The sequence below is a fragment of the Caulobacter sp. RHG1 genome, assembly GCF_013181195.1.
In the GTDB taxonomy this organism is placed as follows: Bacteria; Pseudomonadota; Alphaproteobacteria; order Caulobacterales; family Caulobacteraceae; genus Caulobacter.
This window is the reverse complement of sequence record NZ_SMZP01000006.1, coordinates 341,338-395,475: the sequence shown is the minus strand read 5'-3', so window position 1 is coordinate 395,475 and position 54,138 is coordinate 341,338. Positions and strand designations below refer to the sequence as shown.

Annotated in this window: 56 protein-coding genes and 2 pseudogenes (2 of these 58 cut by a window edge); 28 read left to right on the top strand and 30 right to left on the bottom strand. The window is 67.7% G+C overall.

Going from position 1 to position 54,138, the window contains the following annotated elements; translation table 11 throughout:
- Positions 1–837 carry the 5' portion of a cell wall hydrolase gene (locus tag E1H18_RS18370; protein WP_172271161.1) on the bottom strand. The gene continues 318 nt to the left of window position 1, outside the view, so only the first 837 of its 1,155 coding nucleotides appear in the window; it begins with the start codon at positions 835–837; the stop codon falls past the left edge of the window.
- A gap of 387 nt (positions 838–1,224) precedes the next feature.
- Here E1H18_RS18370 and E1H18_RS18365 point away from each other — a divergent pair, with 387 nt between their 5' ends.
- The gene (locus tag E1H18_RS18365) at positions 1,225–1,428 is read left to right on the top strand and encodes a hypothetical protein (protein ID WP_172270437.1); all 204 of its coding nucleotides are present in this window, start codon (positions 1,225–1,227) and stop codon (positions 1,426–1,428) included.
- Positions 1,429–1,479: 51 nt separating this feature from the next.
- On the opposite strand, the gene E1H18_RS18360 is transcribed toward E1H18_RS18365, so the two are convergent.
- Together E1H18_RS18360 and E1H18_RS18355 are read right to left on the bottom strand one after the other, a co-directional pair.
- Positions 1,480–2,445, bottom strand: coding sequence for a hypothetical protein (locus E1H18_RS18360; protein ID WP_172271159.1), 966 nt, complete (start codon positions 2,443–2,445; stop codon positions 1,480–1,482).
- 32 nt (positions 2,446–2,477) lie between these two features.
- On the bottom strand, positions 2,478–2,807 hold the full coding sequence (locus E1H18_RS18355) for a PadR family transcriptional regulator (protein ID WP_172271158.1): 330 nt from the start codon (positions 2,805–2,807) through the stop codon (positions 2,478–2,480).
- Positions 2,808–2,972: 165 nt separating this feature from the next.
- On the opposite strand from E1H18_RS18355, the gene E1H18_RS18350 reads away from it, so the two are divergent.
- The gene (locus E1H18_RS18350) at positions 2,973–3,350 is read left to right on the top strand and encodes a VOC family protein (RefSeq protein WP_172271156.1); all 378 of its coding nucleotides are present in this window, start codon (positions 2,973–2,975) and stop codon (positions 3,348–3,350) included.
- Between the two features lie 7 nt (positions 3,351–3,357).
- A complete protein-coding gene (locus E1H18_RS18345) occupies positions 3,358–3,768 on the top strand; it encodes a DUF1810 domain-containing protein (RefSeq protein WP_172271154.1) in 411 nt (136 codons plus the stop codon).
- Here the strand turns inward: E1H18_RS18345 and E1H18_RS18340 are convergent.
- Positions 3,765–4,205, bottom strand: coding sequence for a Fur family transcriptional regulator (locus E1H18_RS18340; RefSeq protein ID WP_172271153.1), 441 nt, complete (start codon positions 4,203–4,205; stop codon positions 3,765–3,767). The genes E1H18_RS18345 and E1H18_RS18340 overlap by 4 nt on opposite strands.
- A gap of 257 nt (positions 4,206–4,462) precedes the next feature.
- Between E1H18_RS18340 and E1H18_RS18335 the strand changes: the two genes are divergently transcribed.
- Complete coding sequence (locus E1H18_RS18335; protein WP_172271151.1) at positions 4,463–6,499, top strand: TonB-dependent receptor domain-containing protein; 2,037 nt, start codon at positions 4,463–4,465, stop codon at positions 6,497–6,499.
- A 24-nt stretch (positions 6,500–6,523) separates the two neighbouring features.
- On the opposite strand, the gene E1H18_RS18330 is transcribed toward E1H18_RS18335, so the two are convergent.
- The 3 genes from E1H18_RS18330 to E1H18_RS18320 all read right to left on the bottom strand — a co-directional run bounded on the left by E1H18_RS18330 (position 6,524) and on the right by E1H18_RS18320 (position 9,649).
- Positions 6,524–6,874, bottom strand: coding sequence for a response regulator (locus E1H18_RS18330; RefSeq protein ID WP_172271149.1), 351 nt, complete (start codon positions 6,872–6,874; stop codon positions 6,524–6,526).
- Between the two features lie 2 nt (positions 6,875–6,876).
- Positions 6,877–8,328 carry a sensor histidine kinase gene (locus E1H18_RS18325; protein WP_172271147.1) on the bottom strand — a complete coding sequence of 484 codons (1,452 nt, stop codon included), beginning with the start codon at positions 8,326–8,328 and terminating at the stop codon, positions 6,877–6,879.
- A gap of 76 nt (positions 8,329–8,404) precedes the next feature.
- Positions 8,405–9,649, bottom strand: coding sequence for a hypothetical protein (locus E1H18_RS18320; RefSeq protein ID WP_206679091.1), 1,245 nt, complete (start codon positions 9,647–9,649; stop codon positions 8,405–8,407).
- Between the two features lie 149 nt (positions 9,650–9,798).
- Here E1H18_RS18320 and uvrB point away from each other — a divergent pair, with 149 nt between their 5' ends.
- Together uvrB and E1H18_RS18310 are read left to right on the top strand one after the other, a co-directional pair.
- Positions 9,799–12,069 (top strand): excinuclease ABC subunit UvrB, encoded by a 2,271-nt coding sequence (uvrB, locus tag E1H18_RS18315; RefSeq protein WP_172271143.1) that lies wholly within the window; start codon positions 9,799–9,801, stop codon positions 12,067–12,069.
- A gap of 99 nt (positions 12,070–12,168) precedes the next feature.
- Positions 12,169–12,921, top strand: a complete 753-nt coding sequence (locus E1H18_RS18310) for a hypothetical protein (protein WP_172271141.1) — start codon at positions 12,169–12,171, stop codon at positions 12,919–12,921.
- On the opposite strand, the gene E1H18_RS18305 is transcribed toward E1H18_RS18310, so the two are convergent.
- From E1H18_RS18305 to E1H18_RS18295, 3 genes are all read right to left on the bottom strand, one after another.
- Positions 12,918–13,997: a ChaN family lipoprotein gene (locus tag E1H18_RS18305; RefSeq protein WP_172271139.1), complete on the bottom strand. Its 1,080-nt coding sequence runs from the start codon at positions 13,995–13,997 to the stop codon at positions 12,918–12,920. The two genes, E1H18_RS18310 and E1H18_RS18305, sit on opposite strands and share 4 nt — an antisense overlap.
- 182 nt (positions 13,998–14,179) lie before the next feature.
- Positions 14,180–15,157: a nitronate monooxygenase family protein gene (locus E1H18_RS18300; protein WP_172271137.1), complete on the bottom strand. Its 978-nt coding sequence runs from the start codon at positions 15,155–15,157 to the stop codon at positions 14,180–14,182.
- Between the two features lie 234 nt (positions 15,158–15,391).
- The gene (locus E1H18_RS18295; protein WP_172271135.1) at positions 15,392–16,354 is read right to left on the bottom strand and encodes an acetyl-CoA carboxylase carboxyltransferase subunit alpha; all 963 of its coding nucleotides are present in this window, start codon (positions 16,352–16,354) and stop codon (positions 15,392–15,394) included.
- Positions 16,355–16,641: 287 nt separating this feature from the next.
- On the opposite strand from E1H18_RS18295, the gene E1H18_RS18290 reads away from it, so the two are divergent.
- From E1H18_RS18290 to E1H18_RS18280, 3 genes are all read left to right on the top strand, one after another.
- A complete protein-coding gene (locus E1H18_RS18290) occupies positions 16,642–16,842 on the top strand; it encodes a hypothetical protein (RefSeq protein ID WP_172271133.1) in 201 nt (66 codons plus the stop codon).
- A gap of 106 nt (positions 16,843–16,948) precedes the next feature.
- Complete coding sequence (locus E1H18_RS18285) at positions 16,949–18,343, top strand: cytochrome P450 (protein WP_172271131.1); 1,395 nt, start codon at positions 16,949–16,951, stop codon at positions 18,341–18,343.
- A gap of 38 nt (positions 18,344–18,381) precedes the next feature.
- Positions 18,382–18,807 (top strand): OsmC family protein, encoded by a 426-nt coding sequence (locus E1H18_RS18280; protein WP_172271122.1) that lies wholly within the window; start codon positions 18,382–18,384, stop codon positions 18,805–18,807.
- A gap of 119 nt (positions 18,808–18,926) precedes the next feature.
- On the opposite strand, the gene E1H18_RS18275 is transcribed toward E1H18_RS18280, so the two are convergent.
- The 4 genes and pseudogenes from E1H18_RS18275 to E1H18_RS18265 form a co-directional block, all read right to left on the bottom strand.
- A complete protein-coding gene (locus E1H18_RS18275; RefSeq protein ID WP_172271120.1) occupies positions 18,927–19,976 on the bottom strand; it encodes a CoA ester lyase in 1,050 nt (349 codons plus the stop codon).
- A gap of 68 nt (positions 19,977–20,044) precedes the next feature.
- The gene (locus E1H18_RS18270; protein WP_172271118.1) at positions 20,045–21,076 is read right to left on the bottom strand and encodes a mechanosensitive ion channel family protein; all 1,032 of its coding nucleotides are present in this window, start codon (positions 21,074–21,076) and stop codon (positions 20,045–20,047) included.
- A gap of 32 nt (positions 21,077–21,108) precedes the next feature.
- Positions 21,109–21,269 (bottom strand): annotated as a pseudogene (locus tag E1H18_RS26895) (hypothetical protein); the annotation flags it as partial.
- Entirely contained in the window at positions 21,260–22,258 is a 999-nt protein-coding gene (locus E1H18_RS18265) for an aldo/keto reductase (RefSeq protein ID WP_172271116.1), read from the bottom strand. The gene E1H18_RS18265 and the pseudogene E1H18_RS26895, both read right to left, overlap by 10 nt.
- Positions 22,259–22,344: 86 nt before the next feature.
- Here E1H18_RS18265 and E1H18_RS18260 point away from each other — a divergent pair, with 86 nt between their 5' ends.
- Positions 22,345–22,827 carry a VOC family protein gene (locus E1H18_RS18260; RefSeq protein WP_172271114.1) on the top strand — a complete coding sequence of 161 codons (483 nt, stop codon included), beginning with the start codon at positions 22,345–22,347 and terminating at the stop codon, positions 22,825–22,827.
- A gap of 46 nt (positions 22,828–22,873) precedes the next feature.
- On the opposite strand, the gene E1H18_RS18255 is transcribed toward E1H18_RS18260, so the two are convergent.
- The 4 genes from E1H18_RS18255 to E1H18_RS18240 all read right to left on the bottom strand — a co-directional run bounded on the left by E1H18_RS18255 (position 22,874) and on the right by E1H18_RS18240 (position 26,241).
- Positions 22,874–23,557, bottom strand: coding sequence for a hypothetical protein (locus E1H18_RS18255; protein WP_172271112.1), 684 nt, complete (start codon positions 23,555–23,557; stop codon positions 22,874–22,876).
- Between the two features lie 78 nt (positions 23,558–23,635).
- Positions 23,636–23,857 (bottom strand): alkylphosphonate utilization protein, encoded by a 222-nt coding sequence (locus E1H18_RS18250; protein ID WP_172271110.1) that lies wholly within the window; start codon positions 23,855–23,857, stop codon positions 23,636–23,638.
- 6 nt (positions 23,858–23,863) lie between these two features.
- Positions 23,864–24,781 (bottom strand): site-specific tyrosine recombinase XerD, encoded by a 918-nt coding sequence (locus E1H18_RS18245; RefSeq protein ID WP_172271109.1) that lies wholly within the window; start codon positions 24,779–24,781, stop codon positions 23,864–23,866.
- Positions 24,778–26,241, bottom strand: a complete 1,464-nt coding sequence (locus E1H18_RS18240; protein WP_241736078.1) for a hypothetical protein — start codon at positions 26,239–26,241, stop codon at positions 24,778–24,780. Before E1H18_RS18240 ends, E1H18_RS18245 begins: the two co-directional genes overlap by 4 nt.
- A 78-nt stretch (positions 26,242–26,319) precedes the next feature.
- Here E1H18_RS18240 and E1H18_RS18235 point away from each other — a divergent pair, with 78 nt between their 5' ends.
- Both E1H18_RS18235 and aroB read left to right on the top strand, forming a co-directional pair.
- Positions 26,320–26,913: a shikimate kinase gene (locus tag E1H18_RS18235; protein ID WP_172271104.1), complete on the top strand. Its 594-nt coding sequence runs from the start codon at positions 26,320–26,322 to the stop codon at positions 26,911–26,913.
- 12 nt (positions 26,914–26,925) lie between these two features.
- Positions 26,926–28,038, top strand: a complete 1,113-nt coding sequence (aroB, locus tag E1H18_RS18230; RefSeq protein ID WP_172271102.1) for a 3-dehydroquinate synthase — start codon at positions 26,926–26,928, stop codon at positions 28,036–28,038.
- Positions 28,039–28,075: 37 nt separating this feature from the next.
- Here aroB and E1H18_RS18225 read toward each other — a convergent pair whose 3' ends face one another.
- Entirely contained in the window at positions 28,076–28,636 is a 561-nt protein-coding gene (locus E1H18_RS18225) for a DUF308 domain-containing protein (RefSeq protein WP_172271100.1), read from the bottom strand.
- Between the two features lie 157 nt (positions 28,637–28,793).
- Between E1H18_RS18225 and E1H18_RS18220 the strand changes: the two genes are divergently transcribed.
- The 3 genes from E1H18_RS18220 (at position 28,794) to E1H18_RS18210 (ending at position 31,371) form a co-directional block, all read left to right on the top strand.
- Complete coding sequence (locus E1H18_RS18220) at positions 28,794–29,249, top strand: MarR family winged helix-turn-helix transcriptional regulator (protein ID WP_370526544.1); 456 nt, start codon at positions 28,794–28,796, stop codon at positions 29,247–29,249.
- A gap of 140 nt (positions 29,250–29,389) precedes the next feature.
- Positions 29,390–31,006 carry a sensor histidine kinase gene (locus E1H18_RS18215; protein WP_241736077.1) on the top strand — a complete coding sequence of 539 codons (1,617 nt, stop codon included), beginning with the start codon at positions 29,390–29,392 and terminating at the stop codon, positions 31,004–31,006.
- The gene (locus tag E1H18_RS18210; RefSeq protein WP_172271096.1) at positions 31,003–31,371 is read left to right on the top strand and encodes a response regulator; all 369 of its coding nucleotides are present in this window, start codon (positions 31,003–31,005) and stop codon (positions 31,369–31,371) included. The genes E1H18_RS18215 and E1H18_RS18210 overlap by 4 nt, the downstream gene beginning before the upstream one ends.
- Positions 31,372–31,492: 121 nt before the next feature.
- Here E1H18_RS18210 and E1H18_RS18205 read toward each other — a convergent pair whose 3' ends face one another.
- From E1H18_RS18205 to E1H18_RS18195, 3 genes are all read right to left on the bottom strand, one after another.
- On the bottom strand, positions 31,493–34,486 hold the full coding sequence (locus E1H18_RS18205) for a TonB-dependent receptor domain-containing protein (protein WP_172271094.1): 2,994 nt from the start codon (positions 34,484–34,486) through the stop codon (positions 31,493–31,495).
- 371 nt (positions 34,487–34,857) lie between these two features.
- Positions 34,858–35,274: a cytidine deaminase gene (gene cdd / locus E1H18_RS18200; RefSeq protein ID WP_172271092.1), complete on the bottom strand. Its 417-nt coding sequence runs from the start codon at positions 35,272–35,274 to the stop codon at positions 34,858–34,860.
- Between the two features lie 100 nt (positions 35,275–35,374).
- Positions 35,375–35,650: a BolA/IbaG family iron-sulfur metabolism protein gene (locus E1H18_RS18195; protein ID WP_172271239.1), complete on the bottom strand. Its 276-nt coding sequence runs from the start codon at positions 35,648–35,650 to the stop codon at positions 35,375–35,377.
- Positions 35,651–35,706: 56 nt separating this feature from the next.
- On the opposite strand from E1H18_RS18195, the gene E1H18_RS18190 reads away from it, so the two are divergent.
- On the top strand, positions 35,707–36,363 hold the full coding sequence (locus tag E1H18_RS18190) for a J domain-containing protein (protein WP_172271090.1): 657 nt from the start codon (positions 35,707–35,709) through the stop codon (positions 36,361–36,363).
- A 146-nt stretch (positions 36,364–36,509) separates the two neighbouring features.
- A complete protein-coding gene (locus tag E1H18_RS18185) occupies positions 36,510–36,947 on the top strand; it encodes a hypothetical protein (RefSeq protein ID WP_172271088.1) in 438 nt (145 codons plus the stop codon).
- On the opposite strand, the gene E1H18_RS18180 is transcribed toward E1H18_RS18185, so the two are convergent.
- Positions 36,944–37,651 (bottom strand): phosphatase PAP2 family protein, encoded by a 708-nt coding sequence (locus E1H18_RS18180; protein ID WP_172271086.1) that lies wholly within the window; start codon positions 37,649–37,651, stop codon positions 36,944–36,946. The genes E1H18_RS18185 and E1H18_RS18180 overlap by 4 nt on opposite strands.
- A gap of 136 nt (positions 37,652–37,787) precedes the next feature.
- Here E1H18_RS18180 and E1H18_RS18175 point away from each other — a divergent pair, with 136 nt between their 5' ends.
- The 5 genes from E1H18_RS18175 to E1H18_RS18155 all read left to right on the top strand — a co-directional run bounded on the left by E1H18_RS18175 (position 37,788) and on the right by E1H18_RS18155 (position 40,641).
- Positions 37,788–38,156, top strand: coding sequence for an RcnB family protein (locus E1H18_RS18175; RefSeq protein ID WP_172271084.1), 369 nt, complete (start codon positions 37,788–37,790; stop codon positions 38,154–38,156).
- 77 nt (positions 38,157–38,233) lie between these two features.
- Complete coding sequence (gene cobS / locus E1H18_RS18170) at positions 38,234–39,244, top strand: cobaltochelatase subunit CobS (RefSeq protein WP_172271082.1); 1,011 nt, start codon at positions 38,234–38,236, stop codon at positions 39,242–39,244.
- Positions 39,245–39,326: 82 nt separating this feature from the next.
- Positions 39,327–39,572 (top strand): DUF2188 domain-containing protein, encoded by a 246-nt coding sequence (locus tag E1H18_RS18165; RefSeq protein ID WP_172271080.1) that lies wholly within the window; start codon positions 39,327–39,329, stop codon positions 39,570–39,572.
- 84 nt (positions 39,573–39,656) lie between these two features.
- Complete coding sequence (locus E1H18_RS18160; RefSeq protein WP_172271078.1) at positions 39,657–40,187, top strand: polymer-forming cytoskeletal protein; 531 nt, start codon at positions 39,657–39,659, stop codon at positions 40,185–40,187.
- Positions 40,188–40,335: 148 nt separating this feature from the next.
- Entirely contained in the window at positions 40,336–40,641 is a 306-nt protein-coding gene (locus tag E1H18_RS18155) for a hypothetical protein (protein WP_172271076.1), read from the top strand.
- Between the two features lie 21 nt (positions 40,642–40,662).
- Here E1H18_RS18155 and E1H18_RS18150 read toward each other — a convergent pair whose 3' ends face one another.
- The gene (locus E1H18_RS18150) at positions 40,663–40,890 is read right to left on the bottom strand and encodes a hypothetical protein (RefSeq protein ID WP_172271074.1); all 228 of its coding nucleotides are present in this window, start codon (positions 40,888–40,890) and stop codon (positions 40,663–40,665) included.
- A 134-nt stretch (positions 40,891–41,024) separates the two neighbouring features.
- On the bottom strand, positions 41,025–41,405 hold the full coding sequence (locus tag E1H18_RS18145) for a hypothetical protein (protein WP_172271072.1): 381 nt from the start codon (positions 41,403–41,405) through the stop codon (positions 41,025–41,027).
- A gap of 200 nt (positions 41,406–41,605) precedes the next feature.
- On the opposite strand from E1H18_RS18145, the gene E1H18_RS18140 reads away from it, so the two are divergent.
- The 3 genes from E1H18_RS18140 (at position 41,606) to E1H18_RS18130 (ending at position 43,901) form a co-directional block, all read left to right on the top strand.
- Positions 41,606–42,079 carry a chemotaxis protein CheW gene (locus tag E1H18_RS18140; protein WP_172271070.1) on the top strand — a complete coding sequence of 158 codons (474 nt, stop codon included), beginning with the start codon at positions 41,606–41,608 and terminating at the stop codon, positions 42,077–42,079.
- A gap of 95 nt (positions 42,080–42,174) precedes the next feature.
- A complete protein-coding gene (locus E1H18_RS18135) occupies positions 42,175–42,696 on the top strand; it encodes a hypothetical protein (RefSeq protein WP_172271068.1) in 522 nt (173 codons plus the stop codon).
- 86 nt (positions 42,697–42,782) lie between these two features.
- The gene (locus tag E1H18_RS18130; protein WP_172271066.1) at positions 42,783–43,901 is read left to right on the top strand and encodes a Zn-dependent alcohol dehydrogenase; all 1,119 of its coding nucleotides are present in this window, start codon (positions 42,783–42,785) and stop codon (positions 43,899–43,901) included.
- Positions 43,902–43,910: 9 nt separating this feature from the next.
- Here the strand turns inward: E1H18_RS18130 and E1H18_RS26890 are convergent.
- Positions 43,911–44,029: pseudogene (locus tag E1H18_RS26890) on the bottom strand (hypothetical protein); the annotation flags it as partial.
- Between the two features lie 44 nt (positions 44,030–44,073).
- Here E1H18_RS26890 and E1H18_RS18125 point away from each other — a divergent pair.
- On the top strand, positions 44,074–46,137 hold the full coding sequence (locus E1H18_RS18125; protein ID WP_172271064.1) for a phosphocholine-specific phospholipase C: 2,064 nt from the start codon (positions 44,074–44,076) through the stop codon (positions 46,135–46,137).
- Between the two features lie 176 nt (positions 46,138–46,313).
- On the top strand, positions 46,314–47,612 hold the full coding sequence (locus E1H18_RS18120) for a M20/M25/M40 family metallo-hydrolase (RefSeq protein ID WP_172271062.1): 1,299 nt from the start codon (positions 46,314–46,316) through the stop codon (positions 47,610–47,612).
- Positions 47,613–47,735: 123 nt separating this feature from the next.
- Here E1H18_RS18120 and E1H18_RS18115 read toward each other — a convergent pair whose 3' ends face one another.
- Positions 47,736–48,608: a DMT family transporter gene (locus tag E1H18_RS18115; RefSeq protein WP_172271237.1), complete on the bottom strand. Its 873-nt coding sequence runs from the start codon at positions 48,606–48,608 to the stop codon at positions 47,736–47,738.
- 347 nt (positions 48,609–48,955) lie between these two features.
- On the opposite strand from E1H18_RS18115, the gene E1H18_RS18110 reads away from it, so the two are divergent.
- Positions 48,956–50,494 carry an ATP-binding protein gene (locus tag E1H18_RS18110; protein WP_172271060.1) on the top strand — a complete coding sequence of 513 codons (1,539 nt, stop codon included), beginning with the start codon at positions 48,956–48,958 and terminating at the stop codon, positions 50,492–50,494.
- Positions 50,495–51,681: 1,187 nt separating this feature from the next.
- On the opposite strand, the gene E1H18_RS18105 is transcribed toward E1H18_RS18110, so the two are convergent.
- The 3 genes from E1H18_RS18105 to ctrA all read right to left on the bottom strand — a co-directional run.
- Entirely contained in the window at positions 51,682–52,047 is a 366-nt protein-coding gene (locus E1H18_RS18105; protein WP_172271058.1) for a hypothetical protein, read from the bottom strand.
- Positions 52,048–52,089: 42 nt separating this feature from the next.
- Positions 52,090–53,466, bottom strand: coding sequence for a peptidoglycan DD-metalloendopeptidase family protein (locus tag E1H18_RS18100; RefSeq protein ID WP_172271056.1), 1,377 nt, complete (start codon positions 53,464–53,466; stop codon positions 52,090–52,092).
- A gap of 260 nt (positions 53,467–53,726) precedes the next feature.
- Positions 53,727–54,138 carry the 3' portion of a response regulator transcription factor CtrA gene (gene ctrA, locus E1H18_RS18095; protein ID WP_172271054.1) on the bottom strand. 284 nt of this gene lie beyond the right edge of the window, so the window shows 412 of its 696 coding nt (coding positions 285–696); the start codon falls outside the window, past its right edge; it ends in the stop codon at positions 53,727–53,729.

Genomic DNA, 54,138 nt, shown 5'->3' with positions numbered 1-54,138 from the left:
GCCGAAGCGATAGAACACGTGCATGCCGACCTGGGTGACGCGCAGCAGACGCGGGCCCCAGCCGGGCGAGACGCCGGTCGTGTGGAAATGGGTGGCCGAGCCGACCTGGTTGTCCAGGGTCCCGGCCAGGGCGCGGGTGGCGACCTTGCGGGCCCGGCTCCAGGCGCCGATGTCGCGGGCGCGGCGCATCGAACCGTCGCAGGCGAAGCTGAACTGGCAGCCCGTGCGGTTGTAGGCGCCCTGGAAGACCACGCCGCAGATCGACTTCGGGAAGGCCGGATGGCGAGCGCGGTTCATGACCACCTGGGCCACGGCCGCCTGACCGCTCGGGGTCTCGCCGCGGGCCTCGTAATAGACCGCCTGAGCCAGGCACTCGAGCTCACGCGAGCTCTCCAGCGCGGTGCCCAGTTGGAACGGAGCGGCGCTGACCGAGTTGAATCCGGGGTTGAAGGCCGAGCCGAAGCTGGCGCGGAGCATCAACGGACCGCTGCGGCCGCTCTGGCCCGGCATCAGATTGCCGGTGTTCTCGAGACGGGCGGCCAGCATCTGGACCTGGCGATCACGCGAGTCCAGGGCGGCGAAGAGAGAGGGATCATGACGCTTGGCCACGGCGAGAGCGCCGCGGTCCATACGCGTAGACGCGCTGAGCATGGCCGTTTCGGAGAAATCCCCCGAAGCGCCTTCTGCCAGCCGAGCGACACGGGCGTGGGTGGAGGCCGATTGGGCCAGGCCACCGAGAAGGTAAACGCCGCCCAGAGCCAGACCCGTTATGGATCCGACCAATACGGCGCCGACCAGCCCGCGTGCATCAGCACGCGTCTGCGACTTGATAGACAAAACTCGTGTCCTGCGCGGCGAGGGCGCTCCGGCCCCCCGACAAAATCCGCCTCGAAATCCCCGGTAAATCCACTGGCGGGGAGCCCTTCGAAGCGGGGAACTGGCCGTATCACGACGTGGCCAAGATCCTGCTTGACGCGGCTTATGACGTATCAGTGACCGACTCGCAAGCTTTAGCGGCTGGTCACCACCGGCCGTGCGCCCATGGGCCGCATGGTTAATTTGTTAACACCTTGAATCATTGCAAAAAGCGGCAGGCAGCGGATCAGCGTTTTTTTGTGGACGAAAAAGGCCAGTGCGCGCCTCTGCTCAACCTTTCGTAACGGAACCTGAGCTTGGCCACATCGTTACTCGACGAGGACATGAACCTTAACGACAAGGCCGAAGATGAACGCTCACAACGCCTCCAAAACGACTCTGCAAACGATCGCGCTGACGGCGGCCTGCGCCTTCGTTTTGACCGCCTGCGGACATAACGCCGAGCAGCGCGCGGCCAGCGGCGCGATCGCCGGCGCCGTCGTCGGCGGCCCGGTCGGCGCGGCCGTGGGCGGCGCTGCGGGCGTGGCCGTCGACAAGGTCGCACGGCCTTAAGAGCTCTCCCCAATCGTCATCCCGCGCCTAATGCGCGGGATGACGATAGTGCTACCCCTTCACCACCCGCCAGACGTCCACCGCCAGCTTGCTGAAATAGACGCCAGCGGCGATGACCAGCCCGACCTGGATCGACAGGTCCAGGCTCCGCTGCAGATTGGCCAGGCCGGCGACATTGGCGTCCGGCGCGACCACCGTCACCAGCGGCTGCATCGGCCACAACACGGCGACCAGCGCCAGGCCGCCCAGCGAACAGACGATCTCGACCGCCGAACGCCCGCGCACCCAACCTGGCCGGACCACCGCGATCAGCGACGCGGGGATCTGGATGATCGCCAGGGCCAGGACCGGCCACCACAGCGTCTGGAAGATCGGGCTCATCACCAGGCTCAGCGCATGGTTGTCGTCGGTGATCAGCGCCGCCGGGAACGGCACGAGCTTGGTCCACCAGCCGATGAACAGCAGCGTCACGGCCAGCTCGAACACCCCCTCGAAGCGGCTCTTGACGAACAGCGTCTTGCCGCCCGACAGCTGCGGCAGGTCGGCGACCTTCCAGTTCGTCAGGCCATCGGTCTTGATCCAGCCGCGCTCGAACGCCGCCGCCACCAGGGTCGCGAAGCCGATCAGGGTCATGGCGGTCGGCACGAAGTCGCCGACCGTGCGGCTGACCAGGCGGGCGTCACCCTCGCCGGTCAGCAGCATGATCACGGCCGGAACCACCGCGGCAATGGCGGCGATGGCCAGCAGCACCTTCACGCCGAACTCCCAGTAGGGATAGAGCTCCGGACCCACCAGGGCGCGACGCGGGCCGTAGCGGCCGGCCACGGCGATCGGATGGCCGATCTCGCGCAGCAGGGTCTCGGTCTCGTTCTTGTCGAGCGGACGGCCCAGACGCTCTTCGGCCTCCTCGACCTTGTTCATGATCAGGTCGCGCAGCTCGGCGATGATGTCCTGGCGCTGCCCCTTGGGCAGCAGGGCGGCGACGGCCGCCAGATAGCGATCGATCAGATCGTTCATGGTCTTGTTCCCCTGAATGGAAGGAGCCGCAGTCACAGCAGCGGCTCGAGGGCGGCGTTGATCGCGCGCCATTCGTCGGCGAGGCGGGCCAGCACAGCCCGGCCGTCGTCCGACAGCTGGTAGAAACGCTTCTTGCGCTTGTCTTCCTCGCGCCATTCGCTGGCCAGAAGGCCCTGGGCCTCCAGCCGGCGGAGCATGGGGTAGAGCGCGCCTTCGTCGATCTCCACGCCCACGCTCGAGAGGGCCTGGCGCAGGCTGTAGCCGTAGCGCTCCTCCCGTAGCTGGGCGAGCACGGCCAGGATCAACGACCCCCGCCGCAGCTCCTGGCGGAGCGATTCAAAGATGTCTGTTTCGGTCGGCATGACTTGTGCGCCACATAGTGTGCATCACATGGTGTGTGACGCACACTGTGTAGCGCACAGTATGTTTTGACGTCAACATGCGGAACGCGGTTTTTTGCGCGGACCGAGCGCGGAACGCCCTCACCGGTCGCGCCTTACCTCCTCGAACCCGTGAGGAGACGGCCCATGCTCGGCAACAAGGACGCCCAGGCCACGATCGGGGTGCGCGACCTGAACGTGGCGCGCCCGTTCTATGAGGAGGTTCTGGGTCTGACGCCCCTCCCCAGCGACGAGCCCAGCGTGGCGGGCTTCCAGGCCGGACAGGCGCAGATCCTAGTCTATGAGACCGAGCACGCCGGGACCAACCGATCGACCGTGCTGACCTGGTCGCTGGGCGACAGCTTCGACGAGGCGGTGCGGGTGCTGCAGGCCAAGAACGTGGCTTTCGAGCATTACGACCTGCCGGGCATGACCCGCGAGGGCGACATTCACGTCGCCGGCGACATGAGGGTCGTGTGGTTCAAGGATCCCGACGGTAACATCCTCAGCCTCGGCAACTATTGAGTCCGTCATGACCCTGAGCCGCTTCGTCGACGCCCAGGCCAACACCTATGCGACGGCCCTGGCCGAACTGCGGCGCGGCGAGAAGACCAGCCACTGGATGTGGTTCGTGTTTCCCCAGATCGCCGGGCTGGGCCGTAGCCCGACGGCGCAGCGCTACGCCATCGCCGGCCTGGCCGAGGCCCGCGCCTATCTGGCCCACCCTGTGCTTGGGCCCCGGCTGGTGGAGGCCGTCGAGGCCATCAACGCCCTGCCCGGTCGCGACGCCCACGCGGTGTTCGGCACGCCCGATGACCTTAAGCTGCGGTCCAGCCTGACCCTGTTCCAGGCCGCCGCGCCGCACGAGCGCGCGTTCGCCCAGGCGCTGGACAAGTATTTCGCCGGCGAGGGCGATCCGCTGACCCTGGCGCGGCTGGACTAGAGCGGCGCGACCCGCATCTCGACTCCGCCGATCAGCCGATAGCCATGGCGGCGCGCCGCATCCATCACCGCCGCCAGCAGCGACTCATCGATGACCTCCTGAATGGCGCCGGTGTCGGCGCGCACCATGTGCACCGACGGCAGCTGGCGCTTGATCTGATAGACCTTGCGCCGGCGACGTACGGCCGCGACCTCGATGATCTCCATCTGAGTCAGCACGGCGACGCTGCGATAGGTGGTGGCGCGATGGAAGCGCGATCCCGCCAGGCGGGCCGCCTGCCAGATCTCCTCGGAATCCAGGGGCTGGGATGAGCCCAGCAACGCCCTGACCACCGCCTCGCGCTCCTCATTGAAGCGACCGCCGGCCGCGCGAACCCGATGAGCGATGTCGCCAAGGACGTCGCGGCGAGGCTGGGAACTTGTGATCGGCGCGGTCAAGGGCGGTTCGTCCAGTCGAAAGGGCGGCCACGATGGGCTGCACGCGGCGGTGGAGCAATGCCGCCTTCGACATGCCGACTATGCCGCCAGCGGCTGGACCTTCGCCGTTATGTGTCAGACGCATGACAATCATTGCAAACGCGTCATGTTCACAAATGCGAATGATTATTAAGAGCGCGACATCCGCTCAAAGCGGGTTTGTCAGCGGCCGGCTCCGGATGGGGGGCGCAAAGGGGCCGCGCCTCTGGATGTGAAAAATGTCTGCTTATCTGTCTCGACGTCTCGGGCTGTGCCTGCTGGCCTCCACCGCGCTCGTCACGCCTACGCTCGCGTTTGCCGAAAACGACGCCGCCTCGGCTGACTCCACCCAGGTCAGCGAAGCCATCGTCACCGCCACCGGCTCGGGCGTGAACCTACGTGATGCGCCCGCCTCGGTCAGCGTCATCTCGCGCGAGGAGATCGCCCGCCAGCCGGTGCAGAACATCGGTCAACTGCTGGCCCGCCTGCCCGGCGTCAGCGGGGGCCTCAGCGGCACCGGCGAAATGTCGAAGATCAAGCTGCGCGGCCTGCCCGACAACTACGCCCTGATCCTGGTGGACGGCCGCCGGCAGGGCTCGTCGCGTGACCTGGCCTATCGCCCCGACCTCGGCCGTCAGGACCTCAGCTGGATCGCGCCAGACATGATCGAACGGATCGAGGTGGTCCGCGGCCCGATGTCGTCGCTCTATGGCTCCGACGCGATGGGCGGGGTCATCAACATCATCACCCGGCCGATCGCCCCGACCTGGCGCGGCTCGGCCAGCGCCAACTACACCCTGCCGCAGGACGGCGACCGCGGCGACGTCTACCAGGTCTCGGTCAACGCCACGGGCCCACTCGCCGAGTCGCTGGGCCTGCGCGTCGGGGCCGCCTATTCGCGCCAGAACCCGGACAAGGTGGCCCTGGGCGGCCGCTATGAGGACACCGGCGCGTCGGGCGTCACCGACAAGAGCGTCAACGGCGCCCTGAGCTGGGCGTTGACGCCCGACGACACGTTCGAGCTCGACGGAACCTATGGCGTGCAGGAGACGGTCAACCAGCCGCCGCTGACGGCCACGGGAACCGCCCGCACGGCCTGGGGCGCCTCGGAGCTGGAGCGGACCGCCGTGCGCTTCAGCCACAAGGGCGACTGGGGCTTTGGCCGCTCGCGGATCGACGTCTACCGCAACGACTTCGCCTGGAAGATGACCCAAGGCCGCTCGGAGAACACCGAGACCATCGTCGACGCCATCCTCAACATGGAGAAGACGCTGATCTGGACGCACAAGCTGTCGGTCGGCGGCCAGTACCGCCAGGAGAAGATCATCAACACCGACACCATCGGTACGGTGCCGGTCGACTTCAACGGCGGCGTGGTCGACGTGTCGGGCAAGCTGAAGGACGACACGGCCGCCCTGTTCCTCGAGGATCAGGTGACCCTGCGTGAAAACCTGCTGCTGACCCTGGGCGGCCGCGTGGACCGCACCGACAACTACGGCTCGCATGTCACGCCGCGCGTCTATCTGGTCTGGCACCCGGGCGAGGACTGGACCCTGCGCGGCGGAATCTCCAAGGGCTTCCGGGCTCCGACCCTGAAGGAAAGCTCGCCCGGCGCAGCCACCAATTCCGGCGGCAACGGCTGCAGCGGCCTGATCCCGATGGGCTATAGCAGCGGCGGCTGCTGGATGACCGGCAATCCCGACCTGAAGCCCGAGGAGAGCACCAACTACGAGGTGGGCCTGGGCTATGACCGCAGCGACTGGAAGTTCGGGGTCACCTACTTCCACACCGACTTCAGCAACAAGATCGAGTATGCGCCGCTGGGCTTCTTCCAGGGCCGCTGGTGGACGCGTCGCCAAAACGTCCAGAGCGCCCGCACCAAGGGGCTGGAAGCGACCTTCCAGGCGCCGCTGCACGACAAGCTGACTTGGAACACCAACCTGACCTGGATGATCGAGGCCAAGAACCTGGTCACCGGCGCCCAGCTGATCACCACACCGGAATGGTCGGCCTTCTCGTCGCTGGACTGGGAGATCACCGACCGCGCGGGCCTGTTCCTGTCGGCCCAGTACACCGGCAAGCAGCTGGGCGGCGGTACGGCGATCACCCAGGGCTACACGATGTTCGACCTGTCCGGCCGCTTCGCCGTCAGCGAGACGGTCACCTTCCGCGGCGGGATCACCAACGTGTTCGAGAAGGAGATCAATTCCTCGACGGGCTTCAACTACTACCAGCCCGGCCGCCGGTTCTTCGTCGGCATGACCTCGCGCTTCTAGCGAAGGGTTCAGGAACGGCGGGGCCTAGCGCCCCGCCGTTTCCGCGATCGCTGCGCCCAGTTCCTCGATCAGGAACGGCTTACTCAGCACCAGCACGTCGGCGAAGGCCGGGTCGACGCCGGAACGGCCGTAGCCGGTGGCGAAAAAGAACGGCACGCCCCGCTCGCGCAGCAGCTGGGCGACCGGACTGGACGAGCGGCCGTCCAGATTGACGTCGAGAATGGCCAGGTCGAAGCCGTCGGCGGCGGCCAGTTCCAGGGCCTTGCCCAGACGCGACGCCAGGCCCGTCACCGCATGACCCAGCGCCTCGATCATGTCCTCCAGGAGCATGGCGATGGTCATCTCGTCTTCGACGATAAGGATACGCAACGCCACGATCAGATCCCGTCTTCGATCCCGATCCGGGCTTCGATGCGGCAGACCAGGCCCTCGGGCTCGAAGGTCAGACTGACCTCGCCGTTCAGTTCCGCCGACAGGCCGCGCTCGATCAGGCGCGAGCCGAAGCCGCGACGGGTCGGCGGGACCACGGGCGGCCCACCGCGCTCGATCCAGGCCAGTGACAGGCGCCATCCCTTGGGCAGGGGCTGAGCCGTCCAGCGGATCGTCACCACCCCGGCTGCGTTCGACCAGGCGCCGTACTTGACCGCATTGGTGGCCAGCTCGTGGGCGGCCAGGGTCAAGGCCAGGGCCGACTTGGCCGAGATCTCGACATCCTCGCCCTCCAGCACCAGGCGCTCCGGATCATCGCTGTGCGACCCCACCGCCTCCAGCAGCACGCCGCGCAGGTCAACGCCCGTCCAGCGCTCGCCGGTCAGCAGGTCGTTGGCCCGAGCCAGGGTGACCAGGCGGGCGGAGAACTCCGTCGCGGCCTGGTCCATGTCCTCAGCTCGGCGGAAGGTCTGCATGGCGATCGACTGGACCATGGCCAGGTTGTTCTTCACGCGGTGGTTCAGCTCGTTGACCACCAGCCGCAGGTGTTCGTCCTTGCGCCGCCGCTCGGTGACGTCGGTCGCCATGCCGAACCACTCGACGATCTCGCCGTCCGCTCCCAGCACCGGAATGGCCCGCGACAGGGTCCAGCCGATCGCGCCGTCAGCCTGCCAAACCCGGTGTTCCAGCTCGAAGGGCGACTTGGCGGCCACGGCTTTGGCGATCGCCGCGCGCAGGACCGGCTGCTCCTCCTCGGGAATGTAGATCTCGATCCAGCCCATGGTCGGGCCGTCGATGTCAGCCAGGAAGCCGCGACCGTCCAGTTGCTGCACCTCCTGCCAGTCGGCGCTCATCCGGTAGACGACATCGGAGCTGGCATTGACCAGGGCGCGGAACCGGCTCTCGCTTTCGGCCAGGCGAGCCCGCTTGGTCTCGACCGTCCGGGCGTTCAGCATCTTGCCGGTGGAGTCGCTGCAGATGTCGAGGAAGCCGGCGATCGCCCCGCTCTCGTCGCGCAGCGGGCTGTAGGAGAAGGTCCACCAGGTGTCCTCCTCGAAGCCGTTGCGGGTCATGACCAGGTGCTGGTCCTCCGACCAGGTCGCTTCACCGGACATAGCCTGCCGGATCAGCGGTTGGAGGTCGGGCCACACCTCGGCCCAGACCTCGTTCATCGGCATGCCCAGCGCGGCCGGATGGCGTGCGCCCAGGAACGGCGCATAGGCGGCGTTGTAGAAGAAGATCAGGTCGGGGCCCCAGGCCGCGCACATTGGAAAGCGCGACGAGACCATGATCTCCAGAACCGTCTTCAGCGACTGCGGCCAGCCCTCGGGCGCGCCCAGGCCGCTAGCCGCCCAATCGACGGCCGCGAACGCTCTTCGCGTCGCCGCATCCAGGACCATGCCGGAGGTTTCGGACGGCGCCCCTGGCCGCGGAAAAGATGACATGCCGGCAGGATAGGCGGCGATGGGTAGGCTGTCACCCGGGGTGCGGAACGGTCACGGTCCGCAGCGTCTCAAAGCCCGCCTCGCTCTCGATCCGCAGGCGATAGGTCCCGGACCGCAGGAACAGCACCGCCCGCCGCTCGTCCTTGGCCAACACGTGCTGGTCGGCGGGCACGGTGCGGTCGGGCTCGTAGGCATGGACGGCCTGGACGATCACCACCTCACCGGAGGGCCGCTGGGGCGTGGCGACGACCAGCCGCTGGCGCAGGGGATCGGCGGCCATCCAGCCGGGCCGCCCCTCGACGTCCGGCAGGCTGGGGTGGAAGACGGCCAGGTCGGCGCCGGCGATCTCCGCCTCCAGCGCCTGGCCGCCAGCCCGCACCACAATCGGCACCTTGGGCGCGAACCGGGCCAGCACCGCCTCGGTTAGGGTCGTGTCGACGCCGTGCGGGCCGAACGAGCCCGTATAGGCCTGGGCGATAGACAGCGGATCGATCCCGGTCTTCTCCTGGAAGCGCATGGCCATCCAGCGGTTGCCCTTACTGTCGGGCGTCTTGCGCAGATGCGAGAAGCCCACATAGACCAACACTCGCGACGAGGGATGGGCGGCCAGGATGGCGGCCAGGTTCTCGGCTTGGGCGGCCTCGCGGCGGGCGATGGCTTCCGCGCCATCGAGGTTGCGGTCAGACGGGTCACGGCGCCACTCATGAGCTTCCAGCCGGTAGCCCAGGTCCAGGGCCTCGCGGACCGTGTCGGCAAAGACGGGGTCGTAGGTGTAGTAACCGGCGCTGGGTTCGAATGGCTGCCCGGCCTTCATCCCCCGAACGTCCAGAAACTCGCCTGGCCTGCGATTGATGAAGGTCTCGCAAGTCAGGATGTCGAAGCCCTCCGGCCGCAGGGCCCGCATGACCTTGGCCAGGAACAACCGGTGCCGCGAGGCCGAGTGCGACTCGTTCAGCATCACCACCCGCCGCCCGCGCGCGGCCTCGACGATGGCCGCGACGGCGTCCTGGGTCTCCGCATCGGCGGCCAGCGCATCCTTCGGGGTCGGATTGCGCCAGGCCAGGGCCACGCCCTCCTCGCCGACGAAGCTGGCCCACTGGACGTTGAAGTCCCGCGGATGCGGCCCGGCCACCTCGTGCCACAGCGGCAGATAGCGGCCCTCGTCCATCAGCCGGCCTATCCCTGCACGGGGGAACTCCTGCGCGAAGACCGGTTGAGACAGAGCCGCCGCGCCCAGCCCCGCCATCACGCCGCGTCGCGTCGCCTGCGCCGTCATGAACACCTCCCCCGATCGTTCGCCGACCATGGTTTCCATCGGAAGTTGTCCACAGCAAGGCCTGCCATGGACACATCCCGCCACCCTGCTGCCACTCGCCGTCAGCAGGCCCTCTAGCCTTCGCGTACCGGCGATCCTAAATTCGGCCCATGCCTCGCAGCCCAAACTCTGGCGTCTCGGACGTCTCGACCCCGTTCGTCATGGACAACCTCGGGGGCGTCGTCGGCGACGTCGCGGCCGGCGTCATGCCGATGCTGTGGACCCCGCACCGCCCCTCGCGCCCCGACAAGTCGGAGGGTGGCAAGAAGTTCAAGCTGGTCAGCGAGTACCAGCCGGCCGGCGACCAGCCGACGGCGATCAAGGAGCTGGTCGAGGGCATCGAGAACAACGACCAGGACCAGGTGCTGCTGGGGGTCACGGGCTCGGGCAAGACCTTCACCATGGCCCAGGTCATCGAGCGCACCCAGCGCCCGGCCCTGATCCTGGCGCCGAACAAGACCCTGGCCGCCCAGCTCTACAGCGAGATGAAGTCGTTCTTCCCCGAGAACGCGGTCGAGTACTTCGTCAGCTACTACGACTACTACCAGCCCGAGGCCTACGTGCCCCGGACCGACACCTTCATCGAGAAGGACTCATCGATCAACGAGCAGATCGACCGGATGCGTCACTCGGCCACCCGGGCGATCCTGGAGCGCGACGACGTCATCGTCGTGGCCTCGGTGTCGTGCATCTACGGCATCGGCTCGGTCGAGACCTATACCGCCATGACCTTCACCCTGACGGTGGGCGATCGGGTCGACGAGAAGCAGCTGATCGCCGACCTGGTGGCGCAGCAGTACAAGCGCAACGACCAGGCCTTCGAGCGCGGCACGTTCCGCCGTCGCGGCGACACCATCGAGATCTTCCCCGCCCACTACGAAGACCGCGCCTGGCGCGTGACCATGTTCGGCGACGAGGTCGAGGCGATCGCCGAGTTCGACACCCTGACCGGCAAGAAGACGTCCGAGCTGGAGACCATCAAGGTCTACGCCAACAGCCACCACGTCACGCCGCGCCCGACCCTGCGCCAGGCGATCATCGAGATCCGCAAGGAGCTGAAGGAACGGCTGGAGTGGCTGACCGCCAACGGCAAGCTGCTGGAAGCCCAGCGCCTGGAGCAGCGCACGACCTTCGATCTGGAGATGATCGAGACCACCGGCTCGTGCGCCGGCATCGAGAACTACAGCCGCTATCTCTCGGGCCGTAAGACCGGCGAGCCGCCGCCGACCTTCTTTGAATACATCCCCGACAACGCCCTGCTGTTCACCGACGAGAGCCACCAGACGGTTCCGCAGATCGGCGCCATGTACAAGGGCGACCGCAATCGCAAATGGACCCTGGCGGAGTACGGCTTCCGCCTGCCCTCGGCGCTGGATAACCGCCCCCTCAAGTTCGAGGAGTGGGACGCCATGCGGCCGCAGTCGGTCCACGTCTCGGCGACCCCGGCCGACTGGGAGCTGGAGCGGGCTGGCGGCGTCTTCGCCGAGCAGGTCATCCGCCCCACCGGCCTGATCGATCCCCCCGTGGAGGTGCGTCCCGTGTCCAAGGATGGGGCGTCGCAGGTCGACGACGTGGTCGACGAGATCCGCCAGACCATCAAGAAGGGCTACCGCACCCTGGTCACCGTGCTGACCAAGAAGATGGCCGAGGACCTCTCGGAATATCTCAACGAGCAGGGCATCCGGGTGCGCTACATGCACTCCGACATCGACACCCTGGAGCGCATCGAGATCATCCGCGAGCTGCGGATGGGCAATATCGACGTCCTGGTCGGCATCAACCTGCTGCGCGAGGGCCTGGACATCCCCGAGTGCGGCTTCGTGGCCATTCTCGACGCCGACAAGGAAGGCTTCCTGCGTTCGGAGACCTCGCTGATCCAGACGATCGGCCGCGCGGCGCGGAACGTCGACGGCAAGGTCATCCTCTATGCCGACCGGATCACCGGCAGCATGGAGCGGGCCATGGCCGAGACCGCCCGCCGCCGTGAAAAGCAGCACGCCTACAACCTCGAGCACGGCATCACGCCCGAGAGCGTCAAGCGCGACATCAAGGACATCCTCAACAGCCCCTACGAGCGCGGCGACCGCGTGCTGGTGCCGATGGGCATGTCCGAGACCGACGACCGTCCGTTCAGCGGCGACAACTTCAAGGCCGCGCTCAAGGACCTGGAGGCCAAGATGCGCGAGGCCGCCGCCAACCTCGAGTTCGAGACCGCCGCCCGCCTGCGCGACGAGATCAAGCGCATGAAGCTGATGGACCTGGAATTCGCCAACGAAGTCCTGACCGCGACCGGCGACACGGTCGACAAGGCCGCCCCCAAGCGCATCCGCGCGGAGATCCGCCAGGAGAAGGCCGAGGAGTTCCGCAAGAAGCGGAAGTAGGTTTTGCGTAGATGCTTCCCCGCGATGCGGTGGAGCATCTTCCCCCTTAAGCCCAGACACCCCCTTCCCTCGCGCCGCCGCCTCGCGCACCCTGCCGTCATGACAGAAGGCTCCCCGCCCGCGCCGCGCACCTCCCTCGCCATCCTCGTCGAGAAGCTGGCCGGGGTGCTGGTCACCGCCGGCCTGATGGTGACCGGCCTGTTCGGGCTGGGCGTGCTCGACATCTGGATCGCCCGCCGCGACGACATGTTCCTGAAGACCATCCCCGACGTGCTGGTCTCGTGGCGCGATCCTTCGCCGCTGGCCTTCTGGGCGTTCATCCTGACCCTGGCCGTCCCCGCCCTGGTGGTCCCCGGCGCGTTCGGCCTCGATGCGCGTAACGTCCCCCCGGCCCTCGCCCGTCGCGCCCGGCTGGTCGCGATCGGGGCCTCGGCCGCGGCGGTGGTCGGCGGCATCGCGGTGGCAGGCCTCGCCGCTCGCCCCGAACTCGGCGTCGCCACGCCGTTCGGCGCGGCCTGGCTGATCGACGGCAAGGCCCGCGAGCACTGGTCCTGGGGCGCGGCGACCAGCGTCGGCGTCGGCTGCGCGACCACGCCCAGCGAGATCACCGGCGCGGCCCCCACCCACGCCCTCAACTACGACGTCACCTTCCCCAGCGCCGCCGAAGCCCGCCTGGCCCGCGACACGACCGACCTCCGCGCCTGGCTCGGCAAGATGACCCCGATCGACTCGAGCCTGCGAGCCCGCGAGGTCCCCCGCTTCGCCGCCGCCGACGCCGCCTGCATGGCGCACTTCGAGAAAGACCTGGCCGAACCGGACAAGGCCCGCCTGCGGACGCTGATCGGGCTCTAGGGCTTGGCCGCGCTCGCCGGCGCGTATTTGCAGACGCTGGCCTTGCGCTTGGCCATCAGGGCGCGGACCCAGTCGCTGGTGTCCTCGCCGTCCACGAAGGTCGGCGGGTTGGGGTAGATCAGCTGGATCAGGGTGCCGTTGTCGAGGTCGGCCGCCTTGAAGGCCGGGACCTTGGGGTCGTCGACCTCCAGCGGGTCGATGACGGCGATCTTCAGGGCCGGATCGCGCAGCTTCAGGCGCTCGACCGCGCCCAGGAAGGCGGCGCTGTGGAAATTGCCGTTCAGGTGCAGGACCTTGGCGCCGGGATTGGCCTTGCGCGCCAGGACGATCGCCTCGGCCATGGTGTCGTCGCGCGCGGTCTGGGCGGCCAGGCTGCGCTCGGCTTTCAGCAGAGCCTCCGGTGACGTGCTGGCCCCGCCGCCGTGCGCCGCTGCGCCGGACTGGAAGCGCATGTACTTGGCGCGGTAGGCGCCGGTTCCGGGATTGAGCTCGCGCGCCACCCAGCCGCGCTCCTCGGGCGTGAACTGAGCGAGGATCTCGGGACCCAATTGGCCGATGCAGGAGATCGCCCAGGTCGGAGCCTCGGCGGCGATCACGGGCAGGCCGCGCGCCTTGGCGAACTCGACCAGCGGACGGTACGAGGTCGGGTAGTTGTCCCAGGCCCTCCCCTTCTCCTTCAGGGCGTTCTCGCCGACCTTGCCGGCGAGGTAGGCGTCGACGGTGGCCTGCGTGTCGCGCTCGAACTGCTCCAGCGACAGGACATAGCGCGGGTGGCGCGCGACCAGGGCCCGGAACAGCGCCTGCTGCTGGGCGTGGACGCCCGGATGGCGGTGGCTCTCGCCGAAGAACACGACGTCATAGGCCGACAGCAGCTCGGCGGCCTCGGCGGGGCTGACGACACGGGGCTGGCCCTGGGCGTCCTTCATCACGAAGGCGGTGTCGTAGAAGTCGGCCAGGCCCTGGCTCAGGCGATAGCCGTCTGCGGTGGACTGGATGGATTGGGCTTTGGCGGCCGGGGCGGCGAACAACAGCGACGCCGCGATCGCGGCGTGGAGCAAGGCGGATTTCGTCGTCATGACGTCTCGTGATGAAGCAGGTTCGGCGGCCCAGCTTCGTCATAGCCGCTGAGCGCCCCCTCCGTCACGATGCGTATCCGCATCGCGCCACCTCCCCCGCAAGCGGGTGAGGAGGAAACTGCATCTCCTCCCCCGTAAAACGGGGGAGGTGGCCGCGAAGCGGACGGAGGGGGCGCTTTGCGCTACCCCACCATCCCCGCCAGCCGCTGCCGGATCAGCGCTTCAGCCTCGCTCATGATCCGGTCGATCAGGTCCTTCACCGTCGGTACGTCGTGGATCAGGCCCTGGACCATGCCGGCGGTCCAGACGCCATGATCCGTATCCCCCGTCTCCAGGCCCTCGCGACCGCGCGCGCCCTTCACCAGATCCGCCACGTCCTCGAACTTGGCGCCACCGGCGCGTTCGATGGCCACCACCTGCTGGCTGATGGCGTTTCTCGCCACGCGAGCGGTGTTGTGCAGGGTGCGGAAGATCAGGTCGGTGGCGCGCTCGTCATTGGCGACCATGGCCTGCTTGAAGTTCTCGTGGATCGGGGCCTCGACCGTCGCGCAGAAGCGGGTGCCCATGTTGACCCCGTCGGCGCCCAGGGCCAGGGCCGCCACCAGGCCGCGGGCGTCGCCGAAGCCGCCCGAGGCGATCATCGGGATCTTCACCTTGTCGGCCGCGGCCGGGATCAGGATCAGGCCGGGGATGTCGTCCTCGCCCGGGTGGCCGGCGCATTCGAAGCCGTCGATCGAGATGGCGTCGACGCCCATCCGCTCGGCCGACAGGGCGTGGCGCACGGCGGTGCACTTGTGGATCACCTTCACGCCGTTGGCCTTGAAGTGGTCGACATGCTCCTGCGGCTTGTAGCCAGCGGTCTCGACCACCTTGATCCCGCTCTCGATGATCGCGGCGCGGTACTCGGCATAGGGCGGCGGGGTCATGGCCGGCAGGATGGTCAGGTTCACCCCGAACGGCTTGTCGGTCAGGTCGCGGGTGCGGGCGATCTCTTTCGCCAGGGCCTCCGGCGAGGGCTGGGTCAAGGCGGTGAGAAAGCCCAGCCCGCCGGCTTCGGCGACGGCGGCGACCAGCCCCGCCTTGCCGACCCACTGCATGCCGCCCTGGGCGATCGGATGCTCGACGCCGAACAGCTCGGTGAAACGGGTCTTGATGGCCATGCCGACGTCCTTCCCTCTGATTTGGGAAGGACTATGGCCGGGCGCCCGCTACGTCAGGCAAGAGGCTTGCGCCATGCCCCCGGTCGACGGCGCAGGGCGGGCGGCCGGGTCAGCATCAGTGTCGCGGCGAACAGCGGCATGGTCGAAAGCTCCACGTCGCGGATGATGCCGGCGACAGGAAGCTAAGCCGGCAAACCGGCCGACCGTTCCGTGAAGTTTTGTAAGAAAGCGTGGCTACTGCAGACCGGCGCGGCCGATGGCGTAGAAACGCTCCGAGCGCTGCTTCTTCAGCTCGGCCGCGCTCATGGCGCTCATCGCCTTCAGCTCTTCTTCGACCGCGTCGCCAACGGCCTGGATCGCCACGTCGCTGGCCGAGTGCGCGCCGCCGGCGGGCTCTTCGATGATGCGATCGACGATGCCCAGCTTGATCAGGTCCTGGGCGGTGATGCGCATGTTGGTCGCCGCGTCCTTGGCCCGCGCGCCGTCGCGCCACAGGATCGAGGCCGCGCCTTCCGGCGAGATCACCGAATAGATCGAGTGCTCCAGGATCAGCACGCGATTGGCGCCGGCCAGGGCGATGGCCCCGCCGCTGCCGCCTTCGCCGACGATCGTGGCGACCATCGGCACGCCCAGGGTCAGGCAGCGCTCGGTCGAGCGGGCGATGGCCTCGGCCTGGCCGCGCTCCTCGGCGCCCAGACCCGGATAGGCGCCGGCGGTGTCGACGAAGGTGATGACCGGCAGGCTGAAGCGCTCGGCCATGTCCATCAGGCGCACGGCCTTACGGTAGCCCTCGGGGCGAGCCATGCCGAAGTTGTGCTTCAGGCGAGTGGTGGTGTCGTGGCCCTTCTCGTGGCCCATGACCACGACCGGCTGGCCGCGGAACCGGCCCAGGCCCCCGACGATCGCCTGGTCGTCGGCGAACTTGCGGTCGCCGCGCAGCTCGACGAACTCGTCGATCAGGCCCGCGACATAATCGCGCAGGTGAGGCCGCTGCGGGTGCCGCGCGACCATGGTCTTCTGCCAGGCGTCGAGATTGGAATAGGCCTCGGTGCGCAGCTCTTGAGCGCGATCGCGAAGGGCCTGGATCTCGCTGTCGAACGCCCCCGGCCCAGCCGTCTCGGAGAGCTTGCTCAGCTCTTCGATTTTGCTTTCCAGGTCAGCGATTGGGCGTTCGAAATCGAGATAATGAGCGGCCATTGACCTTTAACGTCGCCGTTGATGAAAGGGTGCGAACCTAGTGGCGGAATGCCTCGAGGGAAAGAGGCGAGATTCAGACAGGGAACCGCCCCGAATCCGCCGGGTTTTATCCACAGGGTCCCCACTGAGGATCCCCAGGTGAGTCTCGAATCGAGACTCTCTCCTCTGGTGAATCGCGACATAGAGTCCTATGTTGCTTTGTAGCAGATCGCGGAAGACGATTTGCGCCCGCGGCCCCCGCCCATCGAATGTGGCTCGGACCCGCCTGATGAGAGCAAAGCGTTCCCATGCAGGTGTTCACCTTTTTCTGTGTCGAGTCGGACGGCTCGGTTCCCCGCTTCGACGTCACGCCCTGCGCTGACGACAAGGCCGCCCGCGTCCGCGCCTTTGAACTTTTGGACATGCATACCCGCTGCGACTTCGTGGAAGTGTGGCGCGGATCCCAGCGCGTGTTCGACGTGTCGGCGCACCATGCGGTGGCGGCGTAAGGCCTTATTCTCCGCGCGTTGAATTATTGCGCCGCAACCTGAGCGGCTGTAGCCTTCGCCTCCGGACGGCGCCCAGAACGGGCGCCGCGCACCGGAAGGCCGCTTCATGGACGCCCAGGTCCTCGCGCCCCAAGATCGCCTGATCGTTCCCCCGGCACCCAAGGTCCATCCGTCGCCGCTCGGCTACGCCGTGTTCGGCGAACTGCGCATCGCCTGGGAGATGGGCCGCAACCTGGTCGGGGCCTATTGCGAGGAAGACTTCGACAATCTGGTCACGCCCTACCTGTTCATGGGCAGTCCGGGTCTGGTGGTCAGCGACCCGGCCGCGGCGCGTCAGGTCCTGACCTCGCCGAACTACCGCCGTCCGGTGAAGGCCAGCCGGCCGCTGAAGCCCCTGGTCGGCGAAGGCCTGCTGCTGAGCGAGGGCGAGACCTGGCGGCGGCAGCGCAAGAGCCTGGCCCCGGTGTTCACGCCCGCTGCGACCGGCGGCCTGCTGCCCCATTTCGTCGCCGCCGGCGCGGGCCTGGTCGAGGCGCTGGACGATCGCGACCACGCCAACCTGGCCCAGGCCTTCCACCACGCCACCCTCGACGCGGTGCTGCGCGCCCTGTTCTCGCGCCGCGCCGACGCCGAAGGCGCGCTGCTGGCCGATCTGGCGCGCCGCTACATGGAGGGTCCGGCGCACTTCAAGTTCCTGGACTTCGCCAGCCGCGGCGCCGACGACCTGACCTTTCTGGACGGCGACCGTCGGGCGCTGGGCCGGCGCTGGCTGAAGACGGTCGACGCCCTGATCGCCGAGCGGCGGGCTCACCCGCACCCTGACGTGCGCGACATGCTCGACCGTTTGCTGGCCGCCCGCGACGAGGACGGCGCGCCCCTGCCCGACCGGGAAATCCGCGACCAGTGCAGCTCGATGCTGGCGGCAGGGTTCGAGACCACCTCGCGCCTGCTGTTCTGGGCTGCCTACCTGCTGGCGCTGGATCCGGAGACGCAGGGCCGCATCCGCGCCGAGGTCGCAGCGTTTCCGGCCGAGCGGGTCGCCAGTCTCGACGACCTGAAGGCCTGGCCGCTGCTGCGCGCGGTGCTGTTCGAGACCCTGCGGCTCTATCCGGCCGCGCCGCTGATCGCCCGCGAAGCCCTGGAGGCCGACACGGTGCTGGGCTGCGAGGTCGTTCCGGGCTGCATGATCACCATCAGCCCGTGGCTGATCCACCGGCATCGGAAGCTGTGGGACGCCCCGACCGCCTTCCGGCCCGAGCGTTTCCTGGGCCAGGCCAATCCCTGGAGCGTGGAGGCCTTCATCCCGTTCGGGGCGGGGCCGCGCGTCTGCATCGGGGCGGGCTTCGCCCTGGCCGAGGCCCAGATCATCCTGGCCAGCCTGCTGGCGCGGGTCGAGATCGGCCTGCAGAGCGACCGGCCCGTCCTGCCCAAGGCCTCGATCACCCTGGGACCGGACCACGAGCCGGCGTTTGTGCTGAAGCCCTTGAACGGCGCGGCCTGAAGCGTCAGCTTCCCGCCAGTTGTTCGAAAGGCCCCGCCATGACCGAGACTCCCGCCACGCGCCCCTCCGCCACCGCAGACGACAGCGGCCACGGCGGCCTGCAGACCTTCGTCACCGCGGGTCCGGCCACGATCGTCGCCGACATCGCCGCGGCGAAGGGCGGCCTGGACCTGGGCCCCGATCCGCACGAACTGGTCTGCGCGGGCCTGGCGGCCTGCACCAGCATGACCCTGCGGCTCTACGCCAACCAGAAGAACTGGGACATCGCGGCGATGCATGTCGAGGTCTTCCACCACTTCGACGCCGACCAGACCCCGCACGACCGTTTCGAACGGACGATCACGCTGGAGGGCAACCTCAACGACGAACAGCGCGAGCGCCTGTTCCAGATCGCCGACAAGTGCCCGATCCACAAGCTGCTGACCGCGGGGGCGCGGGTGGTGACGACGGTGGGCGGCGAGTAGGCCAGCACAGGCCCCCTCCGCGCTTCGCGCTCCTCCCCCGGAGGGGGAAGACGGATCACCGTCTGCCCCCTCCCGGGGGCGGACGACCGCGTAGCGGTCAGGTGGGGGCAAGTATCACCTTAGAACCCATACAGCGCCGCGTAGTCCGCATCCTTCCCCGCGATCTGCCGGGCGCAATCGACCATCACCTTGGCCTGTTTCCAGGTGGCGTCGTCCTGCATCTTGCCGTCGATCATCGCCACGCCCGTCCCGTCGGGCATGGCCTCCAGGATCCGGCGCGCGAAGGCGACCTCGGCCGGATCAGGGCTGAACACCCGCTTGGCGATGTCGATCTGGCTGGGGTGCAGGCTCCAGGCGCCGGCGCAGCCCATCAGGAAGGCGTTGCGGAACTGCTGCTCGCAGGCTGCCGGATCGTCGATCGCCCCGAACGGGCCGTAGAACGGCTTGATCCCGTGGGCGGCGCAGGCGTCGACCATCTTGGCGAAGGTGTAGTGCCAGAGGTCCTGTTGCACCGAGGCGCGCGGCGATCCGTCCGCATGCGGATCTTCCACCACACGATAGCCCGGATGGCCCCCGCCGACCCGCGTGGTCTTCATCGCCCGGCTCGCGGCCAGGTCGGCTGGACCCAGCGAAATCCCCTGCATTCGCGGGCTGGCCGCCGCGATCGCCTCGACGTTCATCACGCCCTCGGCCGTCTCCAGGATGGCGTGCAGCAGGATCGGCCGGGTGACGCCGTGCTTGGCCTCCAGCGAGGCCAGCAGCTGGTCCATGTAGAAGATGTCCCACGGCCCCTCGACCTTGGGGACCATGATCACGTCCAGCTTGTCGCCGGCCTTTTCGACGATGGTGGCGATCTCATCCAGGTGCCACGGCGAGTTCAGGCAGTTGATCCGCGCCCAGAAGCCCACGCCCAGGGCCTTGAAGTCGACCTCGCGCGACATCGCCACCAGGCCGGCCAAGGCCGCGCCCTTGGCGTCGGCGGGAATGGCGTCTTCCAGATTGGCCAGGACGACGTCGACGGTCGGCGCGATCTCGGGAAGCTTGGCGCGAACCTTGTCCAGGTGCGGCGGCACGAAGTGGATCATCCGCTCCACGCGAGCTGGCAACTCGCGGTACGGCGCAGGCGCGCCGATGGCCAAGGGCTTGAAAAAACCACGCGGCGTCTTCATCCGCTCACTCCCCGATCTTTATTTCGCAGTTGCGAGAAGACTGCGACGCCGAGGGAGGAGCGTCAAGATTATCGCCGTTCAGGCGGAGGCTTCGCCGCCAGCGGCGGCGGCAGTTCGTCCGGGTCCTCGCGTTCGAGGTCGGCGGCGGCGTCGTTGCTCGAGCCGGGCTTGACGGCCTTGGCCTTGCGGCGACGGGCGGCGGGCTCCAGGCGCAGGCTGGTCAGGGCGTCCTCGCCCTCCTCGCCGAACAGCCCGCGGACGCGGATATCGCGCTGCGGATAGGGGATCTCGATGCCGGCCCCGCGCAAGGCGTCGTCGATCAGCCAGGTATAGGCCGCATAGATCGCCGCCGGGCGGCGCACGGCGTCCACCGTCGGCCAGACCACCAGCTCGAACTTCAGGGCGTGGTCGCCATAGCCGACCAGCCAGACCTGGGCGCGGCGGGTGGCGTCGTCGGGCGAGGTGTAGGGCGCGGCCTTGGCGGCCTTCAGCACCGCCTCGCGGACCTTGGTCTTGTCGGCGCCGAAGGCGGTGACGAACGGCACGCGCAGGCGGCGATTGGTCCCGCGCAGGGTCCAGTTGATCACCTGGTCGTTCACCAGCACCGAGTTGGGCACGATGATGTCGGTGCTGTCGTTGGTGCGGATGCGCGTGGCGCGCGGGCCGATCTCGTGCACCACGCCGCGCCCGCCATTGGGCAGCTCTACGAAGTCGCCCACCGCCACCAGCCGCTCGAACACCAGGCTGACCCCGGAGGCGAAGTCCTTGATGATGCCCTGCAGGCCCAGGCCGACGCCGACGCCGAGCGCGCCGGCGAACACCGTCAGCGAGGTCAGGTCGACGCCCATGGTCGACAGGCCGGCCATCAGCCCGATGATCACCAGGCCGTAGGTGGCCACCTTCTCGACGATGTACAGCGAGGCGGCGTTGCCGGCCGCGCGCTCGCGCAACCGCCGCAGGCCCGCCGAGGTCAGCCGCGCGGCGACGATCGCCGCCACCACGATCAACACCCCCGCCGCCAGCCCGCCGACGGTCACCGAGGCCTTGCCCAGCTTCAGGAGTTCGAAGGAATCGAGCGTGCGGAGCGGATTGGCGGCCATGGCGGGAGTGTGGGGGGATGGGCTGCTTCGGATCAAGAGCGAGCGCCCCCTCCGTCACGATGCGTAACCGCATCGCGCCACCTCCCCCGTTTCACGGGTGAGGAGCAACATACCCCTCCTCCCCCGCCTGCGGGGGAGGTGGATCGGCGCGGATACGCGACGAGACGGAGGGGGCGCTAACCCCTACCGCCCAACCATCGCCAGACCCGCCGCCGTATAGCGCTCGCCTTCCACCGCCGTCTCCGGCACCGCCGCGGCGATACGGGCCAGGTCCTCGGCCGACAGGGTCACATCGACGGCGCCGAGGTTCTCCTGCAGGCGGGCGATCTTGGTCGTGCCGGGGATCGGGGCGATGTCTTCGCCCTGATGCAGGATCCAGGCGAGCGCCAGCTGCGCCGGGGTGATCCCCTTCTCGGCGGCGATGACGGTCAGCGCCTCGACCAGGCCCAGGTTCTTGCTCAGGGCCTCGCCCTGGAAGCGCGGCAGGGCACGGCGGAAGTCGTTGTCGGCCAGCTCGGTCTTGATCGCCCCGGTCAGGAAGCCGCGGCCCAGCGGGCTGTAGGGGACGAGACCAACGCCCAGTTCGCGCAGGGTCGGCAGGATCTCGGCCTCGATATCGCGGAACCACAGGGAATATTCGCTCTGCAGAGCCGCCACCGGCTGCACCGCATGGGCCTTGCGGATCGTCGCCGCCCCGGCTTCCGAGAGGCCGAAATGCTTGACCTTGCCCTCGGCGATCAGGTCCTTGACCGTCCCGGCCACGTCCTCGATCGGCACGTTGGGATCGACGCGGTGCTGGTAGAAGAGATCGATGACCTCGACACCCAAACGCTTGAGCGAGGCCTCTGCGACGGCGCGGATGTGCTCGGGGCGGCTGTCGACGCCGCGCATCCGCGAGAAGCCTTCGCCCGCGCCTTCCGGCGCGATGTCGAAGCCGAACTTGGTGGCGATCACCACCTGGTCACGGAAGGGCTTGAGGCCCTCGCCGACCAGGATCTCGTTCAGATAGGGGCCATAGACCTCGGCGGTGTCGAAGAAGGTGACGCCCAGCTCGACCGCCTTGGCCAGCACCTTGTGGGCGTCGCCGGCCTCCAGCGCCGTGCCGTAGACCTGGCCCATGCCCATGCAGCCGAGACCGATAGCCGAAACCTCGAGACCGTCGCCGAGTTTGCGCGTCTTCATGGGCAGCTCCTGATTTTTTCGCAGAGAATGTCGGAACGCTCGTCGCGCGACCGTCCTAGGCTGAGCAGATAAGGAGGAAGACCGTCATGCCCAAGACCAGTCCGTTCCTGTGGTTCGATAAAGAGGCCGAAGACGCCGCCGCCTTCTACGTCTCGATCTTCCCGAACTCGAAGATCGTCCGCGTCGACCGTTATCCGATCGACCCGCCGCAGGGCCCCAAGGCCGGCGACGTGATGACCGTCAGCTTCGAGCTGGACGGCCAGCCCTGGACGGCGATGAACGCCGGCCCGGCCTTCACCTTCAACGAGTCGATCTCGTTCGTCGTCGACTGCGACGGTCAGGCGGAAGTCGACCGCTACTGGGACGCCTTGACGGCCGACGGCGGCAAGGCGGTCGCCTGCGGCTGGCTGAAAGACAAGTACGGCCTGTCCTGGCAGGTCACGCCCAAGCAGCTGATCGAGTGGACGACCGGCGAGGATCGCGAAGCGGCCGCGCGGGTGTTCAAGGCGATGATGGGGATGGTGAAGATCGACGTCGCGGGATTGAAAGCGGCGTACGAGGCGGGGTGAGGCCGTCAAATCTGCTCCCCCCTTGGGGGAGGAGAATTCATGCCCCCTAAGCCGCCAGCTTCATCAGGCTCCCCGGCGGCATGTCCCGCCGCACCTGGCGGTCCAGGTCCTCGGTCATCTGGTCGAGTTCCTTCAGCGCGCCCTCGGCGTCCTTGACCTCGTCGGAGCGCTCGAACTTGCCCGGCTGGGTCAAGACGCCCTTGATCTTGGCGGTCTGCAGCTCCTCCCTGAAGGCATTGCTCAGACTACGGACGGTCTTGATGAAGTCCATGTCGTTATGGGCCTCCATCTTGGCTTCTTCTTCGATCGTCTGGCGAGCGGCGGCCTGCTGGTCGGGCGGCAGCGACGTGTCCGGCGGGGCGCCCAGGTCCTGGCTGAACATCTCGCCGGAGTCCTTGGCCGCCTTGGCGTAGTCCTTGACCGCGCCCTGCAGTTCCTTGGCGGCCGCCGCCAGCGCCTTGGCCATGGCCTTGGGATCGTCAGCGAAGATCTTCCTGAGCATCTTCAGCTTCTCGATCAGCTGCAGAAGCTTGTCGCGGGCCCGGCCCTTGGCGTCGCCGATCGCGGTCTTGCGGTTGGTCCGCAGGTCTTTCTTGAGCTGGTCCAGGGCCTCGGCCTCCGGACTCTTCTTCTCAGGCTCGGACGCCGCCTTCGGCGCGTCCCGGGTCTCGGTCGCCCTGGCCCCATAGGCCACCGCCGCCATCGCCCCTGCCTGCCCCGTCACCCTCATGGCTTTCGCCCCCGCGCGGCCATTCTGGCCTGTCTGAGCGGCCAGAATGGGGTAACGCGGGTCGCCGTCTGGTTAAGCCTAAGCTTTCTTGACGAACTCCGTCCTCAAAACGAGGCCCTTAACCTTGTCGACATTGGCCTCGATCTCGTCGGGATCGCCGGTCAGACGGATCTTCTTGACCACCGTGCCGCGCTTGAGGGTCACGCCGCCCGAGCCCTTGACCTTGAGGTCCTTGATCAGGGTGACGGTGTCGCCATCGGACAGGATGGTTCCGTTGGAGTCGCGGGTCTCTTCGCTCATGGTCTCTTACTTTTTACGACCCAAAGGGTGCTTGGTCTGAACGACGTGGGCCAGGTGCTCGCCCGCCACGTGCGTATAGATCTGCGTGGTTGCAATATCGGCGTGGCCAAGCAAGGTCTGAATGACCCTTAAGTCGGCGCCGCCTTCCAACAGGTGCGTGGCGAAGGCATGGCGCAGCACGTGCGGGCTGACCTTGTCGCGGTCGATGCCGGCGGCGATGGCGGCGTCCTCCAGCAATTGCCCGACCCGCCGAGCCGTCAGGCGGCCGGTCGAGCCGCGCGAGGGGAACAGCCACGGACTGTCCTTCTGCCCCTTAGGCAGGAACGACGGTCGCGCTGCCAGATAGGTCTTCACGGCGGTGCGGGCCGCATCGTTCAGCGGGGCCAGCCGCTCCTTGCCGCCCTTGCCTTTGACGATCAGATAGGCCGGATCCCGCGCCAGCGCCGTCAGCGGCAGGGCCAGCAGTTCGGAGATCCGCAGGCCCGAGGCGTAGATCAGCTCGATCATGCACGACAGCCGCAGGCCCTGGGCGCCGTCCTTGGCGGTGGCGGCGGCGAGAAGCCGTTCGATCTCCTCGCGCTCCAACACCTTGGGCAGCGGGCGGCCGGCCTTGGGCGCAGCGACGCGGCGGGAAGGGTCGTCCTGCCGCCAGCTCTCGCCCAGCACGAAGCGGTAGAACTGGCGCACCGACGAGCGGCGACGAGCGGCGGTGGCCGGCGACAGGCCGCGTGCGCCCAGGTCCTGGAAATAGGCCTCGATCGTCTCGGCGTCGGTGTCGTCGAGATCCACGCCCTTGCCGGCCAGGAACAGGCGGGCGTCTTCGAGGTCCTTGCCGTAGGCGGTCAGGGTGTTGCGGGCGGCCGCGCGCTCGACGGCCATCATCTCCAGGAAAGCGTCGACCCAGCCTGCCCCCTTGGCGCTCATTTGGTGAAGGCGAGGCCCAGGACGCCCTCGACGACGATGGCGCGGGCGTCGAGGGCAAGGCCGGCGTGGTTCAGCGCCTGCGCGATGCGGGCGCGGTCCACCGGCGCAGGACCGGTCGCGCCGGCGTCCTGGGCGATCGAGAGAGCCAGGAGGCCCGCCTCGCCCTTGCGCTTGGCCGCGCCGGCGTCTTCCAGCAACAGGGCGCGGGCCGGCGAGGCGGCGGGCTTGGCCAGGTCGAAGGCCGCGAACTGGGCGCGAGCGTCGGCGTCCAGCGTCCCGCCCAGGGCGTGCAACAACACCGCGGCGGACTGGGCCGGCGACTTGGAGCCGCCGGTCGCACCGCGCGCCACCAGATTATCCAGCACTTGGTTGTCGGCCTTGCCCGAGGCCGCGGCGATCAGGGCGTCGAGGATGGCCAGGTCCGCAGCGCTGGCGCCGGGAATGGTGTCGCCGACCAGCCGGCCGCGGATGGCCTGGGCGCTGGCGACGTCGCCCGAGGCCACTGCGGCGCGGGCCAGCAGCACCGGGTCCTGCAGCGGGCCGCCGGCCGAGGCCAGCACCGCGATCGAGGCGGCCGAGGCGTGGGCGGCCTCGATGAAGGCGGTCAGGGTCTTGGCCTGGCGCAGGAACGCCAGGTCCGAGGCCTCCTGCGCGGTCAGGTCCGCGCCCGAGGCCACGCCGGAGATGTCGCCCGACGGCTTGAGCACGGGCTTGAGCGCCGGCGAGGCCGAGGCGATGGCGGCGGCCGACTGGACATCCAGGTTCAGGCGGCGCGACAGGGCGTAGTTGACGCCGTTCTTCAGATTGGCCGCCCCGGGGGCCGAGCCGGCCAGGGCCGCGCCCATCAGCCGGCCATAGTCGGCGTCCTTCGTGGCGTTCTGGGCCAGCTGGAAGGTCAGTTGCGCGGCGTCGGGCTGGTCGGCCTTGAGCTGGCAGAAGGCCCGCAGCCGCAGCCAGTAGGCCGCGCCGCGATCCACGGTCAGGGCCTGCTCGACGCGGCAGGCCTTGTCGTCGTCGCCGCTGATCAGGGCCGCCTCGGCCGCGGCCATCGACAGCGCTGCGCTGCCGGGCGCGCCGGTCACGCGGTCGAGCACCGCGTTGGCGCCTTTGGCCTCGCCGAGCGCGATGAGGGCCAGGCCACGCTGGGCGCCCATCTCGGCGTCGTCGCCCACGCCGGCCGGGCCGTTGGCGCCGGTCGACAGCAGGCGCCGCGCCAGACTGGCGAAGGCCGGCGACAGCGGCTTTGAGCCCGCCAACTTGGGCAGAGCATCACGCATGATCGCCGGTGACGTTCCCTTCCACAGGTCGCCGCCGATCCCCGTGTCCGTGACCGGTCCGGAGAAGTAGTCCGGGGCGGCCAGGGTCTTGACCGTAACCTCTTCCTGGGCGGCTGCGAGGGCGGGAACGGCCAGCGCCAGGATCAGCGCGGCGGCGAACGGAGAACGCTTCGAAATGACCATGGACCGGTTATGACGCATGACGGGGTTCTCGCAAACTTGGCGGTTGGCCCCACCCTCGTGTAAACCCGCGACCGCATCATGACCGAGCCGACTGAAACGCCCGAAACCCTGCCCGCCGCGCTGATCGACGCGAAGGCCGACCTCGCGCCCTTCCGCGAGCGCACCATCGTGCTCGTCGGCCTGATGGGCGTGGGCAAGTCCAGCGTCGGCCGCCGCCTGGCCAATGTGCTGGAACTGCCGTTCCGCGACGCCGACAACGAGGTCGAGGCCGCCGCCGGCCGCTCGATCTCGGAGATCTTCGCCGAGTTGGGCGAATCGGCTTTCCGCGACGGCGAGCGCCGGGTGATCGGCCGCCTGCTGGACGAGCCGCCGCACGTGCTGGCCACCGGCGGCGGGGCCTTCGTCAATCCCGAGACCCGCGCCCTGATCAACGAGAAGGCCGTCTCGGTCTGGCTGAAGGCCGATGTCGAACTGCTGGCCCGCCGCGTCTCGCGCAAGGACAACCGCCCGCTGGTGCGCGGCAAGGATCCCGTCGAGGTGCTGACCCAGTTGGCCCTGACGCGCAATCCGGCCTATGCCGAGGCGCAGGTGCACGTGCAGACCGGCGACACCCCGCACATGGTGGCCGTCGAGGCCATTCTGGCAGCCCTTCGCGCCAACGTCGCCTCGTAAGGAGTACAGCCCATGATCCGCACCGTTCCCGTGGGCCTGGGCGACCGCGCCTATGACGTCGTCATCGGCCCGGGCCTGCTCGACTCGGCCGGCGAGCGCATCGTTCCGGTGCTGGGCAAGCGCAAGCGCGTGGCCATCGTCACCGACAGCAATGTGGGCGAGCATCACGGCGAACGCCTGGCGGTGTCGCTGGAAAAGGCCGGCGTGGCGGTCGACGTCATCACCATCCCACCCGGCGAGGAGAGCAAGAGCTTCGAGGGTCTGTCGGACCTGTCGGACCGCCTGCTGGCGCTGGGCCTGGAGCGCGGCGACCAGATCGTGGCCTTCGGCGGCGGCGTCGTGGGCGACCTCGCCGGCTTCGCGGCGGCGATCTACAAGCGCGGCATCGACTTCGTGCAGGTGCCCACCACCCTGCTGGCCCAGGTCGACAGCTCGGTCGGCGGCAAGACCGCCATCGACACCCCACGCGGCAAGAACCTGATCGGCGCCTTCCACCAGCCGCGCCTGGTGCTGGCCGACCTCGACGTGCTGTGCACCCTGCCCGCCCGCGAACTGTCCTGCGGCTATGCCGAGATCATCAAGTACGGCCTGCTGGGCGACTTCGCCTTCTTCGAATGGCTGGAGACCAACGTCGCCAAGGTCCTGGAGCGCGACGTCGACGCCCTGGTTCGCGCCGTCGGCCGCTCGGTGGAGATGAAGGCCGAGATCGTCGCCGAGGACGAGAAGGAAGCCGGCCGCCGCGCGCTCTTGAACCTGGGCCATACCTTCGGCCACGCCATCGAGGCCGAGATGGGCTTTGGCGACGCGCTCAAGCACGGCGAGGCCGTCGGCGTCGGCATGGCCCAGGCGTTCCGCTTCTCGGTCCGGCAGGGCCTGTGCCCCAGCCAGGACGCCGTCCGCGCCGAGGCCGCCATCAAGGCCGCCGGCCTGCCGACGACGATGGCCGATGTCCGGCCTGAGCCTTTCAACGCCGACGCCCTGGTCGCCCACTGCGGCCAGGACAAGAAGGCCGAAGGCGGCGCCCTCACCTTCGTCCTGGTCCGCGGCATCGGCGACGCCTTCGTCGCCAAGGACGTCGACCGCGCGGCGCTGAAGTCGTTCCTGATCGACGAAGGCGCGGTCTAGCGCCGGTAGATCCTCCCCGTCTTACGAGGGAGGATCATCAAGCCGTCTTTCGCGCTTTCAGAGCCAGCGAGATCCCCGCCAGCAGGAAGTAGAAGGCCCCGAAGGCGGCGTAGGGGGCGACGGCGACGGCGGTGGGCGGATGGGGGTTGGCGCCCAGCGAGGCGGCGATCATGAAGGCGCCGGCCAGCATCGATTGGGCGCCGCTCAGCACCATCGGCCATTGCGCGCCCACGGACCGCCAGCGCCGGACGCCGGCGACCAGCTGCAGCAGGCCTGCGAACGCCGCCCACACGCCGAACACCGTCAGCACCCGACGCGGATCGGCCTGCAACGCCACCAGCACCGCGCCGGCGACCAGCAGGCTGACCGCCACGTTGAAGGTCTGGGGCGGATTGGCCTTGAAGCCGCCGTTGGCGCGGGCGTCCATGGCGTTGGCCAGGGCGTCCCAGGCCGGATAGGCGACCAGCAGCACGCCGGCGGCCAGCGGATTGCCGGCCCCGACCGCGACGACGGCGGCGATCCAGGCAACGGACACCGCGGCGCGCAGGAAATAGTAGCGCTTGAGCGCGCCGGTTTTGACGTCTTCGACAAGGGCCATGGCGGCCTCCCTCAGCGGTTGAATGAAATAGATGCCGAGACATTATATGTCGCGACATGTTTATCGCCTTACCGCATGGCGAAGCGCAGAGTCGAGCCGTTATTTGTCACGACATCTATTTTCGCAGTAGATAATCCGCCGATCAGGAGCCTGCGCCGTGTCCGACTACATCCCCTCCCTCGACGAGCAGCTGTGCTTCTCGCTGTACGGGGCCAGCATGGCGATCAACCGCGCCTACAAGCCCTTGCTGGACGCGCTGGAGATCACCTATCCGCAGTACCTGGTGCTGAGCGCCCTATGGGAGAGCGACGGCCTGAGCGTCGGCGCGATCGGCGAGCGGCTGGGCCTGGATTCCAGCAATGTCACGCCGCTGGTCAAGCGGATGGAGGGCGCGGGCTGGGTGTCGCGCGTGCGCAACCCGGCCGACGAGCGCCAGGTGGTCGTCAGCCTGACCCAGGCCGGCCAGGAGATGCAGGCGCGCAGCGCCTGTCTGGGCCAGACCCTGTTCGCCGCGGCGGGCCTCAGCGTCGACAAGCTGGTTCAGCTGAACAAGGACGTTCAGACGTTCCGGGATTCGGTCGCACGCTTCGTCAGCGACCAGCCCAATTCCTAGGCCGACGCCGGCGCGAACAGACATCGCTGGACGCCATCGCCGAACTCTGAGCAGATTTCCGCCGAGGGCGCGGAACCATCCTTAGAAAGATGCGTTTTCTGCCCTTGCTGGTCCGGGGGAGACCGGCATGGAGGGGCGTATTGGCCAGCTTGGCTGAGACCGAAGTGCGCGAGGTGGGGGCCCGCGAGGACGTCGATTTTGACGTCTATTCGCGCTTGGCGGCCGCCGAACGCAGTCTCGCCGAAGAAATCCGTAAATCCGAGACCCTGGCCCGCGTGTCCGAGGCCGTCGCCTCCAGCCATGATGTCGACGCCTGCGTCCAGGTCGTGATCGACGGCGCCCGCGAGATCATCGGCGCCGCGTTCGGAGCCTTCTTCTACAATGTGGTGGATACGGACGGAGAGTCCTACGCCCTCTACCGCCTGTCGGGCGCCTCGCCCGAGGCCTTCGCCGCCTTCCCCAATGTCCGCAAGACTGAAGTGTTCGCCCCCACTTTCAACGGCGAGGGCGTGGTTCGCTCGGACGACATCACGCTGGATCCGCGCTACGGCCGCAACGCGCCGCGCCACGGCATGCCCGCAGGCCACCTGCCGGTGCGCAGCTATCTGGCCATCCCGGTCGCCAACCGCCAGGGCGAGATCCTGGGGGGACTGTTCTTCGGCCACCCCGAGGCCGGCCGCTTCACCGCTCGCGACGAGAATCTGGTGGTCGGCATGGGCGCCCAGGTCGCGGCGACCATCGACACCATCAAGGTCAATGCTGACGCTCGCGAGGAACTGATCCAGCGTCGGAGGGCCGAGGAGCGCCTGAAGTTCGCGCTCGATAGCGGCCGCATGGGCTCTTGGGACCTGGACGTGGCCACCCGCGCCTATGAGGCCTCCGACCTCTGCAAGCTGAACTACGGCCGCCGGCCTGAGGAAAGCTTCGGGTTCGCCGACCTGATCGACACGATCCATCCCGACGATCGCCCGCGCATCCTGACCTCGATCGAGGCGGCGATCCGCGACGGGGCCGACTACGACGTCGAGTATCGGGTGGTGCATCCCAATGGCGACTTGCGCTGGCTGCACGCGCGCGGCCGCGCGGCGACGATCGCCGACGACGGCGGCGTCAGGCGCTTGGCCGGGGTCTCTCTGGACATCACCGGGCGCAAGCGCGCCGAAGAACGCCAGAAGCTGCTGGTCAACGAGCTGAACCATCGGGTGAAGAACAGCCTGGCCACGGTGCAGTCGATCGCCGCCCAGACCCTGCGCTCGGTGGCCGCGCCCGAGTTCTTCCGCGAAGCCTTCGAGTCGCGCCTGATCGCCCTGTCGCAGACCCACGACCTTCTGACCCGCGAAAGCTGGGAGGGCGCCAGCCTGCGCGAGGTGATCGACGCCGAGATGCACGCCATGGCCGGCGAGGACCGCGTCAGCTTCGACTACGAGAACGATATCCGCCTCAGCCCCAAGGCCGCCGTGGCTCTGGGAATGGGCGTGCACGAACTGGCCACCAACGCTTCGAAGTACGGCGCGCTCTCGACGCCGGACGGACGGGTGACGGTGGCCTGGACCCTGGACCGCGATGTGCTGCGGCTGACCTGGACGGAAAAGGACGGACCTGAAGTCCAGCCTCCCGCCCGGCGCGGCTTCGGCGTCCGCCTGCTCGAACGCGGTCTCGCGGCCGAGCTATCCGGCGCGGTCGACCTGACCTATGATGCCGCCGGCGTCGTTTGCCTTATGGCGCTGCCTTTGCGCGCGCTGGAGCCTGACACATGAAGACACTATCCGCCCTCAAGGTCCTGGTCGTCGAAGACGAAGCGCTGGTTTCCATGCTGGTCGAGGACATGCTGACAGATCTGGGCTGCACGATCGTGGGCCCCGCCGCCGAGATCGAGGAAGCCCTGCGCCTGGCCACCTCGGCCGACATCGACGCGGCCCTGCTGGACGTCAATCTGGGCGGCCGCCCGATCTTCCCGGTCGCCGACGCCCTGCGCGCCCGCGGGGTGCCCTACGCCTTCGCCAGCGGCTATGGCGAGGCCGGCATCAGCGAAGACCACAAGGGCGCCAGCGTCCTGCAGAAGCCTTTTCGCGAGGCCGATCTGCGCCGCGTGCTGGAAGGCCTGGTCAGCCAGACGGCCTGATCCCTTCCAGGGTTTCGGACACAAAAAAGGGGCGGCTCCTCACGGGGCCGCCCCTTTTCCGTATCCGTCGTCTGGATCCATATCGGCCGGGTGCGGACACCCGGCCGAAGAGGACGTCAGACTACCACTTCTTGCTGACCGACATGAAGATCCGACGACCGATCATGTCGTAGTTGCCGATGGCGGCGGTGCCGACGCGGAACTGACCCGACGACTGGGCCGGCGGACGCTCGTCGAAAGCGTTGTTGATGCCGACCTGGGCCGACATGCTGTCGAAGTCCTTCTTCACCGAGAACGTGTGGTACGAGGTGAATTCCGTGTGCAGCTTGTACGACGAGCACGAGTTCGCCGCCGCGGTGCAGACGTTGGTCACGCCGCCGACCACGTCGCTGTACTTCGTGACCGGGAACACGTTGCCCATGTTGGCGGGCTGCATGATGTCCGAGCCCTTGCCGATCATGTTGACGCCCCAGAAGAACGTCCAGTCGTCCTTCTTCCAGGTCGCCTGCACGTTGCCCGAGAAGCCCGGGCCATCGAAGTTGTAGGTCGTGCCCAGGTAGTTCAGCGGAGCCGCGCCGCCCAGCAGGGTCGTCACGTTCTTGGTCTGCCACGTGAACTGCGAGTTCATCACGAAGCGACCGCCGAACAGGCCCTGACCGTAGCGGGTGGTCAGGTCGATGCCGCGGTTAACCTGGTTGGCCACGTTCACGTAGCTGTTCTGAACCGTCAGGACGTAGTGACGGGTCGCATCGCGCGTGAACAGCGAGCAGAACGGGTTGGTCGCGAAGTCGGCCGAGTTGTAGCACTGCTTCAGGATGTTGGCGGCGCCGAACTGACGGACTTGGTCGTCGACGTTGATCGTGAAGTAGTCGACCGCGACGTTCAGGTCCGCGAAGCTCGGCGACCAGACGACGCCGAAGGTGTTGGCCTGAGCCGTTTCAGCCTTCAGGTTGCCGACGCCGCCGACCGAGTAGATCGTGGCGCTGCTGCCGCCCAGGGCGTTGTAGTCCACCGGGATGCCTTGCGACGCGCAGTTGGTGCGGGTCAGCTGCGTCGCCGTGGTCGAGTTGGCCAGGTCGTAGCAGGGGTCGACAGCGTTCTGGGCCGAGTAGCCGATCTGGTTGCCCAGATACAGTTCGTACAGCGACGGAGCGCGGAACGACGTGCCGTGCGTGTAGCGCAGGGTCACCGACGGGAACACGCGCCAGTTCACGCCGACCTTCCAGGTCGCGTTCGAGCCGTAGCTGTCATAGTCCGAGTAACGGCCCGACAGGTTCAGGTCCAGGCGCTCCATGAAGCGCGCGTCGCGAACCAGCGGCATGTCGATTTCGCCGAACACTTCCTTGACGCTGTCGCTGCCCTTGGTCTGGCCAGCCGAGCTGTACAGAGCCATGTTGCGGGTCGCGGCTTGCGTGCCGGGCTTGTCGTTGATGCGTTCCTTGCGGACCTGGAAGCCGAACGCGCCGGCGACGGCGCCGGTGGGCAGCTGGAACAGGTCGCCCGAAGCCGAACCTTCGATGTAGGCGTGGCTGTACTCGGTGGTGCCTTCCTCGTTGAAGAACAGGAAGTCCTTCTCGGCCTGGGTGAACTGGCCTTGCAGGACGCGGTTCGACATCCACGGGATACCGTTCGGCAGGGCCGAGCAGTTGAAGCCCGAGACGTTGCCGCCCAGCGGGTTGTTGGTGCAGGCCACGTTCGGGCTGTTCAGGGCCACGAAGCGGTCCAGATAGACGCGCGAACCGAAGTCATAGGTCGCGTCCGACTTGGAGTACTGACCGAACAGGTCCCAGTCCCAGCCACCGTTGAAGTCGACCGAGCCGCGCAGACCACCGACGGCGCGGTAGTACTTGACGTCCTGGTGACCGTCCGAGGCGTAGGCCGAGATGGTCAGGGCGTTGACGCCCAGGATGTTGTTCGGGTTGTTGCCCGGCAGGTAGTTCGGCGCGCCGTTCAGCGTGTTGCGCTGAGCGAACGACTGGAAGATCTGCGCGACGCCGTACTGAGCCGACTTACGCTCGCTGAACATCAGCTCGGTGTAGGCTTCGATCTTGTCGGTCAGCTGGTAGCCGCCGTTGAAGTTCAAAGTCGTGCGGATTTCCGGGCTGACCGTGCTGGCGCGGTCGAACAGCGGCGTCGATTGCGGCGCGTAGCTGTAGGTGCTCGGATAGCCGATGCGGTTGAAGCGGACGAAGCCAGGGAAGGCCGAGTCGTTGCCTTGGGCGGCGGTCGGATAGGTCTGGCCCGGAACGACCGGCATCAGGTTCACCGAACCGGCGACCTGCTGGACGTAGCCGTTGCCCAGGTTGACGCACTTGAACTGGCCGGTGAGCGAGTCCTTGTAGTCGCGGCGGGCGCCGGTCTTCGGGTCGAACAGATAGTCGGCGGCGCAGGCGGTGTCGTCGCGGTCGCCGCGACGCAGGACTTCCTGGCGGAAGTACTCGCCCGAGATGTTGGCGTAGCCGCGGTCGAAGGTCTTACCGTAGGCGCCGGTGATGCGGTACGAGGAGCCGCCCTTGTCGATCGGGTTGCTGCCCCAGATCTTGAGCTCGCCACCGTCCATCTTGGTGCGGGTGATGATGTTGACGACGCCGGCGACGGCGTCCGAGCCGTAAACCGACGACGCGCCGTCCTTCAGGATTTCGACGCGTTCAACGATCGATTCCGGAACCACGCCCAGGTCGAACGGGCCGACTTGACCGCGCACGCCGGCCGGACCGGCGCGACGGCCGTTCAGCAGGACCAGGGTGCGGTTGGCGCCGAGGCCGCGCAGCGAGATCGTGCTGACGCCCGGACCGCCGGTCACGTTGTAGCCGGTGTACTGGTTGTTGATCTGGCCGTTGCCGGCGGCGAGCGACGAGTTCTGCAGCACGGCCGAGATCGTCGCCTGGCCTTGCAGCTCAGCGCTTTCCGAGGTCAGGACTTGGATCGGCGCGGCGGCGGTGAATTCGCTGCGGCGGATGCGCGAGCCGGTGACGGTGATCGCTTCGACTTCCTGGGCCTCGGCGGCCGGCGCGTCAGGCGCGGTCTGGGCGTAGGCGGGAGCGGCGGCGGCGATCAGCGACAGAACGCCGGTAATGACCGTCGTTCCCAGCAGAATGTTCTTGTTCAAGCTCAACAGAGGTCCCCCAAGGACGACACGAAAAACGGAGGGTTCAGGGCCGAACGGGGCATAAATATCCGCGTTCATCCACACCGCACCGTAGCAGGATCGTCACAAATCCGAACCCTTCACGGCCGCATTCGGCCTCATTTTAGAAATAACGTGACTATTTGAACACAATTGGGCGGACTGAGGGAAAGTTTGCCCCGACATCGCCGCGATCGACTTGCGCCAAGGCGAACTTTCGCCAGAACGATTGAATCCGCAGATCAGCGATATTTGAGACAAATTATTTCCGAAACACTTTGTTTCGGTTGCGTCGCATACCGAACATACCCCAGCGTGCAGATCATTCGCACCCTACACGCCCAGCTTGTCTCGCGACGTTAGTCGAGGTCACGCGGCCCGAACGAATGCGGCAGCAGACCCCAGAACGGCAGGCGCTCGGTCGTCGCCCCGCCTTGCACGGAGACGATCTGGCAGGCCTCGCCGGCGAACTCGGCGATGCGCTGGCGGCAGGCCCCGCAAGGCTGGACCACGGCGCCGGAGCCGGCTGCGATCAACACCCTGTCGATCCGCCGGGGGCCGCGCATCGTGATCATCGCCCCGATCGCCGTCTGTTCGGCGCAGGTGCCGACCGGATAGGCCGCGTTCTCGACATTGACGCCGTAGTGGACGCGACCGTCCTCGTCGATCACCGCCGCCGCCACCGTGAAGTTCGAATAGCGGGCATAGGACCGCGACAACAGCTCGGGCAGAACCCGGGCGGCCTCTTGTTCGGCGATGTCTGGATTGGCGATCATGCGACGTCCCACCTTCCGGCAGAGGATCGCGCCGGGGAGAGAGGCAATCAGCCGCAGGGCTTCCGCGCAAGCGAAAAACGCAGCGCGAAAGCCCCTGGGATCACCCTTCGCCGGGGGCCGTCGCGATGATCGAAAGCGCGTGGACGGGGCCTGCGAGCTCAGCTTCCAGCACCTTCATCACCAGCCGCTGGCGCATCACCCGGGCCTTGCCCGCAAAGGCCTGCGCCTCGATCCGCAGGTTCAGATGGCTTTCGCCCGAACCGGTATGGCCGGCGTGACCGTGGTGGCGATCGCTATCGTCGACGATCTCCAGGCGGGTGGGCGAAAAGGCCTCCTCCAGCTTGTGGCGGATGGTGTCGATGACGGCGCCCATGATGCGTCTCTTGCAAGTCAATCCTTGAACGGAAATAGCGCGAGATTACTCTAGGGGCCATGAGCCGGCAGTTCGAATATCGCCCCAAGTTTACCGACATCCGCGTCCGCCCCCCGAAGAAGGGCGAGGACGACGCGGTCAACGACGTCCTCGGCCTGAAGCCGGGCGAAAAACGCTGCGACCATCCTGACTGTCGCCTGGCGGGATCGACCCGTGCGCCCAAGTCGCGCGACATGCCCAACGAGCACTACTGGTTCTGCCAGCCGCACGCGGCCGAGTATAACAAGAACTGGAACTTCTACGCCGGCATGAGCGAGTCGCAGATCCGCGCCGCTCAGGAGAAGGAACGCCAGACCGGCGGCCGCCCGACCTGGAGCTTCAAGGCCGACGCCAACTCCCGCGAAGCCGCCGCCGCGGCCGCTCGCGACGCTCGAGCCTTCGCCGATCCGTTCGGCGTGTTCCGCGCCCAGCAGCGCAAGGCCGAATCAGCGCGCACCGCCGCCGAGCGCGGCCTGGGCAAGCTGGAGCGCCAGGCCCTGGCCGACCTCGACCTGGAAGCTGGCGCCGACAGCGCCGCGATCAAGGCCAAGTACAAGGAGCTGCTGAAGCGCTGCCACCCCGACGCCAACGGCGGCGACCGCAGCGCCGAGCACAAGCTGCAGCGGGTCATCAAGGCCTACAAGACGCTGCAGAAGTCCGGCATGGTGAAGAGCTGAGGGCGCGCCCACGCCCTTCTCTCTAATGAGGAGGAGTTTGGGACGCCGATCCTGTCAGCGCTCCTAGGCTCGTCCGGCCCCGCACTTGCGAAGCGCCCCTCCCCTGGGCCATCCTCCCGCGCCAGTGGGCGTAGGGACCTTTCTTCATGACCGTCAACGACCCGGAATGGCGCGCGCCTAGCGAGCCGCCGACGCCCGTGACGCCCGTGCCGTTCGGCAAGCCGTGGAGCATCTGGTTCTGGGGCGGCCTGCTGTCGACCGGCGGCCTGGCCCTGGCGGTCGCCCCGCGCGCCAGCCTGGACCTGCTCAAGACCTCGGTCGAAGAGCCGTCCCTGCCCTGGGTCCGGTTCGCGGGCCTCGCCCTGCTGGCCTACGCCATGGGCTACCATGTCGCCGGCTGGACCGGACAACGCACCTATATGCGGGCCTCGGTGGTGCTGCGGGTGTTCTCGCTGGTGGTGATCGGCGCCTTCGTGCTGGCCGACTGGCTGCCGAAGGCCTGGCTGGCGTTCGGCCTGCTCGACTTCGCCGGCGCCGTCTGGACCACCCTGGAACTGCGCTGGCGGCCCAAGCCGAAAGCTTAAGCCACGCGCTGCGTGAAGCGGCGCTGGACGAACACCGTCGCCAGCCAGCAGGCCATCGCCCACGCCGCGCCGATGCACCAGCCGGCCAGCACGTCGCTGGCCCAGTGGACGCCCAGATAGATCCGGCTGAGGCCCACCAGCAGGCTGATCAGCACCGCGGCGCTGACCGCCAGCACCTTGACCCGCCGTCGGTCTGCGAAGCGCGCGGCCAGAACGCCCAGGGTCAGGAACACCACGGCCGACAGCATGGCGTGACCGGACGGGAAGCTGGCGTTGACCGCCTCGACCGCGCGATAGGCCAAGTCCGGCCGCTCGCGCCCGAACACCAGCTTCAGGCCCTGGCTGATCAGCAATCCGCCGCCCGCGCCCGCCACCAGCAGCACACCCTCGCTCCAGCGCCGCAGGGCCGCCAGAAAGGCGAAGGCCAGCAGGATCAGCAGAGCCAGCACCGCCAGCGAGCCCAGGGCGGTGATGTCGATCGCGGCGACATGCAGCCAATCGGGGCCGATCATCACGTCCGGCTGGCCATCGACTCGCAGGGCCTTCAGCACCGCCAGATCCAGCGCCCGCGTCTCGCCTTCCTGAACTTCCTCGGCGATCGACAGGAAGCCCATGGCCCCCAGACCGACGATCAGCAAAGCGCAGGTCGCAGCCAACTCGCGCCGCGCGGCCGTCAGCAGAGCGCGAAAGTCGATACGGATCAAAGGCATAGCTCCCGAAATGCAGACTTCAGACTACAATATTTCCCTTTTGAAACATGAACTTAAGCTGACCAGCGTCGTTCATGCTGGGACTAGGTCATGTCCCCTATTCTGACATCCTCATCGAAGGAGACCCCACATGAAACGCCTTCTGACCGCTTCGCTCGCCGTTCTGATGATCGCTGGCAGCGCCGGCGCCGCCTCGGCCCAGTACCGCGACCACAACAACAACGGCCGCTATGACCAGCGCGACCGCGCCTATGAACAAGGCCGCCGCGACCAGGCCCGCGCCGAAGACCGCCGCGACCGTCGCGAATACCGCCGCTGGGCCAAGGGCCAACGCCTGGACCGCCAGTATCGCGACAACCGCTACTACGTCAGCGATTATCGTCGCTATGGCCTGCGCCAGCCGCCGCGCGGCTATCGCTGGCAGCGGGTCGACAACCAGTACCTGCTGACGGCCGTCGCCACGGGCCTGATCGCCTCGGTGATCATCGCCAACCGCTAAAAAACTAGGCCCGGAGGGGGTGTCGCGATGCGGCGCCCCCTTCCCCTACCCTGGGTCAAGCGTTTAATCGGGTAGGCATGCCCGAGTTCGCCGAAACCAGCTCCGCCCAAGATCCGCTGATCACCCTGGTCCCCGACAAGTGGGTGACGCTCCGCGACGCGTTCGGCGTCGACAGCGACATGAAGGTCCCGGCCTTCAGCCACCGCGACAGCCACGTGCCGGAAATCGACAGCGCCTATCGCTTCGATCCGCAGACGACCAAGGCCATCTGCGCCGGCTTCGCCAACGACCGCCGCGTGATGGTCCAGGGCTATCACGGCACCGGCAAGTCCACGCACATCGAGCAGATCGCCGCGCGCCTGAACTGGCCGCTGGTCCGCGTGAACCTGGACAGCCACGTTTCCCGTATCGACCTGGTCGGCAAGGACGCCATCGTCCTGAAGGAAGGCAAGCAGGTCACCGAGTTCCGCGAAGGCATCCTGCCCTGGGCCCTGCAGCGCCCGATCGCCTTGGTGTTCGACGAGTATGACGCCGGTCGTCCGGACGTGATGTTCGTGATCCAGCGCGTTCTGGAAGCCGGCGGAAAGCTGACCCTGCTGGACCAGAACCGCGTCATCCGCGCCAATCCGTATTTCCGGCTGTTCTCGACGACCAACACCATCGGTCTGGGCGACACCACCGGCCTCTATCACGGCACCCAGCAGATCAATCAGGGCCAGATGGACCGCTGGTCGATCGTCACGACGCTGAACTATCTGGAACACGACGTCGAAGCCGCCATCGTGCTGGCCAAGAACCCGTCCTACGACACCGCCGACGGCAAGCGCACCCTGGCCGCCATGGTCCGCGTCGCCGACATGACCCGCAACGCCTTCATGAACGGCGACATCTCGACGGTCATGAGCCCGCGCACGGTCATCACCTGGGCCCAGAACGCCGAGATCTTCGATCACGACGTGGCCCTGGCCTTCCGCCTGACCTTCCTGAACAAGTGCGACGAGCTCGAGCGCCCCACGGTGGCCGAGTTCTTCCAACGCGCCTTCGGCACGGATCTGCCGGAAAGCGCGGCGCGCGTGAAGGTGGCCTGATCTCGTCCTTCTCCCTTCGCGGGAGAAGGAACGTAGTGGGGCGATGGCCCGTTCGTTTCCCGCCTCAACCGGAGACCGCCCCATGACCGACATCACCTACGACATCGTCGAGCACGACGGCGGCTGGGCCTATAAGGTTGGGGCGACGTTCTCCGAGACCTTCCCGACCCACGAGGCGGCGCTGAAGGCGGCCAAGACCGCGGCGGCTGAACAGGAGCTGCCCGGCGAGGACGTCGGCATCGTCTACGAGGACAAGAACGCCGTCTGGCACGGCGAGGTGTCGGATGGCGACGACCGGCCGACGACCCATGTTCGGGACACGAAATAGGCCAAAGCCGGCCGAGTTCCGAAAACGGCCCCGATCTTGCGGCACGTCACTCAAGACAAGCCATTTTGAGACAAGGTCGCCGCCATGTTCGCCAAGAAGAAAGAAGCCCCCCTGGCCCTGGCTCCGCTGGAACAGCAGCCGGCGCGCGTGGCTGCGCCGGTCCAGCACCAGCCTGCGCCGGCGCCCGCGCGTCCCAAGCCGGTCTCGATGTTCGCCCAGGGCCTGACGATCCGCGGTGACGTGGTCGGCGACGTGGAAGTGCATCTGGACTGCGTGGTGCTGGGCGACGTGAAGGTCGGCAAGCTGATCGTCGGCCCCAACGCCCGGATCGAGGGCTCGGTCGTCTCGCAGGCCATGGAGATCCACGGCCTGGTGATCGGCGCGGTGACGGCCCAGAGCGTGCGTCTGTACGGCACCGCCCGCGTCGACGGCGACATCACCCACGAGCAGCTGGCCATGGAGCCCGGCGCCGAGTTCCAGGGCCGCAGCCTGAAGTTCCGCCGCCCCGCGCCTGCCCCGCAGCCGCAGGCCCACCAGGCGGCTCCTCAGCCGGCACCGGCCCCGCAGGCCGCCCCGTCGGCCTCGCAGAGCCCCTACAACCATACGGCCCACTGACGCCTTTTGCGGCGCCGCGCCCTCTTATGTGGCGCGGCGGCCACGCCAGCGACTTAGCGACCGTCGGTACGGAACACTGACGCTAAGCCGGGCTTTGTTATGGTGAGGGTCGACGTCTCGCGACCTGCAATCCAGGGAGCCCCCATCCATGGTTGGCAAGCCTTTGAAGATCGTGCCGCCCGTCTCGGGTCCGGCGGAAATTTACGACCTGGGCCGCGGTCCAGAGTCCACGGGTCAGCGCATCAAGCGTCTGCAGGAAGAAGCCCGCATCCTGGCGCATGAGGAAGTCGAGCGCCTGAACAGCGACCTGCGCCGCCTGGCCGACCAGGCCAAGCTGATCGCCGACGGCGGCGACGCCTATCCAGTCGGCGTGCGCGAACTGGCCGGCCGCATCTCGGTGGACACCGCCCAGCGCGCCGACATGCTGCGCGCCCTGATCGAACGCTTGGCCTAGCCCCTAAAATCCCAAAACGGATCAACCCGCCGCATTGGCCATCTTGCGCAGGCGGCGGGCGAGATCTTCCGGCCGGTCGGCGATCTGGTCGAACAGCGCCTGGACCTCGGCCTCGCCGAAGCCGGCCGCGCGCAAGGTGCGCCAGGCTCCGGCCAGCACCGCCTCGGCGATGTCGAGGCGATCGTCGGTCAGATGCAGGCCCGCGCCGAACGGAGTCTGTGAAACGGGGTACTGAGCGGCGAGCGACATGCGGAGCCTCCTGTGGCCGGGAGTAATGTTCCTTTTTTGTTCGCATTCCGCAAGAGAGTCGAGTCCTCATTTCGGGACACGAAAAAGCCCCGGGGCCGAACAGGCTCCGGGGCTTCTTGCTTGAAGGCCGTCGCTTAGCGGCAGACGGTCCGTTCGTAGTAAGAGCCGTTCCAGCGGTCGTATTCGCGGGTGGTCCAGCACTCGCCGCCGCCCCCGTAGTAGGGACGCGGGGCGTAGCCGTAGCCATAGCCGTAACGCGGCGGCGGGGGCGGCGGCGGGGCGTAGTAGCCGTTGTCGTAATAGCCGCGATCGCGACGGCCGCTATCGGAGATGGCTGCGCCGATCGCCAGGCCGACCACGCCGGCGGCGATGGCGGCCGCGGCAGTGTCGCCGCCCCGGTTACGGTGATGACGATAGCGCGGATCGGCCGAGGCCGAGGTGGCGGCCAGGACCAGCGACACCGCGGCGACGCCCGCGCCGACCCGGCCGATGGTGGTGATGAGCTTGCTGGCCATGACGGCCTCCCTCAAATCCTTTGCTTCCCGGCGCGATGCGCGTCGTCTCAAGCGTTGAGCAGAAGATCGGACTCCGTGGCTGAACGGCGCCTGAACGAACCTGACCAACGCCAAGACCCAACGGGCGCCGCAATCGGTTTGTTCATCTTTTTGGGGAAAACTCCGCCGAACTAGAGATCGCGCGCTCCGGAGAGAACGCCATGAGCAATTCCCTGTCGTACGCCGAAGGCCAGGCCCTGCAGGTTCTGTCGTTCGAAGTGGGCGCCCAGACCTATTGCGTTCCCGTCAGCGCCGTTCGCGAAATCCGTGGCGTCACCCCGCCGACCCCGCTGCCCGACGCGCCGCCCTATGTGCGCGGCGTCATCAATCTGCGTGGCCAGGTCATGCCGGTCATCGACCTGTCGTGGCGCCTGGGCAAGGGCGCGGCTGAGGACGGCCCGCGACAGGTGATCATCGTGGTCGAGAACCAGACCGACGTCGCCGGCCTGCTGGTCGACGCCGTCTGCGACAGCTTCACCGTCGAGGCCGAGCAGATCAATCCGCCGCCGGCCCTGGGCGATGGCCAGGACAGCCCGCTGGTGTCGGCCGTCATCACCGCCGGCGAAGGCTCGATGACCGTCCTGCTGGCCGTCAGCCGCATCCTGCCCGAGCGTCCGGTCGCCCTGGCGGCCTAAGGATTTTCCACAGCTCGCCTCCGGCGCTCATCGCGTACGACTTGCAACCCGCCTTCGCGTCGAACACTGTGCCCGCCTTTGTCGGGGGACACAGCATGGACACCGTAGAGAGCGTGCGCCCGGACCTCTGGCGGCTCTGGCAAGCGCTGCACCGGCTGTTCCCGATCCGGACTCTGATCCCCGACGGCTTCGTGTCCCCTGGCTCGTGGGGCTATCTCGGCGTCGATTTCCTGTCCGGCTTCCGTCGCAATCCCTCGACCCGCAAGGCGTTCGCGCTGCTGGACGGCGTCGACGACGCGCTGTTCGACGGGCTTTCGGCGCTGGCCGCCCTGAACGCCCGGCGGCAGGATCAGATGTTGCGCGCGGTGATCATCGTCTACCTGACCTTCCCGCTTTCGATCACGGCCTTGCTGGCGGATCTGGCCGGCGACGGCGTCGTGACCTTCTTGAAGGCCAATCAGCAGCCCGCGATCGCGATCGGCGTCATCCTGACCTGCGGCCCCCTGGCCTACATGGCCAGCGCTTGGCGGGCCCGGCAGATGATCGGCGTTCTGGACCTGATCCGCATCGAGCGCGACCAGCGCCCCTTCACCGCGCTTGAGCTGCGCGAAGAGTAGGCCTCGCTCCAAACATTTGTTCGAATAGCCCCTTCCGCTCTCCCCTTGGCGAACGCTAGTCTCCCGCCAAACAAAGGGAGACGAGCATGAAGGCCGCTGTTCTGCGCGAGGTGGGCAAGCCCCTCGAGATCGAGACCGTGGCCATCGGCAAGCCGGGCCCGCGCGAGGTGCTGATCCGCACCAAGGCCGCCGGCGTCTGCCACTCCGACCTGCACTTCATCGAGGGCTCCTACACCCACGCCCTGCCCGCCGTGCTGGGCCACGAGAGCGCCGGCATCGTCGAGGCGGTCGGATCCGAGGTCCGCACCGTCAAGGTCGGCGACCACGTCATCACCTGCCTCAACCCCTATTGCGGCCACTGCGAGGTCTGCCTCACGGGCCACATGAACCTGTGCATCAGCCCAGAGACCCGCCGCGACAAGGGCGACGCGCCGCGCCTGTTCAAGGAAGACCTGTCCGGGCCAAATGGCGAAGGAGGGGGCGATACGAAGATGGCCCAGTTCCTGAACCTGTCGTCGTTCGCCGAGATGATGCTGGTGCACGAGCACGCCTGCGTCGCGGTCCGCAAGGACATGCCGTTCGACCGCGCCGCCCTGATCGGCTGCTCGGTGATGACCGGGGTCGGGGCGGTGATGCACACCTCCAATGTCCGCCCGGGCGAGACCGTGGCGGTGATCGGCTGCGGCGGCGTGGGCCTGGCCACCATCAACGGCGCGGCCATCGCCGGGGCGGGCCGGATCATCGCCATCGACCGCATGGCGTCGAAGCTGGAGCTGGCCAAGCAGTTCGGCGCCACCGACGTGATCGACGCCTCGCAGGTGGACGACATCGCCAAGGCCGTGGTCGAGCTGACCCGCGGCGGCGTGCAGCACAGCTTCGAAGCCATCGGCCTGAAACAGACTGCGGAGGCGTCGTTCAAGATGCTGCGCCGGGGCGGTACGGCCAATGTCATCGGCATGATCCCGGTCGGCACCAAGATCGAACTACACGGCGTCGACTTCCTGGGCGAGCGCCGCATCCAGGGCAGTTACATGGGCTCCAACCGCTTCCCGGTCGACATGCCGCGGCTGGTCGACTTCTACATGAACGGCAAGCTGAACCTGGACGCCCTGATCTCGCGGCGGATCAAGCTGGAGGAGGTCAATTCGGCCTTCGATGAGCTGAAGCGCGGGGAATTGGCGCGGTCAGTGATCGTGTTTGATTGAGGCGCCTCAGCGGGACCGGAAGCCTCGCCCTTCGACAAGCTCAGGGTGAGGTTTCCTACTGATCGGCGCCAAAAGTCGTCCTCACCCCGAGCCTGTCGAAGGGCGAGGACGGCTGCACGACCTGTCACATCCTTGAGCTACCTCCGGCGCAACTTACCGGAGACTACCCTCAATGCCCGCTCTCGACCGCCGCAGCTTGCTGGCCGCCATCGGCGCCCTGACCCTGCCGCCGGCCCTGGCCCGCGCCGCCGCGATCGATGCGGACGTGCGCACCGGCACGATCCAGGACGTCGAGCACGTGGTCATCCTGATGCAGGAGAACCGCGGCTTCGACCACTACTTCGGGACCCTGTCGGGCGTGCGCGGCTTTGGCGACCGCTTCCCCATCCCCGTCCACAACAAACCCGGCCGCGAGAACGGCTCGGTGTTCCTGCAGGCCTATGGCGACCAGCTGCTGGCGCCGTTCCCGCTGGAGACCACCAAGACCTTCGCCCACATGCGGGTCGAGAGCACGCCGCACAGCTGGACCAACGCCCAGGACGCCTGGGACCAGGGCCGCATGGACCGCTGGCCGGACTCCAAGGAGCCCTGGTCGATGGGCTATTTCGAGCGCGCTGACATGCCGTTCCAATACGCCCTGGCCGAGACCTTCACGCTCTGCGACGCCTACCACTGCTCGACGCAGACCGGCACCAACACCAACCGCCTGTTCCTCTGGACGGGCACCAACGACCCCGCGGGCAAGGCCGGCGGGCCGTCGATCTCGAACTCGCACGACAACTTCGCCGAACAGGGCGGCTCGCCGGACTCCTACAGCTGGACGACCTATCCCGAGCGGCTGCTGAAGGCCGGCGTCTCCTGGAAGATCTACCAGGACATGGCCGACAACTTCACCGACAACCCGCTGGCCGGCTTCAAGGCCTATCGCGACGCCCACAAGGATCTGCCGGGCTCGGACAAGCGGCTGAAGGCCCTGGCGCTGAGCACCCAGCATTTGGACAAGCTGCGCGAGGACGTCGTGTCCGGCCGCCTGCCGCAGGTGTCGTGGATCATCGCCCCGGCCGGCGATAGCGAACATCCCGCCCCGTCCAGCCCGGCCCAGGGCGCGGACTACACCGCCCGGGTCATCGACGCCCTGACCGCCGATCCCAAGGTCTGGGCGCGGACGGTGTTCCTGGTGATGTTCGACGAGAACGACGGCTTCTTCGACCACATGCCGCCCCCGTCGGCTCCATCCAAGGGCCCTGACGGCAAGCTGCTGGGCGGCTCGACCGTGGACCTGACCGGCGAGCACCACCACGTGCGCGCCGCCAGCGAGGCCAAGTCCGAGCGCGACGACCTGATGGGCCGCCCCTACGGCCTGGGCCCGCGCGTACCGCTCTATGCCATCTCGCCCTGGAGCCGCGGCGGCTGGGTCGACAGCCAGGTGTTCGACCACACCTCGGTGATCCGCTTCCTGGAAGCGCGGTTCGGGGTGATGGAGCCCAACATCTCGCCGTGGCGACGCGCGGTCTGCGGCGACCTGACCAGCTGCTTCGACTTCAAGACCCCCAACGACCAGCCGTTCGCGCCGCTGCCGCGCGTGGCCGAAGCCGCCGCCCGCGCCGCCAAGCTGCCGGAGTTCAAGCCGCCGACGCCGACCAAGGTGGTCGCCCCGGTGCAGGACAAGGGCACGCGGCCCTCGCGCGCCCTGCCCTACGCTCTGGGCGTCGAAGGCAAGGTCCGCGACGGGGCCATGACCCTGACCTTCACCAACACCGGCGCCCAGGCCGCCGTGCTGCACGTCTATGACCGCCTGCGGCTCGACGCCGTGCCGCGCCGCTACACGGTCGGCCCGGGCAAGACCCTGGACGACGCCTGGCCGGCCGGCGCCTACGACCTGTGGGTGCTGGGACCGAACGGCTTCCATCGCCAGTTCGTCAATGCGGGCGAGACGACCGGCGTCGAGGCCAGCGCCCGCGTGCGCGGCGCCACCCTGCTGGTCACCCTAAAGAACAGCGGCGCCGAGCCGCGCACCATGGTCGTCACCGCCGAGACCGGCGAGCCCTGGCGCGTGACCCTGGCTCCGCGCGAGATCGGTTCGCGCGCCCTGCCGACGCAGCAGGGCTGGTACGACCTGACCGTTCGCCAGGACGGCGACCCCGACTGGCTGCGCCGCCTGGCTGGACGCATCGAGACCGGCGCGCCGTCGATCAGCGATCCGCTGATGGGCGGGGCGGCGCGGCTGACCATCTAGGGTTCTCTTTTTCCGATCTCCCCGGCGAAAGCCGGGGCCCAGATCGAACCCACGAGCGCGTTGCGAAATGGCAGGGCGCATCCCGGATCATCCCAAGCGGCTCGGGATGGATCTGGGCCCCGGCTTTCGCCGGGGAAGCGGGATATGGTGGCTTAGAATCGTTTCAGGACGCCGACATGACCCTTCGCCACGCCGCTTCGCTCCTCGCCCTCGCCGCTGCCCTGAGCGGCGGGTCTGCCTTCGCCGCCCCCAAGGCTGATCCGCAAAAGACCGTGAGCAAGCTGGTCACCTCCCCCGCCTTCAAGAAGGCCGTGGCCAAGCTGGACGCCGACTATGACCGCACGGTCGCCGACATCGTGACGCTGACCCAGATTCCCGCGCCGCCGTTCAAGGAAGAGGCTCGCGCGAAGGCCTATCTCGAGATGCTCAAGGCCCACGGTCTGTCGAACGTCGAGATGGACGCCGAGGGCAATGTCATGGGCGTCCGCGCCGGCACGGCGACGAAAGGCAAGGGCCCGTTCGTGGTCATCGCCGCTCACCTGGACACCGTCTTCCCCGAAGGTACGGATGTGACGGTCAAGCGCGAGGGAACCAAGCTGATGGCCCCCGGCGTCGGCGACGACACTCGCTCGCTGGCCACCCTGCTGGCCTATCTGCGCGCCCTGGACGCGGCGGGGGTCAAGACCCGGAGCGACATCCTGTTCGTCGGCAATGTCGGCGAGGAAGGCCCCGGCGACCTGCGCGGCGTGCGCCACCTGTTCGACGCCGGCCCCTACAAGGGCAGGATCAGCGCCTTCTTCTCGATGGACGGTTCGGACCCATCGCGGATCGTCGACAAGGGCGTGGGCTCCAAGCGCTATCGCGTCACCTTCAAGGGCCCGGGCGGCCACAGCTACGGCGCGTTCGGCATCGTCAGCCCGATGGCGGCCCTGGCCCACGCGGTGACCGACCTCTATGCCGTCCAGCCGCCCAAGGATCCCAAGACCACCTACTCGGCCAGCGTCACGGGCGGCGGCACCTCGGTGAACTCCATTCCCAACAGCGCCTTCATGGAATTCGACATGCGCTCGGAAAGCGCCGCCGAACTGGCCAAGCTGGACGCGACCCTGGTCGGCATCCTGGACAAGGCGGTCGCGACCGAGAACGCCGCCCGCTCCACGGTCGCCGGCAAGGTCAGCTACGAGGCCAAGGTGATCGGCGAGCGGCCGGCGGGCCAGACAGATCCCAAGTCCGACATCGTGGTGCTGACCGCCGCGGCGATCTCGGCCCTGGGCTTTGAGCCCCAGCACGGCGACAGCTCGACCGACGCCAACCTGCCGATGAGCCTGGGGATTCCGGCCGTCACCATCGGGGCCGGCGGCAAGGCCGGGCGGGCCCACGCTCTGGACGAGTGGATCGACGTCGAGAAGACCGAAGGCCTGAAGGGCATGCAGGTCGGCCTGGCCGCCCTGCTAGCGGTGGCGGGGGTGGACTAATAGATCCTCCCCCGCGTTGCGGGGGAGGTGGCCCAGAGGGCCGGAGGGGGCGAGCTCGGCTTAGGCCGCATTAGCCCCCTCAGTCACTTCGTGACAGCTCCCCCGCATCGCGGGGGAGCATCTTCAAGGCGCCTTCCGCGTCACCAGCCAGATGCCGCCGCACACCAGCACCAGGGCGGCGGCGTTCTTCCAGGCCAGCACCGGCTCGTGCAGGAACAGCGCCGACAGCAGCACGCCGAACACCGGGATCAGGAAGTTGAACACCGCCAGCAGCCCGACCGGATTGTGCTTCAGCAAGAGACTCCACAGCGCGAAAGCCGCCGCCGACAGGGCCGCCATATAGGCCAACAGGCCCAGCGAGCGGATGTCGAACCCGTGCAGCGCCCCGCCGCCGACATAGCCGATGGCCAGCAGGCCCAGGCCGCCGATTCCGAGCTGCCAGCCGGTCATCACCATGGGGTCCATCTTCTGCGAGATGGTCTTGCCCCAGATCGAGGCGGCAGCCAGCACGAAGGCGGCGATGACCACGAAGCCCTCGCCCAGCAGGGTGAAGTCGAAGTCCAGCCCCTTCCCCCCAAGATTGACGACCACCACGCCGGCGAAGCCCAGCAGGCAACCCAGCACCTTGCGGCGGTTCAGGCGATCGTTGGCGTAGAGGAAATGGGCCAGGATCACGCCGAAGAACGCGCCCGTGGCGTTCATGATCGACGACTTCACGCCGGTGGCGTGGGCCAGGCCGACATAGAAGAAGACGTACTGCAGGGTCGTCTGGAAGACGCCCAGGCCCACGACCTTGGCGATCTGGTCGCGGGGCGGGATCAGCGCCTTGCGCCCCACGGCGGCCAGCACCAGCAGGATCAGACCGGCCGCCAGGAAGCGCCAGCCGGCGAACAGCATCTGGGCGGCGGTGTCGCTCTTGGCCACATGCAGCAGGGCGTAACCGCCCTTGATCGCCGGAAAGGCGCTGCCCCACAGGAAGCAGCACAGCACGGCCATGCCGATGACGAAGCGGCGGTCCGTGTAGAGGGTCGGGCGAGGAGAGGACAAACGCGGGCTCGCTTCAGGGGCGCAAGCGCTGCTTCTAGGCCGTGCGCTCCCGAGCTTCAATGACTGCGCTGCCAATGATGAGACACCGGCCTGGCAATATTCGTCGGACAAATCATGGATAACGCCGTTCTTGGTCCCACATTCTGTGAGATTTGGGAGCGACCCAGCAAGCGTGACAAGTCTTTTCGAAAATCTGCTCAAGGTTGTTCACGAACGCCAAGCCTCACTGATATCGATGTTTTGTTTTGTCGCCGCCGCGCCAGGACTTTTCGGCGTCAGCAAGGATTTCGGTCACGATGACCACCCGCGAGACTCTGCCCGTTGATGTCAGCGCGTTCTTCGACGTCTCGCTGGATCTTCTGGTCATTCGCGACATCGAAGGCCGCGTGCTGAAGGCCAGCCGCTCCTGGCAGGCCAAGCTGGGTCACAGCCCCGAGGACATGGAAGGCCAGCCGCTGCTGCGCCTGGTGCACCCCGACGACATGCCTGGCACCGCCGGCAGCGTCATCGAGGTCGAGAACCGGCGGGACGGCGATCCCGTGGTGGGCTTCACCAATCGCTATCGCCACCGCGACGGCCACTACCTGACCCTGGAATGGCGCGCCCAGCGCTACGGCGACCACATCTTCGGCGTCGCCCGCGACGTCACCGAACGCGTGGCGGCCGAGCGGGCCCTGCTGGAGGCCAAGGCCGCGGCCGAGGCGGCCAACCGCGCCAAGACCGACTTCCTGGCCAATATCAGCCACGAGATCCGCACCCCGCTGAACGGCGTCATCGGCATCGTCGACGCCCTGGCGCGCACGTCGCTGAACCCCGACCAGGCCGAGATGGTCGACCTGATCCGCAATTCGGGCGCGACCCTGGAGCGGCTGGTCTCAGACTTCCTGGACGTGGCCAAGATCGAGGCCGGCCAGCTGCGGCTGGAGCAACGGCCGTTCGACCTGGATCAGGCCCTGCGCCCCTGCGTCGAGATCATGCGCCATCGCGCCGAGGAAAAGGGCCTGACCCTGCGGGTCGAATGCGCCGGCGACCTGCCTCCGGGCCATCTGGGCGGCCGCTATCTGGGCGACGGTACGCGTCTGGGCCAGGTTGTTGGCAACCTGCTGTCCAACGCCGTCAAGTTCACCGAGACCGGCGGCGTCACCTTGCGCATCGCCGACGAGGCCGCCGGCTTGACGCTGGAGATCACCGACACCGGCATCGGCTTCGACGCGGATTATGCGGCCAAGCTGTTCGGCCGCTTCAACCAGGCCGACGCCTCGATCAGCCGCCGGTTCGGCGGCACGGGCCTGGGCCTGTCGATCTGCCACTCACTGGTCGAGATGATGGGCGGCCAGATCTGGGCGACCTCGACCCCGGGCATCGGCAGCCGCTTCGTCGTCGTGCTGCCCCTGCCTCGCGCGCCCGCCGAACACCCCGAGATCCGCGACGCCGGCGCCCCGCCCCTGCCCCGCACCGACGCCCCGCTCCGCGTGCTGCTGGTCGAGGATCACCCGACCAATCAGCGCGTCGCCCAGCTGATCCTCGCGGCCCAGGGCGCGGCGGTCGTCACCGTCGGCGACGGGATCGAGGCCCTGGACGCCTTCCGGGTCGCCACCTTCGACGTGGTGTTGATGGACATGCAGATGCCGCGAATGGACGGCCTTGCCGCCACCCGCGCCATGCGGGCCTGGGAGACCGAGATCGGCGCCAGCCGCACGCCGATCATCATGCTCAGCGCCAACGCCCTGACCACCCACCGCGAGCAGACCCTGGCCGCCGGCGCCGACCTGCACGTGGCCAAGCCGATCACGGCGGCCAATCTGCTGGCGGGGATCCAGGCGGCGGTGGGGTAACGGCGGCGGCGCAGACGCCCACTCCAGCACCGTCGCCAAGGACCGACTTCGACCCGTTGCGGACACTGGTGATGCGCTTAGCTTGGCGCCTACCGAGACATCATCTCAATTCTTTTCAAGGGTCCGTCCCCAAGCCCCGGGACGCTTATGAGCCTACCGTGGGTGATCTTGAAGAGGGAGCCTCCCAGGACGCCACCTCCTGACGCGCTGACCGAATAGATCGCCCCCTCCACAAGCGGCTTCGGCGCTACAACTTCGATGATGCCCGGTGTGGCGCGACCGTATTGAATGGAGGCTGGCAACCTCAGGCTGGCCATGTCTTCGACGCGTACCAGCCAGACCGTCTGATCTTTCCCTTCCAGTACTTGCCTTACCTCCAACATGCCCGGTGCGCCGTCGGCGAACCCAAGAGCGCGCGGCCTTGCGAGCATGAAAGTTGGTTCGGCGGGAGCGCCATGCACTTCTATTTTTACGCCTTGCTGACACGCAGCGAGGATCGAGCTTGCGAGAGCCAAGGCGACGATGGTCGGGATGCGAAGCGAAGCCATTGCGACCAAACTACCGGTCTATCGTCCGCGTACAATATCCGCTCACCCCCCGGTTGCGGACGTTTCCGACGTCCGCCTAAATGTTGGTACGGCTGACATACAAGATGCGAGAATGACCCCGGTCACGTGCAGGCGTCGATAGAACTCGCTTTGTGAAGGTGGTGGCGACGATGCTCCGGAAATTGCCGGCCGTCTCTGGATGTATTCTGAGCCTCCTTACCGGATGCACCACGCGCGCGCCTGTCAGCAACTTATCCCCTCGACCGACCGAAGCCGAAGTGAGGGACTATGTTCAATCTCATTGGCCCCAGTCCGATCGGTTGTCCTACGGCAAGCTTTTCAGTCTCCGTGCCGGTCAGGAGGGAGCTAGCGCTTCTCTGGCATCTATCTCCAACGTGCGCTGCGAGCCCCACTACGGGGTCTGGGCATGCACATTCGATGTGACCGGAAGCGTCGGAGATGGTCCGATGCTCATGCGGAGCATCCACGCCCAGTATGACCGGACTTCGACTGGGATGTTGAACGAAACGGTGCTCTTCGTTCGCGAGAGGCGCTGAACAGGCCGTGGGGCAGCGTCCGCTCACCGCCCATTGCGGACGCCGGCGGTGTCTGCATCAGGCCAACTCCCCCTGGCCCTGATTACTGGCTCGCCGCAGGAGGGACGCGGCGCGCGTCCCAGACGAAGACGAAGTTCCGATGCTCGGCCCAGGTCTGGCCGGTCAGCCGCCCGGCGTCGAGGCAGGCGGCGGTATGGTAGGGACCCTTGCCGTCGGTCGTGCGGAAACTGACGCAGGTGCGGCCCTTGGAGGCCTTCCAGCGGCCGGCCTGGATGTCGCTATCGTAGAAGCTGCCCGTCACCGTGCCATCGGCCGCCAGGGTCAGGCTCATGGCCTTCAGATAGGGCGCAGCGCTGGCGCTGGGCGTCAGGTCGACGACCCAGTCGCCAGCCAGGGTCTCAGGGGCCGCCGAGGCGGCCAGGGAGGCCGCTATCAGTATCGCCAGCATGTCGCGCCCCTCGAAAGATCCCGGTCGGATCGACCTTTATGCCTAGCGCAGCTTGCTCTTGGCCTGCTCGATGTCGGCCATGGCCAGCTTGGGGGTGTCGTCGCCGCTGACGGGCTCGCCGCCGGACGCCAGCATGCGGTCGATACGGGCTTTCTGCGACTTGAACGCGGCCAGCTCCGCGCCGCCCAGGATGGTGCCCTGCGGGACCTTGGCGCCGATCGGATTGACCCGCTGGCCGTTCAGCCAGACTTCGTAGTGCAGGTGCGGGCCGGTCGACATGCCGGTCGAGCCGACATAGGCCACGACCTGGCCCTGGCGCACGCGCGTGCCGGCCTTGATGCCGGGAGCGTAGCGCGAGATGTGAGCGTAGCCGGTGTCCCACTGGTTGGCGTGGCGGATGCGCAGCCAGTTGCCGTAGCCGCTCCAGCGGCGGGCTTCCAGCACGACGCCGTCGCCGGCGGCCAGGATCGGGGTGCCCGTGCCGGCCCCGAAGTCCACGCCCTTGTGGGCGCGGTTGAAGCCCAGGATCGGGTGGCGACGCGCGCCGAAGGTCGAGGTGATGCGCGCGCCATCGACCGGGGTGCGCAGCAGGAAGCCTTTGATGTTCTTGCCGGTCTCGTCGAAGAACTGGCTCTTGTCCTCGCCCTTGCGGTCGAAGGCGTAGAACTTCTGGCCCTTGACCTCGGCATATTCCAGATCGCCGGCCTCGATGGTGCGACCGCTCTCGGTGACCTTGCGGCCGAACACGAGGCAGAACTTGTCGCCCTCGCGAATGTCGCGCGAGAAGTCGATCTTGTGCGAGAACAGCTTGGCCGCCTGGCTGATCACGGCCGGGGTGCCGCCGACGCTCGCCACGCTCTCGTAGAACGAGCCGTTCATGGCGCCGCAGGCGACCTTCTGCTCGTCGCGGACCTTTTCCTCCAGCTCGCGCAGGCGCAAGGCGCCGTCGAAGGTGCGCGAGACGGTCAGGGTCGAGTTGGGGCTGGTGCGCATCGACAGGCCGACCAGGCGGACCGGACCACGCTGGCCGCGGCGCTGGGCGATGGCGGCCTCGAAGGCCATGCCGGCCTTGATGTTGACGGTGTCGATCGCGCCCTGGAGCGTGGCGACGACGGCTTGCGCCTCTTCCGGGGCGACCCCGGCGCGCTGCACGGCGCCTTGCAGGGTCTCGCCCGGGCGCACCTTGACGGCGATGTTCTCGGGACGCTCGAAGCCGGGCTGGGCCTCGGCGCTGGCGAAGGCCACGTGCTGCAGGGCGACCAGGGCGGCCGGGTCCAGAGCCGCACGCTCGGTGGACGGCGTCTTGGCGTCCTCGGCGGTCAGCTTCCACCCCAGGCCCAGAGCGGCCATGCCGGCGACGGCGGTGAAAACCCTCGGCGCCCAGCGCGTCGCGCTGCGGCGCGGATCAAATTCCTGCATCGTGCCCCCGTCGGTGTCGATGCCGCGCAAGTCAAAATGACACGGCTGGGTAGCCCCCCAGCAATCGTCGCGCCGGAACATGGTCGGCCATGCTCCGCACGGCAAGGACTATTCGGCGCTTCGGGCGTTTTGTCACGGACATGGTTAACGGCGCCGCGGCGGCCCAACCGTAACCATATGATCCAATTGCGAAAACGCCCACCGTTGCCGGTGGGCGTTTCTGGGTACGCGGAACTTTTACGCTTACTGGTCTTGGAGACCTAGGCGGCGTTGACCGCCTCGTTCGGGTCGCGCAGCACGTAGCCGCGGCCCCAGACCGTCTCGATGTGGTGCTTGCCGTGGGCCGAGGCCGCCAGCTTCTTGCGCAGCTTGCAGATGAAGACGTCGATGATCTTCAGCTCAGGCTCGTCCATGCCGCCGTACAGGTGGTTCAGGAACATTTCCTTGGTCAGGGTCGTGCCCTTACGCAGGGAGAGCAGCTCGAGCATCTGGTACTCTTTGCCGGTCAGGTGAACGCGGTTGCCGTTCACTTCGACCGTCTTGGCGTCCAGATTGACGATGATGTCGCCGGTCTTGATGACCGATTGCGCGTGACCCTTCGAACGACGGACCACCGCGTGGATGCGGGCGATCATCTCGTCCTTGTGGAACGGCTTGGTCATGTAGTCGTCG

What these genes read in the sequence shown, in the direction of transcription:
- E1H18_RS18365 (WP_172270437.1), top strand. Translation starts at nt 1,225, where the DNA reads ATGAACGCTCACAACGCCTCCAAAACGACTCTGCAAACGATCGCGCTG.
- E1H18_RS18360 (WP_172271159.1), bottom strand. Translation starts at nt 2,445, where the DNA reads ATGAACGATCTGATCGATCGCTATCTGGCGGCCGTCGCCGCCCTGCTG.
- E1H18_RS18355 (WP_172271158.1), bottom strand. Translation starts at nt 2,807, where the DNA reads ATGCCGACCGAAACAGACATCTTTGAATCGCTCCGCCAGGAGCTGCGG.
- E1H18_RS18350 (WP_172271156.1), top strand. Translation starts at nt 2,973, where the DNA reads ATGCTCGGCAACAAGGACGCCCAGGCCACGATCGGGGTGCGCGACCTG.
- E1H18_RS18345 (WP_172271154.1), top strand. Translation starts at nt 3,358, where the DNA reads ATGACCCTGAGCCGCTTCGTCGACGCCCAGGCCAACACCTATGCGACG.
- E1H18_RS18335 (WP_172271151.1), top strand. Translation starts at nt 4,463, where the DNA reads ATGTCTGCTTATCTGTCTCGACGTCTCGGGCTGTGCCTGCTGGCCTCC.
- E1H18_RS18325 (WP_172271147.1), bottom strand. Translation starts at nt 8,328, where the DNA reads ATGGTCCTGGATGCGGCGACGCGAAGAGCGTTCGCGGCCGTCGATTGG.
- E1H18_RS18320 (WP_206679091.1), bottom strand. Translation starts at nt 9,649, where the DNA reads ATGACGGCGCAGGCGACGCGACGCGGCGTGATGGCGGGGCTGGGCGCG.
- uvrB (WP_172271143.1), top strand. Translation starts at nt 9,799, where the DNA reads ATGCCTCGCAGCCCAAACTCTGGCGTCTCGGACGTCTCGACCCCGTTC.
- E1H18_RS18310 (WP_172271141.1), top strand. Translation starts at nt 12,169, where the DNA reads ATGACAGAAGGCTCCCCGCCCGCGCCGCGCACCTCCCTCGCCATCCTC.
- E1H18_RS18305 (WP_172271139.1), bottom strand. Translation starts at nt 13,997, where the DNA reads ATGACGACGAAATCCGCCTTGCTCCACGCCGCGATCGCGGCGTCGCTG.
- E1H18_RS18300 (WP_172271137.1), bottom strand. Translation starts at nt 15,157, where the DNA reads ATGGCCATCAAGACCCGTTTCACCGAGCTGTTCGGCGTCGAGCATCCG.
- E1H18_RS18295 (WP_172271135.1), bottom strand. Translation starts at nt 16,354, where the DNA reads ATGGCCGCTCATTATCTCGATTTCGAACGCCCAATCGCTGACCTGGAA.
- E1H18_RS18290 (WP_172271133.1), top strand. Translation starts at nt 16,642, where the DNA reads ATGCAGGTGTTCACCTTTTTCTGTGTCGAGTCGGACGGCTCGGTTCCC.
- E1H18_RS18285 (WP_172271131.1), top strand. Translation starts at nt 16,949, where the DNA reads ATGGACGCCCAGGTCCTCGCGCCCCAAGATCGCCTGATCGTTCCCCCG.
- E1H18_RS18280 (WP_172271122.1), top strand. Translation starts at nt 18,382, where the DNA reads ATGACCGAGACTCCCGCCACGCGCCCCTCCGCCACCGCAGACGACAGC.
- E1H18_RS18275 (WP_172271120.1), bottom strand. Translation starts at nt 19,976, where the DNA reads ATGAAGACGCCGCGTGGTTTTTTCAAGCCCTTGGCCATCGGCGCGCCT.
- E1H18_RS18270 (WP_172271118.1), bottom strand. Translation starts at nt 21,076, where the DNA reads ATGGCCGCCAATCCGCTCCGCACGCTCGATTCCTTCGAACTCCTGAAG.
- E1H18_RS18265 (WP_172271116.1), bottom strand. Translation starts at nt 22,258, where the DNA reads ATGAAGACGCGCAAACTCGGCGACGGTCTCGAGGTTTCGGCTATCGGT.
- E1H18_RS18260 (WP_172271114.1), top strand. Translation starts at nt 22,345, where the DNA reads ATGCCCAAGACCAGTCCGTTCCTGTGGTTCGATAAAGAGGCCGAAGAC.
- E1H18_RS18255 (WP_172271112.1), bottom strand. Translation starts at nt 23,557, where the DNA reads ATGAGGGTGACGGGGCAGGCAGGGGCGATGGCGGCGGTGGCCTATGGG.
- E1H18_RS18250 (WP_172271110.1), bottom strand. Translation starts at nt 23,857, where the DNA reads ATGAGCGAAGAGACCCGCGACTCCAACGGAACCATCCTGTCCGATGGC.
- E1H18_RS18245 (WP_172271109.1), bottom strand. Translation starts at nt 24,781, where the DNA reads ATGAGCGCCAAGGGGGCAGGCTGGGTCGACGCTTTCCTGGAGATGATG.
- E1H18_RS18240 (WP_241736078.1), bottom strand. Translation starts at nt 26,241, where the DNA reads ATGGTCATTTCGAAGCGTTCTCCGTTCGCCGCCGCGCTGATCCTGGCG.
- E1H18_RS18235 (WP_172271104.1), top strand. Translation starts at nt 26,320, where the DNA reads ATGACCGAGCCGACTGAAACGCCCGAAACCCTGCCCGCCGCGCTGATC.
- aroB (WP_172271102.1), top strand. Translation starts at nt 26,926, where the DNA reads ATGATCCGCACCGTTCCCGTGGGCCTGGGCGACCGCGCCTATGACGTC.
- E1H18_RS18225 (WP_172271100.1), bottom strand. Translation starts at nt 28,636, where the DNA reads ATGGCCCTTGTCGAAGACGTCAAAACCGGCGCGCTCAAGCGCTACTAT.
- E1H18_RS18210 (WP_172271096.1), top strand. Translation starts at nt 31,003, where the DNA reads ATGAAGACACTATCCGCCCTCAAGGTCCTGGTCGTCGAAGACGAAGCG.
- cdd (WP_172271092.1), bottom strand. Translation starts at nt 35,274, where the DNA reads ATGATCGCCAATCCAGACATCGCCGAACAAGAGGCCGCCCGGGTTCTG.
- E1H18_RS18190 (WP_172271090.1), top strand. Translation starts at nt 35,707, where the DNA reads ATGAGCCGGCAGTTCGAATATCGCCCCAAGTTTACCGACATCCGCGTC.
- E1H18_RS18185 (WP_172271088.1), top strand. Translation starts at nt 36,510, where the DNA reads ATGACCGTCAACGACCCGGAATGGCGCGCGCCTAGCGAGCCGCCGACG.
- E1H18_RS18175 (WP_172271084.1), top strand. Translation starts at nt 37,788, where the DNA reads ATGAAACGCCTTCTGACCGCTTCGCTCGCCGTTCTGATGATCGCTGGC.
- cobS (WP_172271082.1), top strand. Translation starts at nt 38,234, where the DNA reads ATGCCCGAGTTCGCCGAAACCAGCTCCGCCCAAGATCCGCTGATCACC.
- E1H18_RS18165 (WP_172271080.1), top strand. Translation starts at nt 39,327, where the DNA reads ATGACCGACATCACCTACGACATCGTCGAGCACGACGGCGGCTGGGCC.
- E1H18_RS18160 (WP_172271078.1), top strand. Translation starts at nt 39,657, where the DNA reads ATGTTCGCCAAGAAGAAAGAAGCCCCCCTGGCCCTGGCTCCGCTGGAA.
- E1H18_RS18155 (WP_172271076.1), top strand. Translation starts at nt 40,336, where the DNA reads ATGGTTGGCAAGCCTTTGAAGATCGTGCCGCCCGTCTCGGGTCCGGCG.
- E1H18_RS18150 (WP_172271074.1), bottom strand. Translation starts at nt 40,890, where the DNA reads ATGTCGCTCGCCGCTCAGTACCCCGTTTCACAGACTCCGTTCGGCGCG.
- E1H18_RS18145 (WP_172271072.1), bottom strand. Translation starts at nt 41,405, where the DNA reads ATGGCCAGCAAGCTCATCACCACCATCGGCCGGGTCGGCGCGGGCGTC.
- E1H18_RS18140 (WP_172271070.1), top strand. Translation starts at nt 41,606, where the DNA reads ATGAGCAATTCCCTGTCGTACGCCGAAGGCCAGGCCCTGCAGGTTCTG.
- E1H18_RS18135 (WP_172271068.1), top strand. Translation starts at nt 42,175, where the DNA reads ATGGACACCGTAGAGAGCGTGCGCCCGGACCTCTGGCGGCTCTGGCAA.
- E1H18_RS18130 (WP_172271066.1), top strand. Translation starts at nt 42,783, where the DNA reads ATGAAGGCCGCTGTTCTGCGCGAGGTGGGCAAGCCCCTCGAGATCGAG.
- E1H18_RS18125 (WP_172271064.1), top strand. Translation starts at nt 44,074, where the DNA reads ATGCCCGCTCTCGACCGCCGCAGCTTGCTGGCCGCCATCGGCGCCCTG.
- E1H18_RS18120 (WP_172271062.1), top strand. Translation starts at nt 46,314, where the DNA reads ATGACCCTTCGCCACGCCGCTTCGCTCCTCGCCCTCGCCGCTGCCCTG.
- E1H18_RS18115 (WP_172271237.1), bottom strand. Translation starts at nt 48,608, where the DNA reads ATGGCCGTGCTGTGCTGCTTCCTGTGGGGCAGCGCCTTTCCGGCGATC.
- E1H18_RS18110 (WP_172271060.1), top strand. Translation starts at nt 48,956, where the DNA reads ATGACCACCCGCGAGACTCTGCCCGTTGATGTCAGCGCGTTCTTCGAC.
- E1H18_RS18105 (WP_172271058.1), bottom strand. Translation starts at nt 52,047, where the DNA reads ATGCTGGCGATACTGATAGCGGCCTCCCTGGCCGCCTCGGCGGCCCCT.
- E1H18_RS18100 (WP_172271056.1), bottom strand. Translation starts at nt 53,466, where the DNA reads ATGCAGGAATTTGATCCGCGCCGCAGCGCGACGCGCTGGGCGCCGAGG.